Annotated in this window: 50 protein-coding genes; 34 read left to right on the top strand and 16 right to left on the bottom strand. The window is 74.8% G+C overall.

Annotated elements, in window-relative coordinates; translation table 11 throughout:
* Positions 1-74 precede the first annotated feature (74 nt).
* From gmk to RM540_RS07080, 10 genes are all read left to right on the top strand, one after another.
* Positions 75-641, top strand: a complete 567-nt coding sequence (gmk, locus tag RM540_RS07125; RefSeq protein ID WP_314007245.1) for a guanylate kinase — start codon at positions 75-77, stop codon at positions 639-641.
* Between the two features lie 57 nt (positions 642-698).
* Positions 699-1,010, top strand: a complete 312-nt coding sequence (locus tag RM540_RS07120) for a DNA-directed RNA polymerase subunit omega (protein WP_311662864.1) — start codon at positions 699-701, stop codon at positions 1,008-1,010.
* Positions 1,011-1,079: 69 nt separating this feature from the next.
* Positions 1,080-2,402 (top strand): bifunctional phosphopantothenoylcysteine decarboxylase/phosphopantothenate synthase, encoded by a 1,323-nt coding sequence (locus RM540_RS07115; RefSeq protein ID WP_311662863.1) that lies wholly within the window; start codon positions 1,080-1,082, stop codon positions 2,400-2,402.
* On the top strand, positions 2,399-3,058 hold the full coding sequence (locus tag RM540_RS07110; protein ID WP_311662862.1) for an SGNH/GDSL hydrolase family protein: 660 nt from the start codon (positions 2,399-2,401) through the stop codon (positions 3,056-3,058). Before RM540_RS07115 ends, RM540_RS07110 begins: the two co-directional genes overlap by 4 nt.
* 288 nt (positions 3,059-3,346) lie before the next feature.
* Positions 3,347-4,369, top strand: a complete 1,023-nt coding sequence (locus tag RM540_RS07105; RefSeq protein ID WP_311662861.1) for a uracil-DNA glycosylase — start codon at positions 3,347-3,349, stop codon at positions 4,367-4,369.
* A gap of 82 nt (positions 4,370-4,451) precedes the next feature.
* A complete protein-coding gene (gene dnaB / locus RM540_RS07100) occupies positions 4,452-6,059 on the top strand; it encodes a replicative DNA helicase (protein ID WP_311662860.1) in 1,608 nt (535 codons plus the stop codon).
* A 112-nt stretch (positions 6,060-6,171) separates the two neighbouring features.
* Positions 6,172-8,649 carry a zinc-dependent metalloprotease gene (locus tag RM540_RS07095; RefSeq protein WP_311662859.1) on the top strand — a complete coding sequence of 826 codons (2,478 nt, stop codon included), beginning with the start codon at positions 6,172-6,174 and terminating at the stop codon, positions 8,647-8,649.
* 233 nt (positions 8,650-8,882) lie between these two features.
* Complete coding sequence (locus tag RM540_RS07090; RefSeq protein ID WP_311662858.1) at positions 8,883-9,413, top strand: flavodoxin family protein; 531 nt, start codon at positions 8,883-8,885, stop codon at positions 9,411-9,413.
* A 135-nt stretch (positions 9,414-9,548) separates the two neighbouring features.
* Positions 9,549-10,055 carry a peptide-methionine (R)-S-oxide reductase MsrB gene (gene msrB / locus RM540_RS07085; protein WP_311662857.1) on the top strand — a complete coding sequence of 169 codons (507 nt, stop codon included), beginning with the start codon at positions 9,549-9,551 and terminating at the stop codon, positions 10,053-10,055.
* Between the two features lie 199 nt (positions 10,056-10,254).
* Entirely contained in the window at positions 10,255-11,364 is a 1,110-nt protein-coding gene (locus RM540_RS07080) for a M14 family zinc carboxypeptidase (protein WP_311662856.1), read from the top strand.
* 71 nt (positions 11,365-11,435) lie between these two features.
* Here RM540_RS07080 and RM540_RS07075 read toward each other — a convergent pair whose 3' ends face one another.
* Together RM540_RS07075 and RM540_RS07070 are read right to left on the bottom strand one after the other, a co-directional pair.
* Positions 11,436-11,978 (bottom strand): spore maturation protein, encoded by a 543-nt coding sequence (locus RM540_RS07075; RefSeq protein ID WP_311662855.1) that lies wholly within the window; start codon positions 11,976-11,978, stop codon positions 11,436-11,438.
* 43 nt (positions 11,979-12,021) lie between these two features.
* Positions 12,022-13,116 carry a nucleoside recognition domain-containing protein gene (locus RM540_RS07070; RefSeq protein WP_311662854.1) on the bottom strand — a complete coding sequence of 365 codons (1,095 nt, stop codon included), beginning with the start codon at positions 13,114-13,116 and terminating at the stop codon, positions 12,022-12,024.
* Positions 13,117-13,407: 291 nt separating this feature from the next.
* Here RM540_RS07070 and RM540_RS07065 point away from each other — a divergent pair, with 291 nt between their 5' ends.
* From RM540_RS07065 to RM540_RS07010, 12 genes are all read left to right on the top strand, one after another.
* Positions 13,408-14,670, top strand: coding sequence for an inositol-3-phosphate synthase (locus RM540_RS07065; RefSeq protein WP_409945949.1), 1,263 nt, complete (start codon positions 13,408-13,410; stop codon positions 14,668-14,670).
* The gene (locus tag RM540_RS07060; RefSeq protein ID WP_311662852.1) at positions 14,667-15,917 is read left to right on the top strand and encodes a hypothetical protein; all 1,251 of its coding nucleotides are present in this window, start codon (positions 14,667-14,669) and stop codon (positions 15,915-15,917) included. The genes RM540_RS07065 and RM540_RS07060 overlap by 4 nt, the downstream gene beginning before the upstream one ends.
* Entirely contained in the window at positions 15,917-16,969 is a 1,053-nt protein-coding gene (locus RM540_RS07055; protein WP_311662851.1) for a Gfo/Idh/MocA family protein, read from the top strand. Before RM540_RS07060 ends, RM540_RS07055 begins: the two co-directional genes overlap by 1 nt.
* Positions 16,970-17,027: 58 nt before the next feature.
* Positions 17,028-17,891 (top strand): MBL fold metallo-hydrolase, encoded by an 864-nt coding sequence (locus RM540_RS07050; RefSeq protein ID WP_311662850.1) that lies wholly within the window; start codon positions 17,028-17,030, stop codon positions 17,889-17,891.
* Between the two features lie 120 nt (positions 17,892-18,011).
* Positions 18,012-19,499 (top strand): YcaO-like family protein, encoded by a 1,488-nt coding sequence (locus RM540_RS07045; RefSeq protein WP_311662849.1) that lies wholly within the window; start codon positions 18,012-18,014, stop codon positions 19,497-19,499.
* Between the two features lie 337 nt (positions 19,500-19,836).
* Positions 19,837-20,670, top strand: coding sequence for a sugar phosphate isomerase/epimerase family protein (locus tag RM540_RS07040; RefSeq protein WP_311662848.1), 834 nt, complete (start codon positions 19,837-19,839; stop codon positions 20,668-20,670).
* A 165-nt stretch (positions 20,671-20,835) separates the two neighbouring features.
* Positions 20,836-21,420 carry a biotin transporter BioY gene (locus RM540_RS07035; protein WP_311662847.1) on the top strand — a complete coding sequence of 195 codons (585 nt, stop codon included), beginning with the start codon at positions 20,836-20,838 and terminating at the stop codon, positions 21,418-21,420.
* Positions 21,421-21,424: 4 nt separating this feature from the next.
* Entirely contained in the window at positions 21,425-21,802 is a 378-nt protein-coding gene (locus RM540_RS07030) for a CHY zinc finger protein (RefSeq protein ID WP_311662846.1), read from the top strand.
* A 225-nt stretch (positions 21,803-22,027) separates the two neighbouring features.
* Complete coding sequence (locus RM540_RS07025) at positions 22,028-23,263, top strand: glycosyltransferase family 4 protein (RefSeq protein ID WP_311662845.1); 1,236 nt, start codon at positions 22,028-22,030, stop codon at positions 23,261-23,263.
* Positions 23,264-23,390: 127 nt separating this feature from the next.
* Complete coding sequence (locus RM540_RS07020) at positions 23,391-24,209, top strand: PIG-L deacetylase family protein (protein ID WP_311662844.1); 819 nt, start codon at positions 23,391-23,393, stop codon at positions 24,207-24,209.
* Between the two features lie 300 nt (positions 24,210-24,509).
* Positions 24,510-25,709 carry a glycosyltransferase gene (locus RM540_RS07015; protein WP_311662843.1) on the top strand — a complete coding sequence of 400 codons (1,200 nt, stop codon included), beginning with the start codon at positions 24,510-24,512 and terminating at the stop codon, positions 25,707-25,709.
* The gene (locus RM540_RS07010) at positions 25,706-26,752 is read left to right on the top strand and encodes a glycosyltransferase (RefSeq protein WP_311662842.1); all 1,047 of its coding nucleotides are present in this window, start codon (positions 25,706-25,708) and stop codon (positions 26,750-26,752) included. The genes RM540_RS07015 and RM540_RS07010 overlap by 4 nt, the downstream gene beginning before the upstream one ends.
* A gap of 32 nt (positions 26,753-26,784) precedes the next feature.
* Here RM540_RS07010 and RM540_RS07005 read toward each other — a convergent pair whose 3' ends face one another.
* Positions 26,785-27,657, bottom strand: coding sequence for a glycosyltransferase family 2 protein (locus tag RM540_RS07005; protein WP_311662841.1), 873 nt, complete (start codon positions 27,655-27,657; stop codon positions 26,785-26,787).
* A gap of 57 nt (positions 27,658-27,714) precedes the next feature.
* Positions 27,715-28,998, bottom strand: coding sequence for an endonuclease (locus RM540_RS07000; RefSeq protein WP_311662840.1), 1,284 nt, complete (start codon positions 28,996-28,998; stop codon positions 27,715-27,717).
* Between the two features lie 226 nt (positions 28,999-29,224).
* On the opposite strand from RM540_RS07000, the gene RM540_RS06995 reads away from it, so the two are divergent.
* From RM540_RS06995 to RM540_RS06965, 7 genes are all read left to right on the top strand, one after another.
* Complete coding sequence (locus tag RM540_RS06995) at positions 29,225-30,391, top strand: alpha/beta hydrolase (RefSeq protein WP_311662839.1); 1,167 nt, start codon at positions 29,225-29,227, stop codon at positions 30,389-30,391.
* 182 nt (positions 30,392-30,573) lie between these two features.
* Complete coding sequence (locus tag RM540_RS06990) at positions 30,574-31,791, top strand: zinc-dependent alcohol dehydrogenase (RefSeq protein WP_311662838.1); 1,218 nt, start codon at positions 30,574-30,576, stop codon at positions 31,789-31,791.
* Positions 31,788-32,843 (top strand): SDR family NAD(P)-dependent oxidoreductase, encoded by a 1,056-nt coding sequence (locus RM540_RS06985; protein WP_311662837.1) that lies wholly within the window; start codon positions 31,788-31,790, stop codon positions 32,841-32,843. Before RM540_RS06990 ends, RM540_RS06985 begins: the two co-directional genes overlap by 4 nt.
* A gap of 208 nt (positions 32,844-33,051) precedes the next feature.
* The gene (locus RM540_RS06980; RefSeq protein ID WP_311662836.1) at positions 33,052-34,083 is read left to right on the top strand and encodes a glycosyltransferase family 2 protein; all 1,032 of its coding nucleotides are present in this window, start codon (positions 33,052-33,054) and stop codon (positions 34,081-34,083) included.
* Positions 34,080-35,276, top strand: a complete 1,197-nt coding sequence (locus RM540_RS06975; RefSeq protein ID WP_311662835.1) for an acyl-CoA dehydrogenase family protein — start codon at positions 34,080-34,082, stop codon at positions 35,274-35,276. Before RM540_RS06980 ends, RM540_RS06975 begins: the two co-directional genes overlap by 4 nt.
* A complete protein-coding gene (locus RM540_RS06970; RefSeq protein WP_311662834.1) occupies positions 35,269-36,078 on the top strand; it encodes a PIG-L deacetylase family protein in 810 nt (269 codons plus the stop codon). The genes RM540_RS06975 and RM540_RS06970 overlap by 8 nt, the downstream gene beginning before the upstream one ends.
* A gap of 78 nt (positions 36,079-36,156) precedes the next feature.
* Complete coding sequence (locus tag RM540_RS06965) at positions 36,157-36,801, top strand: class I SAM-dependent DNA methyltransferase (RefSeq protein WP_311662833.1); 645 nt, start codon at positions 36,157-36,159, stop codon at positions 36,799-36,801.
* A gap of 153 nt (positions 36,802-36,954) precedes the next feature.
* Here RM540_RS06965 and RM540_RS06960 read toward each other — a convergent pair whose 3' ends face one another.
* Both RM540_RS06960 and RM540_RS06955 read right to left on the bottom strand, forming a co-directional pair.
* The gene (locus RM540_RS06960) at positions 36,955-38,217 is read right to left on the bottom strand and encodes a DUF2391 domain-containing protein (RefSeq protein ID WP_311662832.1); all 1,263 of its coding nucleotides are present in this window, start codon (positions 38,215-38,217) and stop codon (positions 36,955-36,957) included.
* A 105-nt stretch (positions 38,218-38,322) separates the two neighbouring features.
* Entirely contained in the window at positions 38,323-38,925 is a 603-nt protein-coding gene (locus tag RM540_RS06955; RefSeq protein ID WP_311662831.1) for a ComEA family DNA-binding protein, read from the bottom strand.
* A gap of 122 nt (positions 38,926-39,047) precedes the next feature.
* On the opposite strand from RM540_RS06955, the gene RM540_RS06950 reads away from it, so the two are divergent.
* Entirely contained in the window at positions 39,048-40,085 is a 1,038-nt protein-coding gene (locus RM540_RS06950; protein WP_311662830.1) for a PEGA domain-containing protein, read from the top strand.
* Between the two features lie 24 nt (positions 40,086-40,109).
* Here RM540_RS06950 and RM540_RS06945 read toward each other — a convergent pair whose 3' ends face one another.
* The 7 genes from RM540_RS06945 to trxA all read right to left on the bottom strand — a co-directional run bounded on the left by RM540_RS06945 (position 40,110) and on the right by trxA (position 45,742).
* Positions 40,110-40,742 carry a M23 family metallopeptidase gene (locus tag RM540_RS06945; protein WP_311662829.1) on the bottom strand — a complete coding sequence of 211 codons (633 nt, stop codon included), beginning with the start codon at positions 40,740-40,742 and terminating at the stop codon, positions 40,110-40,112.
* 154 nt (positions 40,743-40,896) lie between these two features.
* Positions 40,897-41,250: a hypothetical protein gene (locus RM540_RS06940; RefSeq protein WP_409945951.1), complete on the bottom strand. Its 354-nt coding sequence runs from the start codon at positions 41,248-41,250 to the stop codon at positions 40,897-40,899.
* Between the two features lie 32 nt (positions 41,251-41,282).
* Positions 41,283-41,531, bottom strand: a complete 249-nt coding sequence (locus RM540_RS06935; protein WP_311662827.1) for a hypothetical protein — start codon at positions 41,529-41,531, stop codon at positions 41,283-41,285.
* 363 nt (positions 41,532-41,894) lie between these two features.
* Positions 41,895-43,376: an RNA polymerase factor sigma-54 gene (rpoN, locus tag RM540_RS06930; protein ID WP_311662826.1), complete on the bottom strand. Its 1,482-nt coding sequence runs from the start codon at positions 43,374-43,376 to the stop codon at positions 41,895-41,897.
* A gap of 49 nt (positions 43,377-43,425) precedes the next feature.
* Positions 43,426-44,079 (bottom strand): DUF3109 family protein, encoded by a 654-nt coding sequence (locus tag RM540_RS06925; protein WP_311662825.1) that lies wholly within the window; start codon positions 44,077-44,079, stop codon positions 43,426-43,428.
* A gap of 172 nt (positions 44,080-44,251) precedes the next feature.
* Positions 44,252-45,328 carry a thioredoxin-disulfide reductase gene (trxB, locus tag RM540_RS06920; RefSeq protein WP_311662824.1) on the bottom strand — a complete coding sequence of 359 codons (1,077 nt, stop codon included), beginning with the start codon at positions 45,326-45,328 and terminating at the stop codon, positions 44,252-44,254.
* Between the two features lie 78 nt (positions 45,329-45,406).
* The gene (gene trxA / locus RM540_RS06915) at positions 45,407-45,742 is read right to left on the bottom strand and encodes a thioredoxin (RefSeq protein ID WP_311662823.1); all 336 of its coding nucleotides are present in this window, start codon (positions 45,740-45,742) and stop codon (positions 45,407-45,409) included.
* A gap of 178 nt (positions 45,743-45,920) precedes the next feature.
* Between trxA and RM540_RS06910 the strand changes: the two genes are divergently transcribed.
* Positions 45,921-48,002: a PAS domain-containing sensor histidine kinase gene (locus RM540_RS06910; RefSeq protein ID WP_311662822.1), complete on the top strand. Its 2,082-nt coding sequence runs from the start codon at positions 45,921-45,923 to the stop codon at positions 48,000-48,002.
* 4 nt (positions 48,003-48,006) lie between these two features.
* Entirely contained in the window at positions 48,007-49,971 is a 1,965-nt protein-coding gene (locus RM540_RS06905; RefSeq protein WP_311662821.1) for a sensor histidine kinase, read from the top strand.
* A 50-nt stretch (positions 49,972-50,021) separates the two neighbouring features.
* On the opposite strand, the gene purL is transcribed toward RM540_RS06905, so the two are convergent.
* A complete protein-coding gene (gene purL / locus RM540_RS06900) occupies positions 50,022-52,406 on the bottom strand; it encodes a phosphoribosylformylglycinamidine synthase subunit PurL (RefSeq protein WP_311662820.1) in 2,385 nt (794 codons plus the stop codon).
* A gap of 155 nt (positions 52,407-52,561) precedes the next feature.
* Here purL and RM540_RS06895 point away from each other — a divergent pair, with 155 nt between their 5' ends.
* Entirely contained in the window at positions 52,562-52,996 is a 435-nt protein-coding gene (locus RM540_RS06895; RefSeq protein ID WP_311662819.1) for a DUF805 domain-containing protein, read from the top strand.
* A 230-nt stretch (positions 52,997-53,226) separates the two neighbouring features.
* Here the strand turns inward: RM540_RS06895 and RM540_RS06890 are convergent, their stop codons facing one another.
* Together RM540_RS06890 and RM540_RS06885 are read right to left on the bottom strand one after the other, a co-directional pair.
* Positions 53,227-54,828 carry a sodium:solute symporter family transporter gene (locus RM540_RS06890; RefSeq protein ID WP_311662818.1) on the bottom strand — a complete coding sequence of 534 codons (1,602 nt, stop codon included), beginning with the start codon at positions 54,826-54,828 and terminating at the stop codon, positions 53,227-53,229.
* Between the two features lie 389 nt (positions 54,829-55,217).
* Positions 55,218-56,243: a formylglycine-generating enzyme family protein gene (locus RM540_RS06885; RefSeq protein WP_311662817.1), complete on the bottom strand. Its 1,026-nt coding sequence runs from the start codon at positions 56,241-56,243 to the stop codon at positions 55,218-55,220.
* Positions 56,244-56,451: 208 nt separating this feature from the next.
* On the opposite strand from RM540_RS06885, the gene RM540_RS06880 reads away from it, so the two are divergent.
* On the top strand, positions 56,452-57,636 hold the full coding sequence (locus RM540_RS06880) for an MFS transporter (RefSeq protein ID WP_311662816.1): 1,185 nt from the start codon (positions 56,452-56,454) through the stop codon (positions 57,634-57,636).
* The last annotated feature ends 35 nt before the right edge of the window (positions 57,637-57,671 follow it).

The following is a 57,671-nucleotide window of genomic DNA, read 5'->3' as shown; positions in this document are numbered from 1 at the left end:
CTGAAGGGGTGTTCGACGAGCGAGACCGCCCACCCCGCCCCTTCGTCGTTCATCATTCATCGTTCAGCGTTCTCATGAAGCTCCTCGTGCTCACCGCCCCGAGCGGCGCCGGCAAGACGACGATCGCGCGGCGGCTGATGGCCGAGGTGCCCGGCCTCCAGTTCTCGGTGAGCGCGACGACGCGCGAGCCGCGCCCAGCCGAGGCCCACGGGGTCGACTACTTTTTCCTCTCGCCCGAGGAGTTCCTGCACCGCCTGAGCGCCGGCGACTTCGTCGAGCACGAGGAGGTCTACCCCGGCCGGTTCTACGGGACGCTCCGCGAGGAGGTCGAGCGAACGGCGCGGGCCGAGGGCGTCCGCGCCGTAGTCTTGGACATCGACGTCAAGGGGGCGCTCAACGTGAAGCGGCTCTTCGGCGGCGCCGCGCTCACGCTCTTCGTCGAGCCGCCCAGCCTGGCCGCCCTCGCCGACCGGCTCCACGCGCGCGGGACCGAGGACGAGGAGCGGATCGCCGTCCGCCTCGAACGGGCCAAGATGGAGCTCGGCTACGCCCACGAGTTCGACGCGACCGTCGTCAACGACGATTTGGAGCGGGCCGTCGGCGAGACGACCGCGCGCGTCCGCGCTTTCCTGGATTCTTAGCCCCGCCCCGCCCCGCCCGCGCGTACGCTCTCTAGCTACCCGCTCCCCCTCCGACCCATGGCGATCCAGACCCTCGACACGACGAAGCTGGCCGACGAGACCGGCAACCTCTACGAGACCGTGACGGTGATCTCGAAGCGAGCGCGCCAGCTCGCCTCGAAGACGAAGGCCGAGCTCGACCAGCGGCTGAGCTACTTCGAGGACCTCGCGCTCGACCCGGCCGAGGAGCTCCGCTCGAACGAGGACCAGCTCCGCATCTCGCTCGAGTACGAGCGCCAGCCGAAGCCCAGCCGCGCGGCCATCGAGGAGCTCCAGGACGGCGAGCTCTACTTCCGCAACCCGACCGCCAGCGAAGGCGACGGAGCCTAGAGCTGGTACAGGGTACTTGGTACGGGGTGCGTCCTCCCCCGAAGAGCGACGGCTCCACCCCGCCCCGCTGTGCCGCTCGAAGGCAAAAAGATCGTCCTCGGCATCACGGGGAGCATCGCGGCCTATAAAGCCGCCGACCTCGTGCGGCGCCTCGTCAAGGGCGGGGCGGACGTCCAGCCGGTGATGACGGCGGCGGCGGCCCGCTTTATCCCGCCGCTGACCGTCGCGACGCTGGCCGGGCGCGAGGTGCTCGGGCCGCTGTTCCCCGACGCCGGCGCGGCGCAGACGGCGTGGACCAAGCACGTCGAGCTCGGGCTCTGGGCCGACGGCGTCGTCGTCGCCCCGGCGACGGCGCAGACGCTGGCGAAGCTGGCCGGCGGCTTCTGCGACTCGATGCTCACGGCCGTCGTGCTCTCGGCGCGGTGCCCGGTCCTGGTGGCGCCGGCCATGGACCACGACATGTGGGGCCACCCGGCCACCCGGCGCAACGTGGCGACGCTCCAGGCCGACGGCGTGACGGTCGTCCACCCCGCCCACGGGGAACTGGCGTCGGGGCTCGTCGGCGACGGCCGCCTGCCGGAGCCCGAGGACCTCGCGCGGCGGATCGGCGAGTGGCTGGCCGCCCCGCCCGGGCGGGGCGGGGAGGGATCGGGAATGGGGAGGGATGAAGAGGGATGGGCAGAGGGTCCAAAGCCGGGCGGGAGCGCTCATCCCTCCATCCTCCATCCCCCATCCCTCTCCGGCGTCCGCGTCCTCGTCACCGCCGGACCGACGCGCGAGGCCATCGACCCGGTCCGGTTCCTGTCCAATAGCTCGACCGGGACCATGGGGTTCGCTGTCGCCGAGGCCGCGGCGCGGCGCGGCGCGCGCGTGACGCTCGTCGCGGGACCGGTCACGCTCGCCACCCCGCCCGGCGTCGAGCGCGTCGACGTCGAGACGGCCGACGAGATGCTGGCGGCCGCGCTCGCCGTCGAGGCCGACCTCGTGGTCGCGGCGGCGGCCGTGAGCGACTACGCGCCGGCCGAGCCCTCGGACCAGAAGCTGAAAAAGGGCGAGGGCGACCTCGTGCTCCGCCTCCGCCGCACGCCCGACGTTCTCGCCGCGCTCGGCGAGCGCCGCCGCGACGGCCAGACGCTCGTCGGCTTCGCCCTCGAAACGCACGACGGCGACGCCCACGCGCGCGCCAAACTGGAGCGGAAGCGGCTCGACTGGATCGCCCTCAACGTGCAGGGCGAGCCGGGCGCGGGCTTCGGCACCGGCACCAACCGCCTGACGCTGCTCGGGCGGGGCGGCCAGCGCGTCGAGATCGCGACGGCGCCCAAGGCCGAGATTGCCGCGGCGCTCCTCGACGTGGTCACGGCCGCCCCGCACGACGCCGCCCCGCCCGCGTGACGCGCCTCCTCTGCCTGGGCGACTCGTACACGGTCGGCGAGGGCGTCGCGCCCGACGAGGCGTGGCCCGCCCGCGTCGCCGCCGCCCTCCGCACGGACGGCCTCAACGTCGCCCCGCCCACGGTCGTCGCGCAGACCGGGTGGACGACCGAGGACCTCGCCGCCGCCCTCGACGCCGCCCCGCCGGATCGCGGTCTGTCCGAGCCCGCCAACGCCGTGACGCTCCTCATCGGCGTGAACGACCAGTACCGGCGGCCCGACGCCGACGCCTACCGCGCCCGGTTCGCCGCCCTCCTCGCGCGCGCCGTCGCCCTCGCAGGCGGACCGCAAACCGGCGGACCGCAAACGGGCAGGGCGGAGCGCGTCGTCGTCGTCTCGATCCCCGACTGGGGCCGCACGCCGCACGGCGCCGCCCCGCCCGAGGACGCCGACGTGCCCGTGCGGACGCCGGCCGAGATCGGCCGCGAGGTCGACGCCTTCAACGCCGCCGCCCGCGCCGAGGCCGACGCCGCCGGGGCGAGGTGGGTCGACGTCACGGCCCTCTCGCGGGAGCAGGGCGCGCTCGTCGCCGCCGACGGCCTCCACCCGAGCGGGGCGGCCTACGCCGCCTGGGCCGAGCGGATCGCGCCGGCCGTCCGCGCCGCGCTCGGGGCCTGAGAGGAGGGGGCAGTTCCGTGCCCGCCCCGCTCGAAGTGCTCTGCGGGCGGGGTGGCGCTTAGGGCACCCTTTGAGTCGGTACGGGGTACGAGGGACGGCCCAATCTGGCCTCGGCGCATGTACCTCGTACCGAGTACCCTGTACCTCCCTGCACGTCGCTCTACGACAGCCGCTCCTCCGCCGCGGGGCGGGGCGGTGAAGGTCGAGCGGGTTGTCCACACCCTTATCCACCGCCGTTGCGGAGGGCCGCCCCGCCCGATACATTGACCGGTCCCCCCGACCGTACCCGTGGCCGACGCCGCCTCTCTCCCCGACCTGCTCCGAGAGGCCCGCGGCCTCCTCGCGCTCCAGCGCGCCATCGTCGGGCCGACGCGGTACCGCGCGGGCGCCGAGCCCGCGGCGGCGGCGGCCCTCGCCGAAGAGCGGCCCGAGTGGGAGCCCCTCGCCGACGAGCCGCCGCTCCTCGCAGAGGCCGCGCCCCCCGCCCCCGACGAGCCCCCCCTTCCTGCCGGCCAACGGCAAGCCGAGGGTCACCTCCCGACGGCCGCCCCGCCCGAGACGCCCCGGCGGGGCGGGGCGCCCACTCCGGCGCCCGAGCCCCAAGAGGCCACCCCGCCCCCCGACGCCCCCGCTTCCCCCGACGACGTGCCCGACCTGTTTGGAGCCCTCCCCGACCCCAGCCAGGACGAGGCCCTCTCGCCCTACGAGCGGATCGAGGCCCTCATCCCCGAGGACTCCCCGCTCCGCGACATGACCTCGCTCGACGAGGTCTACGCCTGGCTCGACGAGACCGAGCTCGTCCCCATCGACCGCGACCGGATCCACCCGGTCCTGGGCACCGGCGACCCCGACGCCGACCTCATGGTCATCGGCGAGGCCCCGGGCGCCGACGAGGACCGCCAAGGCGAGCCGTTCGTCGGCCGGAGCGGGCAGCTCCTGGACAAGATCCTGGAGGCCGTCCTCTTTAAGCGCCCCGAGGTCTACATCACGAACATCCTCAAGAGCCGACCGCCGAACAACCGAGACCCGCTCGCCGACGAGGTCGAGGCCCACATCCCGATCCTCTACAAGCAGATCGCGCTCGTCCGCCCCAAGGTGCTCCTCGCCGTCGGCAAGAGCGCCGGGAACGGGCTGCTGGGGAAGAAGTCGTCGCTGGCGTCCCTCCGCGGGACGTTCCAGGACTTCTACGGCCTCCCGCTCCTGGTCACGTACCACCCCGCCGCGCTCCTCCGCAACCCCCAGTGGAAGCGGCCCACGTGGGAGGACGTCAAGCTCCTCCGCACCCGCTACGACCAGCTGACGGAGGGATAAGGGATGGAGGGATGGAGGAGGCATGGGCAGACCGCCTCCCCCTCATCCCTCTATCCCTCCATCCCGCATCCCTCCCCTCCCGATGCCCGATCCCGACGACTTCCAGCAGCGCCCGCTCCGCATCGACGAGTCGATGCCGGGCGTCCCCATCGAGCGGATGACCGGCGGGAGCCGGCGCCCGCTCAACGTGCTCCCGATGCAGCAGCAGGCGGGGCGGATGCCGCCGCAGGCGACCGAGGTCGAGCAGTCGGTCCTGGGCGCGCTCCTCATCGAGCGCGAGGCGATCCCGAAGGCCATCGAGATCCTCCCGGCCGACGCCTTCTACGACCCCCGCCACCAGCGGATCTTCGAGGCCGTCGAGGCCCTCTTCGAGCGCGGCAACCCGGTCGACCTCATCACGCTCACCGAGGAGCTCAAGCGGCGCGGCGACTACGACGGCATCGGCGGCTACTACCTGACGGAGCTCACGACGCACGTCGCGTCGGCGGCCAACGTCGAGTACCACGCCCGGATCATCGCCGAGAAGAGCCTGCTCCGCAAGCTCATCACGACCATGACCGGCGTGGTCGGCCAGGCCTTCGACCCGACGACGGACGCCTTCGACCTGCTCGACAACGCCGAGCGCGAGATCTTCCAGATCTCGGAGTCCCAGCTCCGCAAGGGCGCCGTGGACATGAACTCCGTCGTGCACCAGACGATGCAGCACCTCGAGTCCATCCACGGGCGCGAGGGCGGCATCACGGGCGTGCCCTCGGGGTTCTCGTCGCTCGACGCCATGACCGGCGGCTGGCAGCCGTCCGACATGGTCATCATCGCGGCGAGGCCATCCATGGGCAAGACGGCGTTCAGCCTCGCCGTCACGCGGAACGCGGCGCTCCACCCCGACAAGCCGGCCGGCGTCGCGTACTTCTCGCTCGAGATGAGCGCGCAGCAGCTCGCGCAGCGCCTGCTCACGTCCGAGGCCCGCGTCGACGCCCAGCGCGCGCGGACGGGCCGGCTCCACGACGACGACTGGCCCAAGCTGGCCCGGGCCGCCGGCCGCCTCTCGGCCGCCTCCATCTTTATCGACGACACGCCGGGCCTGGGCATCCTGGAGCTGCGCGCCAAGTGCCGGCGCCTCAAGGCCGAGCATGGGATCGGCCTCGTCATCGTCGACTACCTCCAGCTCATGCACGGGACGAGCCAGGCGCAGAGCGGGAACCGCGAGCAGGAGATCGCCCAGATCTCGCGGTCGCTGAAGGGGCTCGCCAAGGAGCTCGACGTGCCGGTGCTGGCGCTCTCGCAGCTCAGCCGCGCCGTCGAGACGCGGGGCGGCGACAAGCGGCCGCAGCTGTCGGACCTCCGCGAGTCGGGCTCGATCGAGCAGGACGCCGACGTGGTCATGTTCATCTACCGCGCCGAGCGCTACGGGATCACGGTCGACGAGAACGGGAACTCGACCGAGGGGCTCGGCGAGCTCCTCATCGGGAAGCAGCGGAACGGGCCGATCGGCGACGTCAAGGTGGCGTTCGTGAACCAGTACGCCCGCTTCGAGAACCTCAACTCGTACCTCGCCACCGACACGTCGGGCGGCTACGACGACTTCTCGCTGCCCCCGTCCGGCACCGCCCCGCCCCCGCCCGGCCCGGGCTACTCGGGCGACGGCGGACCGCCGCCGCTCCCGCCGCCGGCCACCGACGCCCCGTTCTAGCCGCCCCGCCCCCGCCGCGCGCGCCGGGCGGGGTGCGCGGTCGGGCGGGGCGGTACACTGCGCGACCCGACGGCCCGCACGAGACGGCCCTTCCACCGACGCCCCGACGCCCATGACCCGCCTTGCCACCCTCCTCGCCGCCGCGCTCCTCGCGGCCGGCTGCGCGACCACCCAGACGGCCACCCCGCCCTCCGAAAACGGAGCGGACGGGGGCGGGGCGGAGAAAGAGAACGGGATGAAGCCGTTCGACGAGGTGGTCACCGACGGGGCGACCCGCGACGACGGCCTGTTCACGGTCCACCTCGAGGACGACGGCGAGAAGCTGCTGGTCCAGATCCCGGACTCGCTCTTCGGCGCCGAGATGCTCGTCGTGAGCCGGGTCTCGAAGACGACCGAGGGGTTCCAGTACGGCGGGGCGAAGGTGAACACGCAGGCCGTCCGCTGGGAGCGCCAGGGCGACCACGTCCTGCTGCGGACGGTCCAGTACCAGTCGGTCGCCGACCCGGACCTCCCGATCGCGCGGGCGGTCCAGGACGCCCAGTTCGCGCCGATCATCGCGCGCGTGCCGGTCGAGGCCATCGGGCCGGACTCGGCGTCAGTCGTCGTGGACCTGACCGACGCGTTCACGGGCGACACGCCGGTCTTCGGGCTCCCGCAGTCGGCCCGCGAGCAGTTCAAGGTGCGGCGGCTGGACACGGACCGCTCGTTCCTGGCCCGCGCCATGTCGTTCCCGCGCAACGTCGAGGTCCGGTCGGTGCTGACGTACGAGGCGGCGGAGCCGCCGGAAAACGCCTCGACCGGCGTGCTCTCCGTCGAGATGGCGCACTCGATGGTCCTGCTCCCCGAGGACGAGATGCGGCCGCGCCGCTACGACCCGCGCGTCGGGTTCTTCACGATCGACCAGGTCGACTACGGGCTCGACGCGCAGCGGGCCGAGGAGCGCCAGTACGTCACGCGCTGGCGGCTCGTGCCGTCCGACGTGGAGGCGTACGAGCGGGGCGAGCTCGTCGAGCCGGTCACGCCGATCACGTACTACATCGACCCGGCCACGCCGACCGAGTGGCGGGCGCCGCTGAAGCAGGGCGTCGAGGACTGGAACGTGGCGTTCGAGCAGGCCGGGTTCAAGAACGCGATCCGCGCGCTCGACGCGCCCGACGACCCGGAGTGGAGCCCCGAGGACGCCCGCTACTCGACGATCCGCTACTTCCCGTCCGCGACCCAGAACGCCTACGGCCCGCACGTCCACGACCCGCGGACGGGCGAGATCCTGGAGTCCGACATCGGGTGGTACCACAACGTGATGAACCTGCTCCGCAACTGGTACTTCGTCCAGACGGCGGCCGTGAACCCGGACGCGCGGGCGCCCCGGTTCCGGCAGGAGGTGATGAGTGAGCTCGTCCGGTTCGTCTCGGCCCACGAGGTCGGCCACACGCTGGGGCTCCCGCACAACTGGATCTCGTCGACGGCCTACCCGGTCGACAGCCTCCGCTCCCCGACGTTCACGGCGGCGCACGGGACGGCCCCGTCGATCATGGACTACGCCCGGTTCAACTACGTCGCGCAGCCGGGCGACGGCGTGACGCAGCTCATGCCGCGCGTGGGCGAGTACGACAAGTGGGCCGTCGAGTGGGGCTACCGCTACTTCCCCGACGCCCAGACCGAGGCCGAGGAGCGGCGCCGGCTCCAGGAGATGGTGCTCGCCACCCGCGACGACCCGGCGTTCCGCTACGGTGCGCAGACGTTCGACCCGGTCGACCCGCGCTCGCAGTCCGAGGACCTGGGCGACGACGCCGTCTACGCGTCCACGCTGGGGCTCGCCAACCTCAAGCGGATCGTCCCGCGGCTGCGCGAGTGGACGGTCGAGGAGGGCGAGGACTACTCGCAGCTCGACGAGCTCTACGGCCAGGTGGCGGGCCAGTGGGCGCGCTACCTCGGCCACGTCTCGCGCGTCGTGGGCGGGGTGACGATCGACCCGAAGTACGCCGACGAGGGCGGGGCGGTCTACCAGCCGGTCGACGCCGAGCGCCAGCGGGCGGCCGTCCGGTTCCTCGTCGACGAGGGGTTCACGACGCCCGAGTGGATGCTCGACACGGCGATCCTGGGGCGGATCGAGGCCGGCGGCATCGCTGACCGGGTCCAGCGGCTCCAGGAGACGGCGCTCGACCGGCTGCTCGACCCGGTCCGCCTGGGCCGCATGACCGAGGCGGCGTGGCTCTACGAGGACGCCTTCGAGCCAACCGAGATGATGGCGATGCTGACGGACGGCGTGTGGGCGGAGATCGGGGCGGGGCGGTCCATCGACCCGGCCCGGCGCGCGCTCCAGCGGGCGTTCGTGGCGCGGCTCGGCGAGATCGTGACCGAGGACCCGTCGTCGGTCCCCGAGCAGTTCCGCGACCGGGCCTACGGGTACCGCCCGCAGAGCATCGAGCGCTCGGACGCCCGGCCGCTCGCGCGCGGCGCGCTCCTGTCGCTGGCCGACGACGTCCGCCGGGCGCTCCCTCGCTACGCGGCGGCGGGCGAGCAGGCCGAGCGGTACCACCTGCTCGACGTGCAGGCGCGGATCGACGCGGTCCTGAACCCGGAGGGGTAGGAAAACGCAGAAGGGCCGGCCGCCCCGCTCGCGTGGGCGGGGCGGCCTCACACGGAAACGCACATCCGCCGCCCCGCCCACGTTTGCGGCGCGGGCGGGGTGGGGCGTTCTGGGCACGGGTCCGGGTTTTCGCGTGGCCCCGGCGTTGCATGCAACGCCGCCCCGCCCGCGCGGTCACCATGAATCGCGCGCCTGCCTCGTCCCCGCGCCAGTCGGGGCGGGGTGGTCGGATCTTGCAGCCCCGCCTTCCGCTCGCCGCCCCGCCCGCCGTGCTCGACCTCACCGCTGCCCACCCCGACGTGCTCGTGCTCGTGGGCACGCAGACCGGCAACTCCGAGGTCGTCGCCGACGCCGTGGCCGAGCGGCTGGGCGACCTGGGGTTCGCGGCCCACGTCCTCGACATGGCCGAGGCCGTGCCCGAGGACCTGGAGGCGTACCGCCAGCTCGTCGCCGTGCTGTGCACGTGGTCGGACGGGACGTACCCCGACAACGCCGTCGACTTTGCCGAGTCGCTGGAGGCCGTCCGCCCCGCCCTCGACGGCGCCGCGTTCGGAGTGGTCGGGCTGGGCGACCGCGACTACGACCCGTACTACCAGACGGCGGCGCTCCGCCTGCGCGATCTGTTTCTAGAGCTGGGCGGGGCGGAGGCCGCGCCGCTCCACGACATCGACGGCGGCCCGACGCCGGCCGACGTCGCGGGCGCCGAGGCGTGGGCCGAGCGCTGCGCGCGGGCCTTCGCGGCGGGCGGGGCGAAGGCGCCGTAGGGGCGACGGGCGGCCACCCCGCCCCGTGCGCCGCCACGTCCCACTCTGCCGGTGCCGCCGCACGGGCGGGGCGGCGGATCGGGGAAAGACGTGCGGGCGTACCGGCGTCTAGACGCCACATCTTCTCCCCTTCTGATGACTCCGACTGACACCGCATCCCACACGTCTGCCCTCGGCTACGACCTGACCCCGCTCCGCGGCGAGGCCCGCGAGCGCGCCGTCGAGGACGCCGGCCTCACGCACGAGGAGCGCCACATCCTGCTCGACCACGGGACCGAGCGGCCCGGCTGCGGGCTCCTGCTCCACACGAAGGAGGAGGGCCGCTACGCGTGCCACCTGTGCGGGCTCCCGCTCTTCGAGTCCGGCTCGAAGTTCGAGTCCGGCACCGGCTGGCCCAGCTTTTTCCAGCCCGTCGACTCGGAGCACGTCCGCGCGATCGTGGACCGGAGCCTGGGCATGACGCGCACCGAGACACGGTGCGCGCGGTGCGACGGCCACCTCGGCCACGTCTTCCCCGACGGCCCGCCCCCGACCGGCCAGCGCTACTGCATGAACTCGGCGGCCCTCGAGTTTTTCCCGACTGGCGAGGAGCCCGTCCAGCGGACGGCGGCCGACCCGGCGCCGGACGCCTCGGGCCAGTAGGTCGGTAGGTCAGTGGGTCAGGACCGCGACGAGCCGCCCCGCCCTGCCCGCGCGTTGGACCGCCCCGCCCGCACGCCGCGGGCGGGGCGATCGCATGTCGTAGAGAAACGGGGCGAGCGCCCGGCCGTTTCCGCCCCGCCCCGTTGCGACGCACGGGCGGGGCGGGCACCTTTCCGCCTTCCGCCTTCCGCCGTTCTCGATGCGCCTCGCCGACCTCGACCGCCCCGCCCGCTTCCGCACCTCCGACGACGTGTTCGACGAGATGCGGGCGGCGTGCGAGGCGAACCCCGACCTCGCCCAGTTCGAGACGATCGGGCGGAGCGAGGAGGGCCGCCCGATCGCCGGCGTCACGCTGGGATATGGGCCGCGCACGGTCACGCTCGTCGCCGGCGCCCACGCCGACGAGCCGGTCGGGCCGGAGACGCTCCGAACGCTCGTCCTCGAAGGGCTCGCCGCCCGCGACTGGGGCGCGCCCGAGGGCGGGGTGGAGCCGCTGTTCGAGCGGTTCACGTTCCGCGTCGTCCCCCACGTAAACCCCGACGGCGAGGCGCGCCAGGCGTGGATCGGGGCGTGGGACGCCGGCCGCCCCGCCCAGACGCTCGGGCGCTTCCTGCGGGGCCGCCGCCGCGAGCCGCCCGGCCGCGACGTCGAGTTCGGGTACCCCGTGATGCGGCCCGAGAACGCCGCCGCCAGCCGGTTCCTGTTCCCCTACGCGCCGGTCGCCCTCCACGCGAGCCTGCACGGGATGGCCTTTTCCGAGGGCGCGCTGCTCCTGATCGAGAAGGACTGGATCGACCGCCCCGCCCTCGGCGCCCTGAAGGCGGGGTTCGAGCGGGCCGCCGCCGAGGCCGGGCTCCGCCTCCACGACCACGACCGGGGCGCCGAGAAGGGCTTCCGCTACGGCGGCCCCGGCTTCTGGACGACGCCCGAGGGCCGCGCCATGCGCGAGCACTTTTTGGCGGCCGACGACTCCGCGACCGCCTCCAAGTTCTTCCTGTCCTCGATGGAGACCGCCGTCCTCACCGGCCGCGACCGGGCGGGGCGGGGCGGGGCGGCCGAGACGCCGCTGTGCCTCGTCACCGAGCTCCCGCTCTTCGTCCTGGGCGCCGACTACGAGCACGAGCCCGGCCGCCCCGCCCTCCTGGAGCGGTTCCGCGAGCGGACGCCGGCGCTCGTCGAGGCGGCCGCCGAGGGCGACGACCTCGCCCCGCTCCTGGACGGCCTCGGCCTCCGGTGCCTCGACGTGGGGACGGCCGTCGGCCTCCACCTGCGCGTGCTCGACCTGGCGCTGGACGCCGTGGGTCCGTAGGTACGGGGTACTCGGTACGGGGTACGGCACGTGACTCCCGCAGCGCTCCCGTACCTCATACCCCGTACCCGCTACCCGAAGAACAAAAGGCAGAGCCAGACGGCGAAGAGCATGGCCGAGACGTCGGCGATGAGGCCGGCCGGGAGCGCGTGCCGCGTCTTGCTCACGCCGACGGCCCCGAAGTAGACGGCGATCACGTAGAACGTGGTCTCGGTCGACCCGAACATGGTCGAGGCCATCCGCGTGACGAGCGAGTCGGTCCCGTAGCGCTCGGCGAGCTCGGCCACGACGGCGACCGAGCCGGAGCCCGTGAGCGGGCGGACGATCGCCATGGGCAGCACCTCGGCCGGCATCCCGATGAGCGCGAGGACCGGCGAGAGCGCGCCGGCCAGCCACTCCATCGCGCCCGACGCCCGGAACATCCCGATCGCGAACAGGATGGCCACGAGGTACGGGAGGATCCGCACGGCGACGCCGAACCCCTCCTTGCCGCCCTCGACAAACGACTCGTAGACGGGCACGCGCTTGACGAGGCCGTAGACCGGGATCCCGACGATCATCGCCGGGAGCACGAACACGGACAGCACGCTGATGATCTCGCGGAAGGCGTCCATTGCGGGTTACGAGTGACGGGTTATGGGCGGGGCGGCGACGGGCTCAGGCAACCCCGCCCCCAGCCGCGGGCGGGGCGGCGTCTGGCGCCCGCAGGCCGTGCCGCAGCGGGTCCGTCTCGCGGTAGCGGCGGAGCCGGCCGAGCGTCTTGGCCGCAATGATCGCGACGGCGAGCGAGCCCATCGTCGTGAACAGGATGGGGAAGTAGACCGCGTTCGTCTCAATCCCGATGATGGCGATGAGCGTGAGCGGCGGGATGAGCTGGACGCTCGCCGTGTTGAGGGCCAGGAGCATGACCATCGAGTCGGTCGCGGTCTCGGGCTCGGGGTTCAGCTTCTGGAGCTCCTCCATGGCCTTGATCCCGAACGGCGTGGCCGCGTTGCCCAGCCCGAACACGTTGGCCGCCAGGTTGAGCGCGATCATGCCCATGGCGGGGTGGTCGCGGGGGATGTCGGGGAAGAGCGGGCCGAGGACGGGGCGGACCAGCCGCACCACAGCCCGGACGATGCCGGCGTCCTCGGCGATCTTCAGCAGCCCCAGGAACAGGACGAGCACGCCGACGAGCCCGATCGCAATCGTCACCGCCGTCTCGGCAAAGTCGAGCGCCGCCTGCGTGATGTCGCCCAGCTTGACGAACCGGACCGGCGCGAACGTGAGGCCGGTCGAGACGACCTCCATCCCCGGATCGAACGACTGGACCGGCTGAGGAGTCGGCGGGTTCGGGGCGGGCGGGGCGGTGTATGCGTTCTCGCGGCCCAATTTCAACGTCGGCCCGAGCGTGCCCTGGAGCACGTTGTCGCTCGGGTTCGTCGCGTCGCGGATGACGTCGAGCGGGGCGGGGAGGGGCGCGTCGGCGTCGTCGAGGCGGATCTCGAAGCCCGCGTCGGTCCGCCGGAACGTGGCCGGGTACTCGGCCTCGGGCGCGCCCTCGGCCCCGTAGAACTGGCGGAACGCGTCGGCGTCGATCCGCAGGAGCGCCGGCTGCCGCGCGGCGTCGGCGTCGTAGCCGGCCGGGAAGGCGACCGTCACCGGGAGCGCCTGCCCGTTCCGGTACGTGTCGCGCGCCAGGTCGCCCACGTCGGCGGCGAGGGCGAAGACGAGGCTCACGATGATGAGCCCGGCCCAGATGTAGTTGAGCACGTGCGGGAGCGGGTGGGGGCGCCGCAAGCTCGCCGCCCCGCCCGGCGCGCGCAAGGCGCCCGCCCCGCCCCGTGCCGTACGCCCCGCCCCGCACGCGCGGGCGCCGCCCTCGTGAGAGACCGAGCGGGGCGGTCAGGAGTCTCCTCACATCGAGCGCCCGCGGCCCGGCGCCGGAACAGCAGGCGCCGGCCGGGCGCTTGATCCAGCGGGCGCACGACGCGCCCGGTTTCCTCCCCCACCCCGCCCATGTCTGACACTCCCTCCGGCGACGGCGCCGCGCAGCCCGCCGACCTGTCCACCCCGCCCGCCGGCCGTGTCGGCGTGGCCATCGTCGGCTTGGGCGGGGCGGTGGCGACGACGGCCGTGGCCGGCGTCGAGCTCATGCGCCAGGGCGCGGCCGGCACCGACGGGCTCCCGCTGGCGGCGCTCGCGCCCGAGCGGACGGCGGCGCTCGCACCCTACGAGTCGCTCGTGTTCGGCGGCTGGGACCTGTTCGACGGCGACCTCGCGGCGGCCGCGCTCCACCACAAAGTGCTCGACGCGCAGCAGTACGACGCGGCCAGGGACGCGCTCGCGGCCATCGCGCCGTGGCCGGCCTACGGCGACGACCGCTTCTGCCAGGGCGTGACCGGCGAGCACTGCCACGCCGCCGACCTCGGCCTCCGCGACGTCGTCGACGAGCTGCGCCGGACGCTCCGCGACTTCCAGAGCGAGAACGGGCTCGACCGCGCGGTCGTCATCAACCTGGCCTCGACCGAGGCGTCGCCGGACCTCGACGCCGACGTGTTCCAGACGGCCGAGGCCTTCGAGGCCGCCGTCGACGCGGGCGACGACCGGATCCCGCCGGCCATGCTCTACGCCTACGCCGCCGTCTTGGAGGGCGTGCCGTACGGCAACTTTACGCCGTCGGTCGGCGCCGACGTGCCGGCGCTCGTCGAGCTGGCCGAGGCGCGCGGCGTGCCGCTCGCGGGGAAGGACGGGAAGACGGGGCAGACCTTCCTCAAGACGCTCATGGCGCCGGGCCTTCGCGACCGGGCGCTCCGCGTCGAGGGCTGGTTCTCGACCAACATCCTGGGCAACCGCGACGGCGAGGCGCTCCGCGAGGCGGGCTCGCTGGCCTCGAAGATCGGGACCAAGGGGACCGTCCTCGACCAGATCCTGGGCTACCCCGTCGAGGACCACGTGGTCAAGATCAACTACTACCGGCCGCGCGGCGACGCCAAGGAGGCGTGGGACAACGTGGACCTCGTCGGCTTCCTGGGGCAGCGGATGCAGATCAAGGTCAACTTCCTGTGCAAGGACTCGATCCTGGCCGCCCCGCTCGTGCTCGACATCGCCCGGTGCCTCGACCTCGCCTCGCGGGCGGGGCGGGGCGGCGTGGCCGAGCCGATGGGCGTCTTCTTCAAGGGGCCGATGACGGCCGCCGGCCGCACGCCCGAGCACGACTTCGGCCGGCAGCAGACAGCGTTCCTCGCGTGGCTCGACGGGCTCACCGAGGACACCGCGCCGGCCGACGCGCGTACGGAGTCGTCCACCTCCGCCCCCTCCGCGTGACCCGCCACCCCGCCCGCCCCGCCCCGCCCGTCGACCTCCTCCGCCAGATCCGCGACCTCAAGCGGGTCCGCGACGCGCGCTCGCCGCGGTCGCTCGCCGAGCGCCAGTTTGGGCGCGCGTGGGCGCGGCTCGCGGCCGGCGAGCCCGTCGAGGCGGTTGCGCTGAGCGAGACGGCCGCGGCGCTCGCGGCGGTCCGCCTGGCCGCCCTCGACGCGGGCGTGATGATGGCCCACGGGCTCGACGAGTCCGAGGCGCTCGACGTGCTCGGCCGCGCGTTCGACGACCTGGGCGGGGCGGTCGACGCCGGCCTCCGCGGGCGGCTCCGCGCGGCGCTCGGGCCGCTCCCGCACGGTGAGGAGCCGGCCGTCGTGGACCTCCTCGTGCGCCAGCCGCGCGCGGGCGCCACGCACCCGGGCCTCCCGCGGCTCGTGCTGGAGCCGGCCGAGAGCCACGCCGACCACTCGTTCGCGACGGCCGTGTTCGGCGTGGTCCTGGCCCCGGACTACGGGGCGGACCCGGCGCAGGTGTTCCTGACGGGCCTCGCCCACCACCTGTTCAACGCCTCGCTCCCCGACGCCGGACACGCGGGCGATGTCCTCATCGGCGACGACCTGACCGCGCGGATGGCGACGGTCGCGACCGACCGGGCCGTCGCCACGCTGCCCGTCGAGTTGCAGTCGCTCGTCCGCGACGCGCTCGGGCTCACGCGCGAGGCCCGGTTCGCCGAGCCCGAGGCGCAGGGGTTCCACGCGGCCGACGCGCTCGACCGCGTGCTCGAAATGGACTGGCACGCGCGCACGGCCCGGTTCACGCTCGACGACGCGCTGGGCAGCGACACGGCCGCCGGCCAGCTCGACGTCTGCCACGGCGGGTTCTACCAGGACCTCCAGCGCGACGTGCTCCGCGCCGCCGGCCTGTTCGCGTTCGACCGCCCCGCCCACGGCGAGGGCGAGGGCGGGGCGGGGCGGGGGACCGACGCCGACCCGGAGCGGGGCGGTCGGTCCGTCACCCCCCTCCCGGCCTCCCCCCGTCGGGGGGAGGAGAACGACCCTTCTGAGACCGACCACCCCGCCCTGCCCGACGCGCCCGCGCCCGCCACCCCGCCCTCGGGCAGCTACGAGCGGGGCGGGCACGGGGCCGTCGCCGCGGACTCGCCGCTCGCGGGCGGGCCGGGCGCCGAGGACGGCGAGGTGCTGCGCGACGGCACGACGGTCGCCCACCTGGAGCGCCGCGAGCTCGGGTCGTGATGGGCGGCACGATCGGCTGGGGCGTCGTCGGGGCGGGGTGGGTCGCGCGCGACTACGTCGGCCCGGGGATCGCGGCGAGCGCGAACGGGCGCGTGGTCGCGGCGTGTGACCTGGACCCGGCAGCCTTGGGCGCGTTCCTCCCGGACCGCGACCTGGAGCGGACGACGAGCCTCGACGCGCTGTTGGCCCGCGACGACGTCGACGCCGTCTACGTGGCGACACCCAACGACGCCCACCTCGGGCCGGTGCGCGCGGCGGCGGCGGCGGGCAAGGCCGTGCTCTGCGAAAAGCCGGTCGCGCGGACGCTCGCCGAGGCCGAGGCGCTGCTCGGCGCCGCGCAGGCGGCGGGCGTGCCGTACGGGACCGCGTTCGACCAGCGGTTCCACCCCGCCCACGTCGCCCTGCGCGAGTTGATCGCGGGCGGGGCGCTGGGGACCGTCACGGCCGTCCGCATCCGCTACGCCTGCTGGACCGGGCCGGACTGGTCGCCCGACGAGAACCCGCACGACAACTGGCGGGCGGACCCCGAGCGTGCGGGGGGCGGGGCGTTCCTCGACCTCGCCCCGCACGGGCTCGACCTCACGCAGGTCCTCCTGGACGAGCCGATCACCGACGTCGCCGCGCTCCTCCAGCGCCGGGTCCACGACTACGCCGTCGACGACGGCGCCGCCCTCGTCGGGCGGACCGAGGGCGGGGCGCTCCTCAACCTGTCCGTCGCCTACAACTGCCCCGACACGTTTCCGCGCCGCGAGCTCGAGGTCGTCGGCACGCGCGGGCGGGCGCTCGCGCTCAACACGATGGGGCAGACGCCGGGCGGCACGCTCACGCTCACCGACGCCGAGGGCGGGGCGGCGGCCGTGCCCTTCGACGGCACGGCCAGTCCGTTCCGGCTCCAGGTCGAGGCCTTCGCCGACGCCCTCCTCCGCGGCGAGCCGTTCGCGTGGTCGCCGGCGCACGACCTCCACACGATGCGGCTCCTGGACGCGGCCCTGGGCGAGCCGTCGGCGCGCGTGCCCGCCCCGCCCGAGGCCGCCCCGCCCGTTTCTGCCTGACCCCGAATGCGGACACGGCGAGCCGTGTCCCTACGAGACGACATCCGCCCCGCCCGCTGTGCCCCACACCGACGACCCGCTGCCCCGCTGGGCCTGCACGAACTGCGGGTTCTGGCAGCCCTACTTCGCCACCCCGCCCGACTGCCCCGTCTGCACCGACTACCGGCACCCGCTGCCGCGGGCGGGGTGGGACTTCGTGAGCGAGGGCGAGGCGGCCGGGCGGTTCGAGACGACGTGGCGCGAGGTGCTCCCCGACGTGTGGACCTTCGAGACGGCGCCGGCGCTCGGGATCGGCCCGCTGGGCTGGATCCTCCGCACCGAGCACGGCAACGTGTCGTGGGAAGGGGCGGGGTGGACGTCGGACGCGGCGCTCGACCAGGTGGAGGCGCTGGGCGGCGTCCGCTTCCTGTCGGGCTCGCACGCCCACGTGTTCGGGTCGTGGTGGCGCGTCGCCGAGCGGTTCGAGCCCGAGGTCGTGGTGCAGAGCGCGGCGCTCCCGTTCGCGCAGGCGCTCGCGGTCTCGTGGCCGTTCGGGGCCGAGGCCGAGCTCGCGCCCGGGCTCCGGCTCTTGTGGACGGGCGGCCACACGGCGGGCCACAGCGTGCTCCACTGGGAGGCGCGGCGGCTCGTGTTCTGCGGCGACGCGTTCAAGTTCCGGCTGGACGCAGACGGCCGCGCAACGCACGTCTCGACGCACAAGGCGTACGACGCGCACATCCCGCTCTCGCACGACGACGCCCGCGCCTACCGCGCGCTGTTCGCCGGCCTCGACTTCGACGGCGTGGTGACGCCGTGGGAGGCCGTGCCGACCGGCGGCAAGGCAGCCGTTCTGTCGCTGCTCGACGCCCAGCTCGCCGGGCGCCCCTCGGCCGACTGGCACGAGATCCCCGGCGGCCCTCTCCCCGCCCCGCCCCGCCTTTGACGCGGGCGGGGTGGCGGACCGCCCCGCCCTCGCCGCCCCGCCCAGGACACCATGCATGGTGTCCCTACGATGCCCGCCCCGCCCGAGGCGCATTTGCCCATCGCTCGTCGCCCGTCACTCATGGCCCATCCCCCCGACCCACCCGCCGTCGCCCTGTACCGCCGGGCGCTGGGGCTCGACGAGACGTTCGAGTTCCCGCTCACGCCGCTCGACACGACCGGTATTCCGGTGTGGACTGTGGCGACCTGGATCGACGGCGAGTTCCAGAGCGGAATCGGCTACGGCGAGACCGACGACCGCGCCCGAATCGGGGCCTGGGGCGAGCTGGCCGAGGGCGTCTTCGTCCACCGCCTGCGCGCCGACCTCCCCGCCCGCCGCGCCTCGTACCGCGAGTTGGTCGAGGGCGGGGCGGACGCCGTCGACCCGCTCCGCCTCCGGCTCCCGGTCGGGACCGACTACACCGAGGACACGGAGCGCCTGTGGGTCGAGGCCCAGCGCGTCGGGCGGGGCGGGGCGGCCTACGTGCTGCTGGACGAGGCCGTCGCCCACGGCTACAACCTGCCGGACGGCTACCGCCCGCTCTACACGCCGATCACGAACGGTCTCGGCGCCGGCGACACGCGCGAGCGGGCCGTCGCGCACGGACTCCTGGAGCTCGTCCAGCGCGACGCCTCGTCGGTCGGCTACCGGGCCTTCGACCGCGGGCTCGTGATCGACCTGGACGGCGTGACGGACCCGGTCTCGCGCGAGTGGATCGACCGCCTGCAAACGGGCGGCGTCACGCTCATGGCAAAGCTGGCCGACACCCCGCTCGGCATCCCGGTCGTCTACGTCGAGGGCCGCGAGCGGGACCTGGACGCGATGCCGCACCCGCTGGTCCTCACGGGCGCCGGCGAGGGCGCCCACCCCGACCGCGAGCGGGCGCTGAAAAAGGCGCTCCTGGAGTACGGCGCGAGCCGGGTCCGCAAGCGGTACGCGCACGGGCCGCTCGCGGACCTGGAGGGCGCGGTGCCCGATGCCTACCTCGCGCGCGTTCGCGAGGCGGGCGTGGCGCCCGAGGAGGACCGCGCGACGGACGCCGTCGCCGAGTGGGCCGGGCTGGACGGCCGCGAGCAGCTCCGCCGGCTGGAGGGGACGTGGTTCCGCGAGGCCGAGCGGCTCCCGTTCGACGCGCTCCCCACGCACGACGTGGCCGACGACCCGGCTGCGCTCGTCGCCTTCGTAACCGAGCGGCTCGCCGACGCCGGGCTCGACGCGTTCGCCGTCGACCTCGCCCCGCCCGACGCGCCGGTGTCGGTGGTCAAGACGATCGTGCCGGGCCTGGAGGTCGAGACGGTGACGTACGGGCGCGTCGGGCCGCGCAACCTCCGCCGGCTCCTCGACCGCATCCGCGCCGGCGACACCATCGTCCACCCCGACCTCGTGGGGATTGGGCGGCCGCCGGCCGAGGCGCAGGCCGTGCCGCTCGCGCCGGACGGCGAGGCGGCGCTGGGCGGCCCGGCGTGGGTCTCGCTCGACCTCGTCGAGGAGGCGCTCGGCCCGCTCTACGCCATGTACCGCGAGCCGGCCGAGCACGTCGTCGGCCTCCGCGCCGAGCGGGGCGGGTGACGCGCGGGCGGGGTGGGGCGGTTGTGCTCCGAGGCCGCCCCGCCCATGCCCCCCCGTCCGTTCGCCCATCGCGCCGGCTCCGCCGCCGCTCAACGGGCGACCGGACTGTCCCCCTTGTTCAAGGGGGACAGCCAATCCTGCACGGAGCGAAGTGATGGCGGGATTGGCGGGGGGTGCACCGCCCGCCGCCCTGCCCTCTCCGGTCGCGCCGATGTCCGTCCCCCACCCCGGCCCTCACCCGGTGGGGGAGGGAGACTGTCGGTAAGCGATGACAGACCGCCCCGCCCTCAGCGACCGGCCCTTCCGCATTCCGCGTTCATCATTCCGCATTCGACCCATGCTTCGCTACGCCTACAACACGAACGGGTGCGCCCACCACCGGCTCGAAGACGCGCTCGACCTGATCGCCGAGGCCGGATACGCCGGGGTCGCGCTCACGCTCGACTGGCACCACCTCGACGTGACGGCCGATGACTACGAGGTGCAGGCGTGGAACCTCGGCGTGCTGCTCCGCGAGCGCGGGCTCGGGCTCGTGGTCGAGACCGGCGCCCGGTTCCTCCTGGACCCCCGCCGCAAGCACGAGCCGACGCTCATGAGCCCCGAGGCCGACGGGCGCGAGCGGCGGCTCGACATGCTCACGCGGGCGCTCGACGTGTGCGCGGCGTGCGACGGCGAGACGGTCTCGTTCTGGTCCGGCCCGCTCCGCGACGGCGTCGCCCGCGCGGACGCCTGGGCGTGGCTCGAAGAGGGCGTGGCCGCGCTCGTCGAGCGGGCGGGGCGGCGCGGCGTGACGGCCTCGTTCGAGCCCGAGCCCGGCCACCTGACGGAGCACCTGGCCGACTACGACCGGCTGGCGGCGGCGGCGCCCGGCCTGCGCCTCGCCCTCGACACGGGCCACCTCCTCGTCACCGGCGAGCAGGACCCGGCCGCGGCGGTCCGCGAGCGGGGCGGTCAGTTGGGGACGGTCGCCGTCGAGGACATGGACCGGGGCGTCCACCTGCACAAGCCGTTCGGGACCGGCGACGTGGACGTCCCCCCGATCCTGGCGGCGCTCGCGGACGTCGGGTTCACCGGGCTCGTGACGGTCGAGCTGAGCCGCGAGAGCCCGCGCGCGCACGAGGCGATCCCCGAGTCGATCGCGTTCCTGAAGGCCGCCGAGGGCGCGCGCTAGCCGCCCCGCCCGCCGCAGACCGCCCCGCCCCCACGAGGGCGGGGTGGAGTCGCGGGCCGCCGCCCCGCCCGCCGGCCGCGAGGGCGGGGTGGAGACGGTGCGCGTGGAACCGCCGGCCGCCCCGCCCCCGTTATCTTCCGGCTCCCCTCCCGCCCCGCCCCTCCTATGGCCGCCGTCGCCCTCCGCTCGCCCCGCCCCGCCGCCGCCGACGCCCTCCGCCGCGCCGACGCCTCGGTCACGACCCAGGTGCTGGGCGTGGTCGGGTTCGCACTCCTCGCCGCGCTCGGCGCCCAGGTCAAGATCTACCTGTGGGAGGTCCCGATCACGCTCCAGACGGTCGCCGTGTACGGGGCCGGGCTGTTCCTCGGCGGGCGGAACGGGCTCTTCGCGATGGGGCTCTACCTCGCCGCGGGCCTGCTCTTCCCCGTGTTCGCGGGCGAGGGCCACGGGGTCTCCTACTTTGCCGGCTCGGCGTCGGCCGGGTACCTCCTGGCCTACCCGCTCGTGGCGCTCCTCGTCGGGACGCTCTCGCGGCGGTGGAACTCGTTCGTCGGCTCGGCGCTGTCGATGCTCGCCGGCTCGGCGCTCCTGTTCACGGTCGGCGTGACGTGGCTGCATTTCGCGGCCGGGCACGAGACGTGGACCGAGTCGATCGTCAAGGGCTGGCTCCTGTTCGCCGTGTGGGACCTCGCCAAGGTGTGGCTCGTCGCCGGCGGCTACGCTGGCGTCCGCCGCCTGACGGCGGAGTAGGCGAGTGGGCCGGCGGACGACCGCCCCGCCCGCGCTCGACGCGCGGTTCGCCGTCCCCCTCCGCGGCGTGTCGGTGGACGCGCAGACGCGGTGCGCCCACTACGACGGGCCGACCGACGTCGTCGCCCTCCGGGCCGGGTGCTGCGGCGTCTACCACCCGTGCCACGCCTGCCACGACGAGACGGCGGACCACGCATCCCGCCCGTGGCCGCGCGCCCGGTTCAGCGAGCCCTCCGTCTTGTGCGGCGCGTGCGGCACGACGATGACGGCGCCGGCCTACCTCGCCTCGGGCCACGAGTGCCCCGCTTGCGGCGCACCGTTCAACCCGGGCTGCGCCGCCCACCGCGACCTCTACATCGAGCCCGCCCCGCCCGGAGGCTAGACCGGGCGGGGTGGTGGATCGGGGACGCGACGGACCACGTCCTTACGGCGGCCGACCGCCGGGCGGGGTGGCTCGACTCCGTACGCCCCGCCTGCCCCGGATACAACACGTCGTGTCCCTACGGGTGCCCGCCGTGCGCGGGCGGGGTGGGACCGCCGGACGCCGCCCCGCCCCCTGCTCACCCAGCACCTGCCACCCACTCCACCTCGCCCTTTGGGTCCGCCCGTGCGCGTCTGCTTTATCTCCCGCCGCTTTTTCCCCACGATCTCGGGGATGAGCGTCTACGCCCTCAACCTGCTCCGCCAGCTCCGCGACCAGGGCCACGACGTCGTCTTGGTGAGCCAGCACTACGGCGGCGAGGCGGCGACCGTCTACGGCGACGGCCCGCCGATGGAGGTGCCCGGCATCGAGACGATCGGGATGGAGTCGGTGGGCGAGCAGACGACGGGCGACTTCGAGGCCGACATCGAGGCCATCGTCCGCGTTGTGGAGCAGAAGCACCGGGAGAAACCTTTCGACGTGATCCACGCGCAGTACGCCTACCCGACCGGGCTGGCCGCGCTCGAAGCCAGCCGGCGGACGGGCGCCCCCAACGTGGTCTCGATCCAGGGCGGCGACGGCCACTGGGTCGGCGAGTGCTGCGGGACGCACCGCGAGGCCATGCACGCGGTCCTCGACCACGCCGGCGCGGTCCTCATCGGGAGCGACAGCTTCGCGCGTGAGGTCCACGGCCGGCTGGGGACCGACCTCGCGCGGTTCACGATCGTCCCCGGCGCCGTCAACGTCGAGCGGTTCCGGCCCCGCCCCGCCCCTGCGGTGGGCGGGGTGGCGGACGAGGCGGCGCCGGTCCTCCTCTACCACGGCCGCGTGGACCGGCGGAAGGGCGTGCTCGACCTGCTCGACGCCGTCCGCCTGCTCCGCGACCGCGGCCGCGCCGTCCGCCTCGCCGTCAGCGGCATCGGCCCGGACGTCGACGCCGTGCGCGAGCGCGTGGACGCGCTGGGCCTGGGCGGGGCGGTCGACGTGCTCGGCATCGCGAGCTACGAGGAGGCGCCGGCCCGGTACCACCTGGGCGACGTGTTCGTGAGCCCGACCTACATGGAGGGGTTCTCGAACACGATCCTGGAGGCGATGGCGAGCGGCCTGCCCATCGTGTCCTGCGAGGTCGTCGGCGTGGTCGACTGCCTCCAAGACGACCGCGACGCGCTCCTCGTCGCGCCCGAGGCGCCGGAGCAGCTGGCCGCCGCCGTCGAGCGGCTCCTGGACGACGCGCCCCTCCGCGAGCGGCTCGCCCAGACGGCGCTCGACGAGGCCCGCACGCTCTACTCGTGGCGCGCCCGCGGCGAGCAGATCGCCGGCGTCTACCGCTCGCTCCAGGGCACGGCCCCCGACAACGGCTGGACCTACGACGGCTCGGACCCGGACCCGTGCGTCTACCGCGAAACGCCGCAGCTGCTGTGAGGGAGGGACAGAGGGATCGAGGATGAAGGGATGAGCAGAAGGCGTTTTCCGGCCGACGCCACCCCGCCCGCACCGCGCCGCCCGCAGCACTCCCCCTCATCCCTCTCGCATCCCCCCATCCCTCCCCATGATCCTCGCCATCAGCCCGCACCTGGACGACGCCGCGTTCTCGGCCGGCGGCGCGCTCGCGACGTGGGGGCGGGGCGGGGCGGTCACGGTCGCCGGGGCGCAGACCGCCGTGACTGTCGCGACCGTCTTTACGCAGAGCCACCCCGCCCCTGCCGGCTTCGCGCTCCGCTGCCAGACCGACAAGGGCATCGCCCCGGACGTGGACTACCTCGCGCTGCGCCGTGAGGAAGATCGGGCCGCCTGCGCCGCGCTCGGCGCCGACCCCGTCTGGCTCGACTTGCCCGAGGCCCCGCATCGCGGCTACGACTCGCCCGAGGCCCTGTTCGCCGGCGTCCACGACGGCGACCGGCGGACGTGGCGCGACGCGCTCGACCGGCTCCGCGCCCTCGTCGCCGCGCGCCCGCCCCGCCTCGTCCTCTCGTGCCAGGGGCTCGGCGGCCACGTCGACCACCTCCACGTGGTCCGCGCCGTCGCCGCGCTCGCCGACGAGACCGGGCTCCCCGTTGCCTGGTGGCGCGACGCGCCCTACGCGCTCCGCGCGCCCGCCGCCCCACCCGCGCTGGGTCTCCCCGCCGGTCTGTCCGAGGTGGCCGTGCCCGTGGGCGGGGCGGCGCTCGCGGCCAAGCTCGACGCCTGCGCCGCCTACGCGAGCCAGATCCCGTACCAGTTCGGCCGCGACGCCGCCGCCCCGCCCGAGGCCGCGATGCGCGAGCGGCTCGCGGCGTTCGCGGACGCCGAGGGCGCGAGGTTGGGGGCGGGGCGGTCGGCCGAGGCGTTCGCCGTGGCGGACCCCGCCGCGCTTGCGGACGTCCGGTAGGCCACCCCGCCCGGGCGTGACCAGGCCGCAGCGTGCGGTCGCTCGCAGCGACGACCACCAGGCGTGACGAGAACGACCAGGCAGGGCGGACCAAACGGCGACGGGGGCGGGGTGGAGCCGGAAGGGGCCACGCACGAGCCGCCCCGCCCAGGCAAATGGCCGCCCAGGCGAACCGCCGTCCCGCTCCTGACCCCTCGTTGAGACCTTTCCTGAAGCGCTCTCGGGCGGGGCGGAGGGATCGTGAGGGGAGCGGCGGACTCTGGCCGCAGCCCGTCCCCTCGTCTCCCCCGGCTCCGCCCCGTGCTCACGTTCCCCCTCCGCGTCGCCCTGATCGGGAGCGCGCGGTACGCCTTCCGCGAACCCTACGTCGGCGGAGTCGCCGCGCACGTGGTCGGGCTCGCGCGGGGGCTGGCGGAGCGGGGCCACGACGTGACGCTGTTCGCGCCCGAGGGGTCCGACGCTGGCGGCGGGGTCCGCACGGTCCCGTTCTGCGCGGCGAGCGGGCTGGACTACTCCGCGGCCGCCCGCGGCGACGTGTCGATGCTGGCCGAGCCGTTCATGCGCGAGCACCACGCGGCGCTCGCGCTGATGCTGGGGCTGCAACGCGGGACGTGGGGCCGGTTCGATGTCGTCCACAACCACTCGCTCCACCACCTCCCGATCGGCATGGCGCCGGCCGTCGACGCGGCGCACCTCACGACGCTCCACTCGCCGCCGACGCCGTGGCAGGAGAGCGCGTTCGCGTGCCTCCCCGAGCGCGACCGGCCCGCCGCCGTGACCGTCTCGGCCACGAACCGGGCGCTCTGGCGGCCGTCGCTCCCGTCGTGCGGCGTCGTTCCGAACGGGGTCGACCTCGGGCGGTGGACGTTCTCGGACCGCCCCGCCCCCGACCTCGCGGTCTGGGCGGGGCGGCTCGTCCCCGAGAAGGGGCCGCACCTGGCCATCGACGCCGCGCGTGCGGCCGGGCTCCGGCTCCGGCTCGTTGGGCCGGCCTACGACGCATCCTACTACGACGCGGAGATCGCGCCCCGCCTGGGCGCCGACGTCGACGTCGTGGGCCACGCGAGCCACGCCGACCTGGCCCGGCACTACGGGGCGGCGGCCGTCGCGCTCTCGACGGCGCGGTGGGAGGAGCCGTACGGGCTCACGCTCGTCGAGGCGCTCGCGTGCGGGACGCCCGTCGCCGCGTTCCGGCGCGGGGCGGCGCCGGAGCTCCTGACGCGCGCGACCGGCCGACTCGCCGCGCCCGACGACGCCGCCGACCTGGCCCGCGCCGCCCGCGAGGCGGCGGCCCTGGACCGCAGGGCGTGCCGGGCGTGGGCCGAGGCGCATGCTTCGGAGCGGGCCATGATCGACCGCTACCTCGCCCTGTACCGCCGGCTCGTCGCGGCGCGTGAGCCCGCCCCGCCCCGCCCGCTGCCGGTGCGGCTCGTCGCGGCGTCGGGCGGGGCGGCGTCGGGCGGGGTGGAGGTCGCCGAGGCCGTCGGCGCCGAGGCGTGAGGCTGGCGTACTACGCCGGCCACCACGGGCGGGGCCACGTGACGCGCGCCGCCGCGGTCCTGGCGCACGTCCGCGCCGAGGCCACGCTGTTTACGTCGGCCGAGCCGCCGCCGCTGCCGGACGGCGTCGCCTGCGTCCGCCTCCCGCCCGACGACCCCGAAGCCGGCTCGGGCGGGGCGGAGCGCGTGTCGCCCGAGCCGTTCCACTACGCGCCGGTCGGGCACGGCGGCGTCCGCCAGCGGATGGCGCAGATCGCGGCGTGGGCCGCCGAGGGGCCGGGCGCCCTCGTCGCCGACGTGTCCGTCGAGGTGGCCACGCTCGGCCGGCTGCTGTCGCTGCCCGTCGTCATCGTCCGCCAGCACGGGGCGCGGTGGGACGGGCCGCACCGCACGGCGTACGGCCTGGCCGAGCGCCTGCTCGCGCCGTTTCCCCCGTCGCTGGAGGAGCCCGACGCGCCGGCGTGGGTCCGCGAGAAGACGGCGTACGTGGGCGGGTTCAGCCGGTTCGACGGCCGCCCCGCCCCGCCCCGCTCTCGGGGCGCCCGCCGCGTCGTGGTTTTGGGCGGGGGCGGGGCGGGTGGAGCGGCGTCGGGTCGGGCGTGGGGACCCGGCGACCTCGCCGCCGCCGCTCGCGCGACGCCGCGCTGGCGGTGGACGGTGCTGGGTGCCGCCACCCCGCCCGGCTCGCCCGACACTCTGGAGGGGGCGGGGTGGGTCGCGGACCCGTGGACGCACCTGGCCTCGGCGTCCGTCGTCGTGGCGACGGCGGGCCACAACGCCGTCATGGAGGCGGCGGCGGCGGGGCGGCCGCTCGTCGTCGTGCCGGAGCCGCGGCCGTTCGACGAGCAGGCGCGGAAGGCGGCGGCCCTGGACCGCATCGGCGCGGCCGTCGCGTGCCCACGGTGGCCGGAGCCGGCGGCCTGGCCCGCCCTCCTCGACCGCGCCCTCGGCTGCGACACCGCCCCGCTCCGCGCCCTCGCGGACGGGGGCGGGGCGGCCCGGGCGGCGGCGGTCCTGGACGACGTGGCACGCGGGGCGGGGTGACATGCCGGCGGGCGGGGCGGCGCCGGCCGTCCCTACGTGCGGAACGGCCGCGCCGAGGTCCGCCGCGCCGCCTCGACCTCGGCTGGCGTCGGCTCGCGGAGGACGACGGCACGTTCGGCGTCCTCCGTCCACTCGACCAGGCCGAGCTGGGCGAACCCGGCGAGCCACCCGCCCATCGGCCACCACCCCCACTTGTCGCGGAAGCGCTGGGCGTTGGCGACCGTCGCGGTGAGCTGCTGGACCGGCGGCTCGAACACGTCATGGTGCCGGTGCGCGACGGCCGCCCCGCCCACGACCACGAGCGGAACGCCGGCACGGCGGGCGGCTTCGGCAAAGTCCGTGTCCTCGCCTGCGTAGCCGCCGTAGCCCTCGTCGAAGCCGCCGAGCGCGAGGAACGTCGTCTTCCGCACGGCCACGGCAAGCCCCCACGCTAGGCCGTAGCGGTCCGAGCGCTCCCAGCCCTCGGCCGGCGGCACGGGCCGGGCGGGGTGGGGCCGCCCCGCCCGCCGGAGCGCGCCGACATCGGCCGGGTCCACGTCGACGCCCGGGGGCAGGTAGAGGACCTCGCCGATGGCGAGGGCGTCCTCGGCGGCGAGCGCGCGGTCGAACGCGGCGAGCGCGCCCGGGAGGGGGACGCAGTCGGCGTCGAGGAACAGGAGCCGCTCCGACCCCGCCGCCCGCGCGCAGGCGTTCCGGGCCGGGCTGTACGCGATCCGCTCGCCCGAGTCGACGTCGAGAAACCGGACGGGGAACGGCGTCGCGGGCGCCCCCGGCCGCGGGTCGTCCCCCCCGCACACGGCGACGACGACCTCGGCAGGCGGGTCGGGCGCGGCGGCGAGCGCGGCGAGCAGCCCGTGGAGGTACGCCGTCCGGTCGCGGACGAGCGTGAGGACGGAGAGCGGCACGGGCGGGGCGGCGGGGGAAGCCACACACGGCGCCGCCCCGCCCGCAGATCCCGCCCGCTAGCGGTTGGGCCGCCCCGGCGTGGCCGGCGCCTCGGTCCACGACCCGCTGACGAACTGGAGCGAGCGGCCGGGCGGGGTGGAGGCCGTCTCGGCCACGCCGAGGTCGTCCGCCGTCTGCCCGGCGGCGGGGCCGTCCGTCGCCGTGAGCGTGCCCTCGTAGCTCAGGAACTGGCGGACCGCCCCGCCCGGCGCCACGAGCGCGAGCGCGTCCGGGCTCCCGTTCTGGAGGCCCTCGACGGGCGTCCACGCGACGCCCGAGGCCGGGAGCGCGCCGCTCAGCGGGACCGTCCGGTAGACGCGGCCGTCGCTCCCGTTGTAGAGCGTGAGGCTCCACCCGTCGAGCGGCGCCCCGGGCGGGCCGGCGAGTTCGACGCCCTCGCCCACGTCCGCGCCCTCGTTGTCGTAGTGGACCTCGACGACCGCGAGGTCGGCCGCCCCGCCCGCGTCCCGGGCGGGGCGGGGCGGCGCTGGGCCGCCGAAGGCGCGGTCGGCGAGCGTCGGGTCGAGGACGAACGGGTTCTCGGTCCCCTGCTGCATCGCGATCCACGCGCTCCGCGCGCGCTCGGCGTCGTCGGGCGGGTCCTGGCGGTTCCAGGCGAGGAGGTCGGCGCGCATGCCGTCGAAAAAGGCAGCCGCCCCGCCCGCCTGTGCCGGATAGAGCGCGGCCACGTAGAACGCGGCGCGGGCGACGTCGCCGGCCCGGTCCTCGCGCGGCTCGAACCGGCCGTCGCCCCGCTCGCTCCACTCGTCGATGGCGACGCGCGGGGTGGCGGACTGGCTCTGGTCGAGCCGGTACCACGCCTCGGCCCGGTCGTCGGGGACCTCGCCGAACGGGAGGTTGCCGCGCGACGAGTTCACAGTCTGGCGGGCCGGGAACAGGTGGTGGAGGTCGCTCCTCAGCGGCTCCTCGCCGGCCCCGTACGACTGCGGCCACACGTGCTCCGTGTTGACGCCGAGGTCGGCCGCCGTCGCGCTCGGGTCGACGCCCGGCGGGACGGCGACGGAAAACCCGCTGTAGACCGCTTCGAGCCGCCCGTCCGTCTCCATCTCGTACGTGAACAGGGAGTCGCGGGCGGGGCCATAGCCCAGCGTCCGCGCCGGCGCGTACTCGGCGCGGAGCGCCGCGAGGAGGTCGCCGCCGCGGAGGTCGGGGAGAACCGTGGCCTCGCCGGCCGCGGGCACGTACGGCCCGACGGTCGAGGTGCCGGACGCGGGGCGCTCGCGGCACGCGGCGAGGGCCAGGACGGCGGCGAGGCACAGGGCGGGGCGGGGCAGGCGCATGGCCCGAAGCTAGACCGCCCGCCCCGCCCGCCGCCCCGCTCGGGGTAGGGCGCGGGGCGATCGTTGTTGGAACGGGTATTTCCCGAGTCGGAGCCCGGGGAGGCCCCTGAAATGGGCCGCCGTGGGCGGCCTGGGGGCACAGCAGCGGGAACGCCTCGTCTAAGGCCCCTCTCCTGCCCGCCCCTGGCCCATGGGCTCCCGCTTTCTTTTTCCTCCCGTACACGGCATGAAATTCTCTCCCTTCCTCCTCGCACTCGCCGTCGTCGGGGCCGGGTGCGGCACGCCGTCGATGGGCTCCGACATGGGCCGGACCGACATGGACCGGGCCGACATGCCCGCCCCGCCCGCCGACGCCGAGGTCGGCCCGTCCGTCGCGGCCACGGACCCGATGGACATCACGCCGTCCGGCTCCGCCCCGCCCTGGGGGCCGACGATCGACCCGCAGATGCTGGCCGTGATCGAGCGGCTCGGGGCCTACGAGCAGCCGCCGTTCACCGAGATGACCCCGTTCCAGGTCCGCAACGGGAAGCTCCCGGCCGAGGCCGTCGCCTCGCTCCTCATGCGGACGGGCCTCCCGCCGTCCTCGCCCGCGGTCGACATCGGCCACCGGATCTTGCCCGTGAGCACCGACGACGGCGTCCTCGTGCGGACGTACACGCCCCTCGACGCCGGCCCCGGCCCGCTCCCGGTCGTCGTGTACTACCACGGCGGCGGCTGGGTCATCGCCGACCTCGACACGTACGAGCCCTCGGCGCGGGCGCTCGCCGAGAAGGCCGGGGCCATCGTGGTCTCGGTGGCCTACCGCCAGGCCCCGGACGTCGTCTACCCCGCGTTCCACGAGGACTCCTACGCGGCCTACGACTGGGTGACGAAGAACGCGGCCGAGCTCGGCGGCGACCCCGACCGGATCGCGACGGCCGGCGAGAGCGCCGGCGGCAACCTGTCCGTCGCCGTCGCGCTCATGGCGCAGGAGCGAGGCGGGCGCGTCCCCGACGCCGTCGTCTCGGTGTACCCCATCGCCGACGGCGACGTCGAGTCCGAGAGCTACGAGCGGTACGCGAACGCCGTCCCGCTCAGCCGCGGGTTCATGGAGTGGTTCTTCGACTACGCCACGCCCGACTGGCGCACGCAGGACTACGAGTACGTGGACCTCACGGCCCGCGACTACAGCGGCTTCCCGCCGACGACCGTCATCAACGCCGAGATCGACCCGCTCCAGTCCGAGGGCGGCGAGCTGGCCGACCGGATGCGGGCGGCCGGCGTGGACGTGGTCCGCGAGGTGTACCCGGGCGTGACCCACGAGTTTTTCGGGATGGCCGCCGTCCTCGAGCAGGCCGTAAACGCCCAGGCGCTGGCCGTCGACCGGCTGAAGGAGGCGTTCGGGACGATGTAGCCGACCCGCCCGTCCTGGCCCTCCACCCCGCCCCCGGTTGCTCACGCGGCCGGGGGCGGGGCGCGTTCGGGCGGGGCGGGTCCCCGGACAGCGGCGTCGGGGACGGCCCGAACGCGGCCCCAGGACGCAACCGCGACGGGCGGGGCGGGGTGGACGCGGCCCCTCCACCCCGCCCCATTGATATGAAAGCGCTCCGCTGGCACGGCACAGGCGACGTCTCCGTCGACACCGTCGACGACCCCCAGATCCTCGACGCCCACGACTGCATCATCGACGTCTCGCTGACCGCGATCTGCGGGAGCGACCTCCACCTGTTCGACGGCTACATCCCGACGATGGAGGACGGCGACATCCTCGGCCACGAGTTCATGGGCGAGGTCGTCGAAGTCGGCAGCGGCGTGCAGACGCTGAAAAAGGGCGACCGCGTGGTCGTCCCGTTCCCCATCGCGTGCGGGCACTGCCACTACTGCAACCGGGACGAGTACAGCCTGTGCGACAACTCGAACCCCAACAAGGAGGTGCAGGCCGCGGCCTACGGCTACGGCGGCGCCGGCCTCTACGGCTACAGCCACATGATGGGCGGGTTCGACGGCGGCCAGGCCGAGTACGTCCGCGTGCCCTACGCCGACGTCGGCCCGCTCAAGGTGCCGGAGTCGCTGACCGACGAGCAGGTCCTGTTCCTCACCGACATCTACCCGACCGGCTACCAGGCCGCCGTCAACTGCGACATCCAGCAGGGCGACGTGGTCGCCGTGTGGGGCTGCGGGCCGGTCGGCCTGTTCGCGCAGATCTCGGCCAAGATGCTGGGCGCCCAGGTGATCGGCATCGACCGGATCCCCGAGCGGCTCCGCATGGCCGAGCAGTTCGCGGGCTCGACGGTCCTCAACTTCGAGGACGAGGACGTGTTCGACAAGCTCAAGGAGGTCAACGACGGCCGCGGCCCCAACGCTTGCATCGACGCCGTCGGGCTCGAAGCCCACGGCCTCGGGCTGACGGGCGTGGCGCAAAAGGCGGAGCAGGCGCTGAAGCTCCAGACCGACCGCGGGACGGCGCTCATCGAGGCCATCCAGAGCTGCGGCAAGGGCGGCACGGTCAGCATCGCCGGCGTCTACGGCGGCGTCCTCAACCACGTGAACATGGGGGCCGCCTTCGGGAAGGGGCTCACGTTCAAGATGGGCCAGACGCACGTCCAGAAGTACATCCGCGACCTGCTCGGGCACGTCGAGCGGGGCGAGCTCGACCCGTCGTACATCATCACGCACAAGGCGCCGCTGGCGAAGGCCCCCGAGCTCTACGAGACGTTCCGCGACAAGGACGACGACTGCGTCAAGGTGGTCCTCGACACGTCCTGGGACGACGACCACGAGGTCGAGGTGCGGACGCAGAAGGTGGAGGCATGACCGCCAACACCAAGCTCGCGCTGGGCGGGGTGGGGGCCTGGGCCGCGGCCCGGGCGCTCCGCCGCCGCCGCGCCCTCTCGTTCGCCGGCCGCACGGTCGTGATCTCGGGCGGGAGCCGCGGGCTCGGCCTGCTCGTCGCCCGCCGCCTCGTGGCCGAGGGCGCCCGCGTCGCGCTCCTCGCGCGGACCGAGGCGGACCTCGACGCCGCCCTCGCCGACCTGGGAGGGCGGGGCGGTCCGCTCCTGGGCGCCGCGCTCACGGGCGGGGCGGCGATCGCCGTCCCGTGCGACGTGCGCGACCGCGAGCAGGTCGAGGCCGCCGTCGCCCGCGTGGCGCGGGAGCTGGGGCCGCCGTCCGTGCTCCTCCACGACGCCGGCGTCATCGGGGTCGGCCCGGAGGCGCACATGGCGGAGGAGGACTACCGGCGGTCGCTGGACGTCCACTTTTGGGGCGGCTACTATTTGACCGAAGCTCTCCGCCCGCACCTGGGCGACGGCGCCCGGATCGGGTACGTGTCGTCGGTGGCCGGGCGCGTGGCCGCCCCGCACCTCGCCCCGTACTCGGTGGGCAAGCACGCGCTCGTGGGCTACGCCGACGCCGTGCGCGCCGAGCTGGCCGCGTCGGGCGTCCGCGTGACGACGATCACGCCGGGCCTCATGCGCACGGGCTCGCACCCCAACGCCCACACCAAGGGCGACCACGAGGCGGAGTTCGCGTGGTTCGCGGCCGCCGACGCCAACCCGCTCCTCTCGATCAGCGGCGACCGAGCGGCCGACAAGGTCGTCGACGCGCTCCGCCACGGCGACGCGGCCCTCACGCTGACGCTGCCGGCCACGCTCGGCGCCGCCCTCGACGGCGTCGCGCCCGGGCTCGTGGGCGGGGCGGCGAAGCTCGCGGCCCGGCTCCTCCCCGCCCCCACCGGACCGAAAGGCGACGAGCGGCGGACGGGCTGGGAGTCGTTCTCGGACGCGGCCCCGAGCGCGCTCACGCGCCCGGCGGACGAGGCGACGGACCGGAACAACGAGCTGCGGGGGCACGAGCCGCTCACGTAGCGCCACCCCGCCCGCCGACGCTGCCTGGGCGGGGCGGCGGACTTCGGGCCGCGGCGTAGGGGCGCGTGAGGCCGCCCCCGAACGCGGGGTCAGGACGGCACCGGGGGCGGCGGCGCCGAGTAGGCAACGCACACGTTCCGCGACGGCCATCCGCCCTATCCCGCTCTCCCTGCCCGCGCCCCACCCCGCCCTCGCCGCCTGCGTGGGCGTGCCGGCGCGGGACGAGGCCGAACGCCTGCCGCAGCTTGTCGCCTCGCTGGCCGCGCAGCGCGACGGGGCGGGGCGGCCGCTGGCGCCGGGGGCGTTCGAGGTTGTCGTCCTGCTCAACAACTGCCGCGACGGCTCGCGCGAGGCGCTGGAGCGGGCGGGGCGGGCGCACCCGGGGCTCCGCCTCCACGCGGTCGAGGTCGAGCTCGCCCCGCCCGAGGCCCACGTCGGCCGCGCGCGGCAGTTCGTGCTCGACGCGGCGTGCGCGCGGTTCGCCGCGCTCGGGCGGGGCGGCCTGATCCTGACGACGGACGCCGACACGCGCGTGCCGCCGGACTGGGTCGCGAGCGCCCAGGCCGAGGTCGACGCCGGGGCCGACCTCGTCGGCGGACGCGTGACGCTGGACCCCGCCGAGCGGGCGGCGCTGCCCCCGGCGGTCCGGCGGATGTTCCTGCTCGACATCGGGTACCGGCGGGCGCTCGAGGAGGTCTGCGCGCTCTACGCGCCCTGCGCGTGGGACCCGTTCCCGCGCCATCACCAGCACTTCGGGGCGTGCCTCGCCGTGACGGCAGCGGCGTACCGGCGGGCCGGCGGGCTCCCTCCGGTGCCCGCCTCCGAGGACGTCGCGCTCGTCCGCGCCGTCGAGGCCGTGGGCGGGCGCGTCCGCCACAGCTACCGCTTCCGAGCGGCGACGTCGGCGCGCGTCGTGGGGCGGGCCTCGGGCGGGCTGGCCGACGCGCTCGGGTGGTGGACCGGGCAGGCCGAGGCCGGCGCGGGCGTCCGCGTCGAGAGCGCGGCGGCGGCCGAGCGCCGGCTGGCGTGCCTGGGCCGGTTCGTCCGCGAGCACCCCAGCCGCCCCGCCCCGCCCGAGCTGACGCATCCGCCCGAGCCGCCGCCCGACGAGGACGCCGACGCCATCGAGCGCGTCCTGCGCGACCTCCGCGTGGCGGCCGCACGGCTCCGCGCACTATCGCTGGACAACCGCCTCGCCCTCCCCGCCCCACCGCCCCGCACGCTGACCCTGGCCGCATGAGCACCTCCCCCGCCCCGCCCCGCCCGTCGGCTCCCCACCCCGCCCCGCGTTCGGGGCAGGGCATCGACGCGCTCGTCCAGGCGGCCGCTGCCGTGGCCGACCAGATCGCCGAGACGGCCGCCGACCGCGACGCCGACCGCGCGTTCCCCCAGGAGGCGTTCGACCGGTTGGGCGAGGCCGGCCTGCTCACGGCGACGCTCCCGACCGAGTTGGGCGGGGCGGGCCTGGGCGGACCGGGCGCGCGCCACGCGCTCTACCGCGTGCTCGCCGAGGTCGGCCGCGGCAGCCTCGCCGTCGGCCGCGTCTACGAGGGCCACGTCAACGCGCTCGACTTGGTGATGACGTGGGGGACCGAGCGGCAGCGCGGGCGGGCGGCCGACGACGCCCACGCCGGCCACCTGTTCGGCGTGTGGAATACCGAGGCCGCCGACGGCGTGCGCCTCGACCCCGACGGCGAGGGCGGGGCGGTCCTCCACGGGGCGAAGGTGTTCTGCTCCGGCGCCGGCCACGTGACGCGCGCGTTCGCGAACGGGGCCTGGCCGGACGGCTCGTGGCAGATGGTGCTCGTAGACCTCGACGGGAAAGACGACCGCGTCGAGCCGGATTCGTGGACGGCCGAGGGCATGCGCGCCTCGGTCAGCGGCCGCGTCTCGTTCGAGGGCCTCGCCGTCGGCCCCGACGCGCTCGTCGGCGCGCCGGGCGACTACACGGCCGAGCCCGACTTTACGGGCGGGGCGGTCCGATTCGCGGCCGTTCACCTGGGCGGGGCGCAGGCGCTCGCCGACGCCTCGGGCAGTCTCCTCCGGCAGATGGGCCGCACGGCCGATCCGCACCAGCACGCGCGGGCGGGGCGGGCCGCGATCGCCGTCGAGACGGGCGCGCTGTGGCTCCTCGGCGCCGCCCGCCTGTGGGAAGCCCACGCCGCCGGCGAGGCCGAGCCCGGCGCCGTCGTGGCCTACGCGCAGATGACGCGGACGGCCATCGAGCGCGCGTGCCTCGACGTGCTCGAACTCGTCGACCGGAGCGTCGGCGCGCGCGGGCTCCTGCCGCCGTCGCCGGTCGAGCGGATCGGCCGCGACCTCCGGCTCTACCTCCGCCAGCCGGCCCCCGACGCCACGCTCGACGCGGCCGGCGCGGCGGCCCTCGACCGCCCCGGGCTCGCCCGCGGCTCCGCCCCGCCCTCCCATGCCTGAGACGACCGACCGCCCCGCCCCCCGCCGCAGCGCCTCCCGCCGCCCCGCCCCCCGCCGCCGTGAAGACCACGCGGGCGGGGCCGGCTCGCTCCTCGACGACCCCGAGCGCCACCCGCTGCGCCCGGGCGGGGCGGTCTGCGAGCTGGGCCGCGTCGTGGTCCTGGCCCCGCACCCCGACGACGAGTCGCTGGGCTGCGGCGGGCTCCTCGCGCTCCTCGCCGACGCCGGCCGCCCCGCCCACGTCGTCGTCGTGACCGATGGGACGAAGTCGCACGACTCGCCGACGTGGCCGCCGAGCCGGCTCCGCACGCTCCGCGAGACCGAGGCCCAGCAGGCGGTGGGCCATCTGGGGCACGAGCGGCGCGTCGAGTTTTTGCGCCACCCCGACTGCGGGCTGCCGGCCGAGGGCACGCCGGCGTTCGAGGCGGCCGCCGACCGGCTCCAGGCGCTCCTCGCCGACCTCCGGCCGGACACGCTGGTCGTCCCCTGGCGCCGCGACCCGCACTGCGACCACGTCGCCACGTGGGCGCTCGCGCGGGCGCGCCGCGACCCGGCGGTCCGCTGGCTGGAGTACCCCGTGTGGGCGTGGACCGACGCCGACGCCGCCCCGCTCGCGCACGAGGCCGCGGCGTGGCGGCTCGACGTGTCATCGGTGCTCGACCGGAAGCGCCGGGCGGTCGCCGCCCACCGCTCGCAGACCACGCACCTCATCGACGACGACCCGAACGGGTTCGTGCTTCGCCCCGACGTGCTCGCCCACTTCGAGCGCCCGTGGGAGCTGTTCCTGGACCCAACGGAGTGAGGGTTCAGGGCGGGGTGGTCGGTCCTTGACTCCGAACCCTGAACCTCCCAACCTCGAACCCTCCGACCCGAACCCGCCATGCCCACCCCGCCCCCGACCACGCCGCACCGGACCGAGAGCGGGTCGATCGCGCCGGCCTACTTCGAGCGGCTCTACGAGGGCGACCCCGACCCGTGGGCGTTCGAGACGAGCCCGTACGAGGCCGCCAAGTACGAGGCCACGCTCGACGCGCTCCCGCGCGCCCGGTACGCGTCCGCCTTCGAGGTCGGGTGCGCGAACGGGGTCCTGACCGAGCGTCTCGCCGACCGCTGCGACCGCGTCCTGGCCGTCGACGTGGCCGAGGCGGCGCTCGCGCAGGCGCGCCGCCGGTGCGCCGGGCGGGGCGGCGTAGAGATCCGGCGGATGGCGGTCCCCGGCGAGTGGCCGGACGAGCGCTCGGCGGAGGTCGACCGGCCGTTCGACCTCGTCCTCGTGAGCGAGGTGGGCTACTACCTCGCCCCGCCCGACCTCGACCGCCTCCGCGCGCGGTGCGCCGCGTCCGTGGGGCGGGGCGGCCACCTCGTCCTCGTCCACTGGACGGGCGAGACGGACTACCCGCTCTCGGGCGACGACGTCCACGACGCCTTCCTCGCCGACCCTGCGTGGCGGCCCCTCCGGGCGGGGCGGACGGCGGACTACCGCCTCGACGTGCTGGAGCGGGGCGAGCAGGGTAGAGCAGGGTAGAGCAGGGTAGAGCAGGGTAGAGCAGGGTAGAGCAGGGTAGAGCAGGGTAGAGCAGGAAGGTCGGGCGCCGTCGGCCTGAGTCAAGCCATTCTGCCCGCTCTACCTGCTCTCTCCGCTCTACCTGCTCTCTCCGCTCTACCTGCTCTCTCCGCTCTACGTTTCCTCGTCGACGTAGGCCACGTAGCGGAAGTAGGTCTGCTCCTCGAAGCTGGCGCCGAGCGCGCCGACGCCGATCCCGAGCGCGGCGACGAAGCCGGCGAACACGAGCACGTGGCGGACCCCGACCGGCTCGCCCAGCGCGGCCGCCCACTCCGCCAGGATCTGGCCGTCGAAGAAGGCGGCGGCCAGCGCCGTCGTCGCCGCGAACAGGAGCGCGTAGGTCGTGGCCATGCCCAGGCCGAGCGCGATGACGATCGAGGCCGACGTGACCACCTGCTGCTCGGTCCGCCCCCGCCCGTGGCGCCGCGCGAGCAGCCGCTGCTTGCGGACGAGATAGACGCTCGTGGTCACGAGGGCGAAGACGGAGAGCGCGGCGACGCGGGTCGGCGGCTGGCGCGTGCCCAGGTCCCACGCCTCGGCCGTGATGACGAGGACGACGAGCGTCGAGAAGGCAGCCGTCGTCAGCTTCGAGAGCTGGAACGGGAACAGCCACGGACGGATCTGGAGGACCGTGTCAGCCACGTCGGCCCACCCGTGGCGGAGCGCGCGGAGCGTGAACGCGGCGCCGGAGAGCCGCCGGAACCGGGCGCGCTCCTCCATCCGCGGGTCGGCCACGTCGGCGAGCTCGTCCTCGAGCTCCTCGCGGTTGGACGCCGTGTAGTGGGCGGGGCGGTCGAGGTCGGCCGCCGTCTTCGGCGCGTGCATCCAGGCCCCCGCGTCGTCCTCGTGGCCGAGCCCGTTGAGGTGGCCGAGCGCGTGGAGCGCGAGGGCCGCGAGGCGCCGGCCGGCCGTCTCGGCGCGCTCGGCCGGCGTCCGGCGGCTGTCGCGGAGGCTGGGGTCGAGCCGGGCCAGCGACAGCACGGCCGAGGCCAGCGCCTGCGACGGCGTGGCGAGCGCGAACGAGCGGTGCCGCGCGTGGAGGTCGGCGGCCGTAACGACGAGGGCAAAGTCCCACCCCGCCACGGCCCGCTCGGCGGCCCCGGCGTCGAGGAGGTCGACGGGCTCGACGCGGACCCCGGCCGGGGCCAGGTCGCGCCGGCGGACGAGCGGGAGCGCCCACGCGAACCCCGGCAACTCGCGCGCGAGCACCTGCCGCACGCGGCGCCGGGCCACCTTCAGCGCCGTCCGCTGCTGCTCGTCGAGCGGGCCGGCCTGGATCCACCCGACGACGACGGCCGGGACGTGGCGGGCGCCGGGTTCGCCCGTGCCGCCGTCGGGCGGCGCGGGAAGGCTGGAGGGCGGGGCGGTGGTCTCCACGGGGCGGCGGCGGGGCCTTCAATATCGCCCCGCGCCAGGGCTTTCGTCTGCGCGGCGACCCGGGCCGCCGGACGTCGTCCCCACTGTCGGCCCAGACCGCCCCGCTCAGCGCCCCACGTCGACGGGGCGGACGACGGCCACGCGTGCGAGCCGCTCCACGAGCCGCGGCGTGACGCCCTCGACGACCACGAGCGCGGCGAGGTCGTCGAACGGCCCCATCGCATCACGGAAGGACACGATGCGACGGGCGAGGGCCGGCCCGACGCCCGCGAGCGGGGCGATCTCGTCCTCCGGCGCCGCGTTGAGGTCGACGACCGCCCCGCCCCGCCCGGCCTCGACGCGGAGCTGCTCCTTGACCGCCGTGACGAGCGAGACGTAGGACGGGGGGTCGTAGACGACGTCGGGCTCGTAGTCGTAGTTCACGCCCAGCAGGTTCACGACCGTGAGCCGAGCCTCGGGGAGCTGACCCTGGCGGAGCAGCGAGAGGGCGAGCAGGCGGTACCCCTCCTGGACCTCGTCGGGTTCGGCGTCGTCGCTATAGATGCACGCCGACACGGCCGGCTCGACCGCCGCGTAGTCCTGCTCCTGGTACCGGCGCTCAGCGTCCGCGAGGGCCTCGGGGCACGGGTCCGACTGCGCCGCCGCCGCCCCGCCCCCGACGGCGAGAATCAGCAGGACAAACCAGCGGGCGGACGTGGCGACGGGCATTGGAGCGTGGGGTCTACTTTGGTTCAACATAACCGCCCCGCCCGCGAGGGCACGCACGGGAGCCGCCGGTCCGTTCGACGGGTTCCCCCGCGCCCGCGGCCCCCGTTTCGGTCTGACCGGCCATGCCCCCGACGCCTTCGCCCCCGCCCCGCCCCTGGACGCCCGAGCCGGAGACGTGGACGCCCGAGCCGGCGGACGTGGCGAGGGGGAACGCGCGGACGGTCGTGTTCCGCATGGTCGCGGCGATGGCCGTCGTCGTGGTCCTGGGCGTCGGGCTGCTCGTCGCCGACTGGTACACCTCGCGGACGCCGGCGGCGGACGTGGGCTATGAGGCGGCCCCGCCGAGCGTCTCCAACGGGGGCGGGGTGGACGGCGAGGACGGGGCCGAAAGTGGGCTGAACGAGGGCGGGGCGGGCGAGGCGGTCCTGGAAGTGGACTCCGCCGTCGAGGGCGCCTCCGTCTTCGTCAACGGCGACTCCGTCGGGACGACGCCCCTGCGCCTCTCGCTCTCTGAGCCCGGCCCGAAGCGGGTGCTCGTCGCGCGCGGCGCGCGCGCGCTGCTCGACACCACGGTGCAGGTCGAGTACGGACGCGTGGCGGTCTTCGCCGCAGGGCGCCGCGACGAGCCGGCCGGCCGGCCCACGGCGGCCGAGGCCGAACGCGGGTCGATCCGCGTGACGAGCACGCCGGCCGGCGCCGCCGTGCTCCTCGACGGCCGCCGCGTGGGCCAAACGCCGGTCACGGTGGACGGCCTCACCCCGGGCGAGTACGCGCTCGCCGTCCAGCAGCCGGGGTACGAGCCGGCCACGCGGCGCGTCACGCTCCGCCCGGGCACCCGCTACGAGACCGCGCTCGAGCTCCGCTCCACGAGCTCTCCGACGTCCGGCCCCGCCCCGCCCCAGGCCCGCCCGACGCCCGCCCCGCCCCGCCCCGACCCCGGCGTGGGCACCGTCGAGATCCTCGTCCGCCCGTGGGGGCGGATCGAGATCGACGGCCAGCTCCGCCAGCGCGAGTCCGACGTCGTGTACCGGACGGAGCTCCCGACCGGCACCCACCGGATCCGCGTGAGCCACCCCACGCTGGGGTCCCAGGAACGCGACGTCGTCGTAAACCGAGGCGTCACCTACCGAGTCGACATCGACCTGGGCGGCAGCGACTAGACGGGCGGGGTGGCCCGCCGCCCCTTACCGCCCGGCGGCCACGTCCGCCCCGCGGAGGAGGTCATACGGGTTGAGCGGCGTCCCCCGCCCCGCCCCGCTCCGGTCGAGGACCTGGAGGTGGAGGTGCGGCCCCCGCGCGTTCCCCGTCGACCCGACCGTCCCGAGCGGCTCCCCGCGCGCCACGCGCGTGCCCACCTCGACCCCGTCCGCGTAGGCGTCGAGGTGGGCGAGGTAGAAGTCGAACCGGCCGTCGGCCGACCGGAGGTAGAGCGTGCGCCCGCCCAGCCGGTTCCAATGCTTCCGGCTGACGACGCCGTCCGTCGGCGCGACGATGAGCGTGCCCGTCGGGGCCGCGATGTCGATCGCGTTGTGAGTCCGCCCCCCCGACCGGCCGGCCGCGAACGAGTCGCGGAGGTCGCCGGCGCGGACGCCCACGACGGGGATCACGAGCCCCGAGGGGACGGCCGCTGAGCGCGGGGCGGGGCGGGCGGACGGGCGACGAGCCGGCGGTCGGCGGTCGGGGCGGCCTTCGGGCCGAGCGGTGGGACCGGCGGCCCATCCGTTGGGGCCGCTGGCCGAGGTGCCCGCGCACCCGGAGAGGGCGAGCGCGGCGGCGAGCGCGAGCAGGGCAGGGCTCGCCAGGACAGACTTCAGCATGGCCGGGGGGGACGGACGGCTGGAAGATCGTCAGAAACGGTACCGCGCCGTGCCCTCCCCTCCGGTCGCTCGGGCGCAGGGACCGCTTGGCACCGAATGCCGAGTGGTCTTTTTCCGTCCGCCCCGCCCGCAGAAGCGCCAGGGGGCGGGGTGGTCACTGGCCGGCCCGCCGCGCGTCGTCGTCGAGGGCCGCCCACCAATCGGCGTAGGGCGTGTTCTCGGGCTTCTTACGGTTGTGGTCGGGTCCGTCCCACCACGTCGGCCCCCGCTCGCCGAGCGCGACCTTGGCCTCGTGGACGCGGGCGCGGGCGGCCCGCTCGGCGTCCTCGTCGGCGCTGCGCTTGGCCTGTCCGACAGCGCGGCGGGCGCTCATCAGCTCTTTGACCAGGCGGTCCTTGTCGCCGGCGGCGAGGTCGGGGTTCGTGCACCGCCAGAGGCGCCCGCCGTGGACGAAGTAGCGTCCGTCCGGCGTCGACGGGAGGTGGTCAGGGCACGTCGACACGGGCAGGCTCGGCGGGTGGGCGGGGCGGCTCGCCCGATCTACGCGCGGGCGGCCACGAGGATGCCGGCGGCCTCGGCGGCCGTCGTCGGAACCGCGTTCTCGATGTCACCGGTCTGCACGGCGTCGAGGAAGAAGAGAGCGAACGCGTGGCGCTCGTCGGCCGTCGCGGCGGTGTCCTCGAAGAGCGTGTCGAACTGCGACATGGCCTCGTCGGTGACGGCCCCGACGATGTAGCCGGCGAGCAGGGCGGCGTGGGCGGAGCGGCGGGGGGCGGTAGCGGTGGTCATGCGGGGCGGGGTGTGAGCGTTGATGGCCCTTTCACCAAGAGCCGTGCCACGTTCGCCGCGCGCCCCTCGCGCTTGCCTGAACGGCCCTCCGCCCCGCTCGTCGGGTGTCAGGACGGAACGGCGGCGTTACCCTTCGCGCTCCCACCCCGCCCCTTGGGTCTGCTCGCGCGCTGCACCGCGGACGTGACCGCGGCCTTCCTCGACGGCGCCGACCTGGGCGGGGTGGCGTCGTGCCGCACGTCGAGCGGGGTGGCGCACGAGACGGCCGTGAGCAAGCTGGAGCCCTGACCGCCCCGCCCGCTCAGCCGACGACGACGGGCGGGGTGGGGACGTAGACCGCCCCGCCCCCCCACGTCAACGGCCCTACGCCAGCACGATCTGGCGGCGGAGCCGTGCCACCGGGACCCCGAGCTGCTCGCGGTACTTGGTCACCGTCCGCCGGGCGATGGGGTAGCCCTCATCCTTGAGGAGGTCGGCCAGCTTCTGGTCGCTGAGCGGCTTCGCCTTGTCCTCCTCGCCGACGATCCGCTCCAGGATGGCCTTGACCTCCTTGTTCGAGACCTCCTCACCGTCGTCGCCCGTGATCCCTTCGGAGAAAAAGTGCTTGAGCTCGTAGACGCCGTACTCCGTCTGCACGTACTTCCCGTTGACCACGCGGGAGACGGTCGAAATGTCCATCTTGATGATCTCCGCGATGTCCTTCAGGATCATCGGCTTCAGGTGGCCCTCGCCGTGCTCGAAAAAGTCGTGCTGGATCTGCACGATGGCCTCCATCACGCGGAGCATCGTGTTCCGCCGCTGCTGGATGGACGAGATAAACCACCGGGCGCTCTCCATCCGCGTCTTCAGGAAGTCCTTCGTCTCCTTCGCGTTGCCGTCGCCCTTCGTGGTCTGCGCCGAGAGCGTGTTCCACATGTTCCGGTAGTGCCGGTTGACGCGGAGCTCGGGGGCGTTGCGGCCGTTGAGCAGGATGCGGAAGTCGTCGGCGTCGCGCTCGACCGTGAAGTCGGGCGTGATGTAGTTGGTCTGGACGGCGAAGTCGCCCTCGCCCGGCTTAGGGTCGAGGCTGCGGACGAGGTCGTAGGCCTCCTTCAGGTCGTACTCGTCGATGCCCAGCTTGCGCTGGATGGCGTCGAAGTGCTTCATCGTGAACTGCTTGTAGCAGTCCCGGAGCAGGTCGACCGCGTTTTCGCGGCCGTCGACCTCGTCGCCCATGACGTCGAGCTGGACGAGGAGGCACTCCCTCAGGTCGCGCGCGGCGATGCCGACGGGGTCGAGCCGCTGGACACGCGAGAGCACGCGCTCGACGTCGTCCTCGGTGATGACGAGGCCGTAGTTGAACATGACGTCGTCGAGGATCGACTCGACCGGGCGCCGGAGGTAGCCGTCCTCATCGATGGACCCGATGATCTGATCGGCGATGAGCTCCTCGGTCTCGTCGAAGTCGAGGAGCCCGACCTGGTCGCGGAGCGACTCGGCGATCGACGAGGTCGCCGGCATGGGCATCTCGCGGTCGTCCTCCTCGGCCGAGTGGTCGACCTGGGCCTTGTAGCCGTAGAGGTCGTCGGGGGCGTTCAAGAACTCGTCCCAGTCGAACTCGTCGTCCGACGACGACTCGGTCTGCTCGGACGGGAGCTCGTCGTCGCTGTCGGTCGGCTCGTCGGCCGTGTTGTCGAGCTGGAGCTCGTCCTCCTCTTCACCCTCTTCGAGGAGCGGGTTCGACTCGAGCTCGGCCTTGATCCGCTGCTCGAGTGCGAGCGTGGGCAGCTGCAGCAGCTTGATGTACTGGATCTGCTGCGGCGAGAGCTTCTGCTGGAGTCCTTGCTTCTGTTGGAGGTTGAGCATCGTGTTTGGGACGTATCAGAGCCCAATATCGCACGCCGGCCCGCCCAGGTTAAGGCGCCACCTCCGAATCTACGGGGGCGGGCGGGGCGGCCTCCTGCGGGCCAATGCCGACGTCGAGCCGGCGCTGGCGGAGCGCCTCGCGGAAGCGCCCGAACCACGCCTCCCCGTACTTCCGCGTGAGCGGGCGTTCGAGAAAGTCGGCGAGCTGGACGCCCGTCCGCTCGCCGTGGGGGACGGCGGGGCGGCACAGGTCGATCCGCTCGTAGTTCAGCACGTCCACGGCGTCGGCGCCCTCGCCGTAGGACTCGACGCGGAGGGGGTAGAGGTGGCACGAGACCGGCTTCTCGAAGTCGGTCCGCCCCGCCCAGAAGGCCTCCTGGAGCGAGCACTTGGCGATGGGGCGGGCGCCGCCGCCGTCGTAGGTCACGAACACGCACTCGCGGCCGCCGACGGTGGTGGTCCCGTAGCCCTCGCGCTCGTCGCCCTCCCAGACCCCGTTCCGGGCGATCTCGCGGAGCGCCTCGGGCCGGAGCTTCGCTTCGACGGCCGGGAGCGCGGCTTCGAGCGCGGCCCGCTCGTCGGGCTCGACGGGCGCCCCGCGGTCGCCGTGGACGCAGCACGCGCCGAAGCACGAGCCGAGGTGGCACGCAAACGGCGCGTCGAGGAGCGCGTCGGAGACGAGGACGTGGTCGACGGAGAACATGGGCCGAACGTAGGGGCGGGGCGGCGCCCGGTCAACGAGGAACGTCCTGATGCCCCCGCCCCGCCCAAGCCGCCCCGCCCAGGCGACGGCGGCCGCGTCTGAGCGGGCGGGGCGGTCCGGCTCGCGGGACGCCGGGCGGGAGTCCGCCCATGCCCACCCCGCCCCCGGCGTCTTACGACCGGGCCTCGGCCAGCTTGTCCTGGACCGGGACGCCGTCGTCCGAGTCCTCGGCCGGCGCCACGTGGTACTCGGTCTCCGTCCGCGTCTCCTCGATGACGTCGTGCTCGGCCAGCCAGCGCTCGGCGTCGATGGCCGCCATGCAGCCGGTCCCGGCCGCCGTCACGGCCTGGCGGTAGACGTGGTCCTGGGCGTCGCCGCAGGCGAAGACGCCGTCGACGTTCGTGTACGTGCTGTCGGGGAGCGTCTGGATGTAGCCGGCCTCGTCCTGGTCGAGCCAGCCGGCGAAGATCTCCGTGTTCGGCTTGTGGCCGATGGCGACGAAGAACCCGGTCACGGGGAGCTCGCGGGCCTCGCCCGTCTCGGTGTCTTCGAGGGTCAGGCCGATCACGGCGTCGTCGCCGCGGACCTCGGTGACGACCGTGTTCCAGTGGACGCGGACGCTGTCGTGGTTCAGCACCCGGTCCTGCATGATCTGGCTCGCGCGGAAGCTGTCGCGCCGGTGGATCAGGTGGACCGTCGACGCGAAGCGCGTGAGGAAGAGGGCCTCCTCCATCGCCGTGTCGCCGCCGCCGACGATCGCGATCTCCTCGCCGCGGAAGAACGCGCCGTCGCACGTCGCGCACGCCGAGACGCCCCGCCCGAGCAGGCGGCGCTCGTTCTCCAGCCCGAGGTACTTCGCGCTCGCCCCGGTCGAGACCACGACGGCGTCGGCCAGGATGGGCGTCGTCTCGTCGACGACGAGCCGGTGCGGGCTGCCCGAGAAGTCGACGTGCGTGACGGTCCCCCACCGGAGCTCGGCGCCGAACCGGACGGCCTGCTTTTCGAGGTCGGCCATCATGTCCGGCCCCATCACGCCGTCGGGGTAGCCGGGGAAGTTCTCGACGTCGGTCGTGGTCGTGAGCTGGCCGCCGGGCTCGGACCCCTGGACGACGAGCGGCGCGAGCCCGGCGCGGGCGGCGTAGAGGGCGGCCGTGAACCCGGCGGGGCCGGTGCCGACGATGACGATCGGTCGGCGCTCGGCGGCGCCCCAGTCGAGGCCGTCGGGGAGCGGGGTGGGGGGCGTGGGCATCGGTTTCGGAGTGCGAGCGGATACAAGTCGGGGGCGCCCCCCCGCGTGAGGAGGCGCCCCCGGCGCGGGCGGGGCGGGCTAGGCCGCTTGGCCGGCGAGGGCGTCGAGCTTCTCGGCGAGCACCTTCTTCGGGACCACGCCGACCATCTGGTCGACGGGCTTGCCGCCCTTGAAGAACAGGAGCGAGGGGATCGAGCGGATCCCGTACTTCATCGCCGTCTGCGGGTTGCTGTCGACGTCGAGCTTGACCACCTTGGCCTTCCCGTCGTAGTCGGCGGCGATCTCTTCGATCGTCGGGGCGATCGTGCGGCACGGGCCGCACCACGTGGCCCAGAAGTCGACGAGGACGGGCTGGTCGCTGTGGAGGACTTCGGACTCGAAGTTGTCGTCGGTGCCGGTGACGTAGGCGGACATGGAAACGTGGAGATGGTAAGGGGTCGGAATAGTACGGGCGGGGCGGGTTCGGGTTCTTCCGGCCGGCGGCGCACGCTCTCCAGACGCCGCCCCGCCCGCCGCTCTTACCGCGGCGGCCCGCCGCGCCTTAGGTCCGACACCGGCCCGACGATACCGGGGGCGTCCCACCCCGCCCCCTGTGCCTACGCGCCCCCGACGCCCCTTATGGACCGTCGCGCTCCTCCTCGCGAGCGCGGCGCCGCTCTCGGCGTGGGCACAGGCGGGCGGGGCGGGGGCGCCGGCGGTCGAGTCCGTTCGCGCCGTCCGCGCGGGCGCCGAGGGCGAGCGGGCGGGCGCGACCGTCGCCGTGGCGGGGCGGGTCACGGCGGGCTCGGGGCTCGTCGCGCCGGACGAGGTGTTCGTGCAGGACGCGACGGGCGGCCTCCGCCTCGCGCTCGCGCCCGGCAGCGCGCCCGTCGCCACGGGCGACAGCGTCCGCGCCGTCGGCCGGCTCCAGGTCCGGCACGGGACGACCGAGCTGGCCGACGCCCGCGTCGAGACCGTCGGCCCGCCGGCGCGGGCGGCCGCCCCGCCCCGCCCGGTCCCCGTGCGGGAGCTGGCCCGGGGCGGGCGGCGGCTGGACTTCGAGGCCCGCGAGGGCGAGGTGGTCGAGTTGGAGGGCCGGGCGGTCCAGATCGACCAGGCGGACGGCGCCCACCGGCTCGTGGTGCTGTCCGGCGTCGACCTCGTCTCGGCCGTCGTCCCCGACCACCGGACGGAGCTGGCTGGGTTCGCCGGCGTCGACGCCGGCGACTACGTCCGCGTCCGCGGCGTTCTCGTCCAGGACGGGCCGGCGGCGGACGGCCGCGGCGCCTACCGGGTCTACCCGCTCGCGGCGTCGGACGTCCAGCGGCGGGGGCTCTCGCCGGCCGAGTACACGTGGGGGGCCGTCGCCGTCGGCGGCCTGCTCGTCGTGGCCCTCTTGTGGGCCGTCGCCCTGCGCACCCAGGTCCGCCGGCGGACGGCGGCGCTGCGGGCGTCTGAGGCCCGCTACGGCCACCTGTTCGAGGCCGCGGCCGACCCCGTCCTGGTCCTCGACACGGGGCGGGGCGGCGAGGTCACGGCGGCCAACCAGGCCGCCCAGCGTGCGTTCGGGCTCGCGGCCGACGGCGCGCGCACCGACGGCCGGGAGGTCCGGCTCGCCGACCTCGCCCTCGACGAGCAGGAGGCCCGGTTCCACCTCGCCGACGCCGACAAGAACGGGTCGGTCTCGGGCGTGCTCGAACTCCGCGGGCCGGGCGGGGCGGCCGTCCCGTTCGAGATCGCCACGCGCCGGCTCCGCGACGGTTCGGCGTTCGTGTCCGTGGCCCGCGACGTCGAGGAGCGCCGGGCCTACGAGCACGGGCTGCTCCGGGCGATCCAGGCCGCCGAGGAGGCCCGCGAGCAGGCCGAGAAGACGGCCCAGCTCCGGGCGTCGATCCTGGCCAACATGAGCCACGAGATCCGCACGCCGCTGACGGCCATCATCGGGTTCGCCGACATCCTGCGCGACGAGGTCCCCGAGGACCTCTGGGAGTACGCCGACACGGTCCACGCCGGGGGTGAGCGCCTGCTCAACACGCTCAACGACGTGCTCGACCTCGCGCGGCTCGACGCCGAGCGCGCGCCGGTCGCGCCCGAGGCCGTCGACGTGGTGCCCGTGGTCGAGGGGGCCGTCCGGCTCCTCGCCCCGCTCGCCCAGCGGAAGGGGCTCGGGCTCCACGTCCAGTCCGACGTCCGCGCCCTCCCCGCCCACCACTCGCGGACGGCCCTCGAACGGATCGTGACGAACCTCGTCGGGAACGCGGTCAAGTTCACCGACCACGGCGAGGTCCGCGTCTCGCTCCACGCCGCCGAGGGCTACGTCGTCGTCCGCGTGCGCGACACGGGCGTCGGCATCTCCGACGCGTTCCTCCCCGACCTCTACGAGGCGTTCAAGCAGGAGTCCGACGGCCACACGCGGAGCCACGAGGGGACCGGGCTGGGCCTGGCCATCACCAAGCGGCTCGTCGACGTCATGGGCGGGGAGATCCGCGTGTGGAGCCGGAAGGACGAGGGGACCCTGTTCGAGGTGGTCCTCCCCGAGCGCGCCCCCGATCCGGCCGCCCCGCCCCCGGCTCCCTCGGCCGCGCCCGCCGCTCCGTTTTCCGACGCGGGCGGGGCGGCGGCCCCCGACAGCGACAGCGCCCCGCCCCGCCCCCCGACCGTCGAACGGGCCGAGAACGACCCCGCCCTCTCCTAAAGACATGCGCACGCGCACCTGGCTGGCCCTCGCGCTCGTCGCCGCCGCCCCGCCCGCCGCGGCGCAGCGGCCCGAGCCCATCGCCGACGTCCTCCACGACGCCGACGGCGACCGCGTGCCCGACCGCGTGGGGCAGACGGTGACCGTGGCGGGGTGGGCCTCGGCGGACCAGGGCGCGTTCGGGTCGTCGCCGGCCGACCTCTACGTGCAGGACGGGCGGGGCGGCGTCGCCGTCGGCGGCGGCGTGCTCGCCGACGGGCGCCGCGTCCGCGCCGGCGAGCCCGTCGTGGTCACGGGGACGCTCGGGTTCCGCAACGGCGTCGCCATGATCGAGCCCCGCGCGCTCGAGCGGGGGGCGGGGCGGTCCCGTGCGCCCGCGCCGCTGCCCTACGACGCGGCCGACGCCGAAGGGCTGGAAGGCCGGCTCGTCGAGGTCGAGGGGACGGTCGTGGGGCAGAACGACGTGGGCGCCGGCCGCGCGCTCCTCGTCTCGCTCGACGACCTCTCGCTCGTGGTCGTGTTCGCGTTCGAGGGGCAGCCGAGGCCCGTGTCGTTCGAGGGCTTGGGCGCCGGCGACCGGGTCCGCGCGGTCGGCGTGGCGGGCCAGTACGACCGCTTAGCCCCTTACGACGAGTCGTACCAGATCTACCCACGCAGCCCGGCCGACGTCGAGCGGGCCGGCATCTCGGCCTCGGCGTACCGCTGGGGGGCGCTAGGCGCCGGCGTCCTGTTCCTGCTCGCGTTCGGGGCGTCGGTCGCCCTCCGCGCCCAGGTCCGCCGCCGCGTCGAGGCGCTCCGGGCGTCGGAGGCTCGCTACCACACGCTCGTCGACCGGGCCTCGGACGCCGTGTTTGTCCACGGCCTCGACGGCGAAGACGCCGAGCTCAACCGGGCCGCCCGCGCGATCATGGGCGTCGCCGAGGGCGAGGCCGCCCCGCCCCTGATCGGCTCCGTGGCCGAGGCGGACCGGCCGCTCGCGCGCGACCACATGCGCCGCCTCCAGGCCGTCGGCAACGCCCGGACCGACCTCCGCGTGGTCCTGCCCGACGGGTCCGAGCGGCTGCTCGAGTTCGAGTCTCAGGTGATCGATGTCGGCGGCACCCAGCGCGTGCTCTCGCTCGGCCGCGACGTCGGGGCGCGGCGGGACTACGAGCGCGGCTTGGTCGAGGCCCGAGAGGCGGCCGAGGAGACGGCCCGCGTGAAGAGCGCCTTCCTGGCCAACATGAGCCACGAGATCCGCACGCCGCTGACGGCCGTCATCGGGTTCGCCGACCTCCTCATGGACGAGGTGGACCGCGACGCCCGCGGGCTCGTCGAGGCCATCGAGACCGGCGGCCGGCGGCTGCTGGCCACGCTCAACTCGGTCCTGGACCTGGCCCGGCTCGACGCCCACACCGAGGCGCTCCGGCCGGTCCCGCTCGACGTCGTCGGCCACGTCGAGGGGAGCGCGACGCTGCTCCGCCCGGCGGCCGAGGCCCGCGGCCTCCGCCTCGACGTCGTGGCCCCGGACGGCCCGGTCCCGGCCACGCTCGACGCCGGCGCCCTCGACCGCATCCTGACCAACCTCGTCGGGAACGCAGTCAAGTTTACCGAGCGGGGCGGGGTGACGGTCGAGGTCGGCGTCTGCCCCGACGATGCCGCCGTCGTCCTCCGCGTGGCCGACACGGGCATCGGCATCTCAAAGGACTTCCTGCCCAGCCTGTTCGACGAGTTCCGCCAGCAGTCCGAGGGCGACGCGCGGAGCCACGAGGGGTCCGGGCTGGGCCTCGCCATCACCCAGCGGCTCGTCGACCTGATGGGCGGCACGATCGCGACCGAGAGCGCGCCCGGCGTGGGGACCACCTTTACCGTCACGCTCCCCCGCGGCGCCGCCGCCCCGCCCACCGCCCCACTCGCGGAAACGCCTGCCGCCGGGCGGGGCGGGGCGGCTAACGAGCACGCTCCGGCCCCGGTCCTGCGCGCGGCGTAGCGGCCGCCCCGCCCGGGAGCCACCCCGCCCCAGCGGCGCGGGCGGGGCGGCTAGACCGCCGGGCCGCCCCTGGCTTCCGGGGCGGCCATCGCGTCGGGGATCGCCGTCTCGTAGGGCCGCGCGAGGTCGGCGACCGGCACCGAGAGGGCGGGCTCGGCACCGACGGTGACCTGGAGCGGGCCGTCCGTGACCGTCCCGATCGGCGTCGCCTGGGCGCCGTGCTCGGCGCAGAGCGCGCGCACGGATTGGGCGTCGTCGGGCGCGACCGAGAGGACGACGCGGCTCTGGGCCTCGCCGAACAGGACGGCGTCGAGGCGCGCGTCGAGGGCGGGGAGGGCCACCTCGGCGCCCAGGCCGGAAAACACGGCGCTCTCGGCGAGCGACACGGCGAGGCCGCCGTCGGCGACGTCGTGGGCGCTCCGCACGAGGCCGGCGCGGATCGCGGCCAGCACCGCCGCCTGGACCGCCTTCTCTTCGTCCAGGTCCAGGTGCGGCGCGTCGCCGGCCGTGGTCCCGTGGACGTGGGCGAGGTACTCGCTCGCCTCCACCCCGCCCGTGTGCCACCACGCGGCGGGCGAGACCAGGAGGAGCCGGTCGCCGGGCGCCGCCCACGCGGCCGTCGTCGTGTGCGCGGCCACGTCGTCGACGAGCCCCACCATCCCGATCGTGGGCGTGGGGAAGACGGCGCGCGTGCCGCCGCGCTCGTCCGGGCTCTCGTTGTAGAAGCTGACGTTGCCGCCGGTGACGGGCGTTCCCAGCGCGCGGCACGCGTCGCCCAGCCCGCCGACGGCCTCGGTAAACTGCCAGTAGACCTCGGGCTTGTACGGGTTACCGAAGTTGAGGCAGTTCGTGACGGCGAGCGGCTCGCCGCCGGCGCAGACCACGTTCCGCGCCGCCTCGGCGACGGCGATCCGGGCGCCGCGCCGCGGGTTGAGGTAGACGTAGCGGCCGTTGCAGTCGGTCGTCATGGCCAGCCCGCGCTCCGCCCCGCCCGGGCTGCCCGCCCCGCCCGGGCCGTCTGCGGCGGGCGGGGTGGTGCCTTTGAGGCGGACGACGGCGGCGTCGGTGGGGCCGGGGCCGGCGACGGTGTTCGTCCGCACCTCGTGGTCGTACTGCTGGAACACCCACCGCTTGGAGGCCACGTTGGGCGCGCCCATGAGCGCGACGAGGGCGCCGCCGGCCGTCCCAGCGCCGGTCTCCGCCGACGTGGGCAGGAGGTCGGCCAGGTCCGTGGCGTCCCACGCACGCGTGGCGTCGAGATAGCCCGGCCGCTGCGTCTCGCGATGGTAGACCGGCGCGCCGCCACCCAGCACCAGCGACTCGGCCGGCACGTCGACGACCAAGTCGCCGTGCCAAAAGACGCGGACGCGCTCCGTGTCCGTGACCTCGCCGATCTGGACGGCGTGGAGGTCCCACTTGTCGAAGACGGCCTCGATCTCGGCCTCGCGGCCCCGCTCGACCACGACCAGCATCCGCTCCTGGCTCTCGGACAGCAGCAGCTCGTACGGCGTCATGCCGGCCTCGCGCTGGGGCGTCCGGTCGAGCTGGAGGTCCATCCCCACCCCGCCCTTCTCGCTCATCTCCGACGACGAGCACGTGATGCCGGCCGCGCCCATGTCCTGCATCCCTACGACGGCGCCCGTCGCGATGGCCTCCAGGCTGGCTTCGAGCAGCAGCTTTTCGGTGAACGGGTCGCCCACCTGGACGTTGGGCCGCTTCGCGTCGGAGTCCTCCGAAATCTCCTCGGACGCGAACGTGGCCCCGTGGATGCCGTCGCGGCCGGTCGCCGAGCCCACGATGTAGACCGGGTTGCCCACGCCCTCGGCCGTCGCGCTCACGGTCTCGCCGGCCTTGACCACGCCGACCGACATGGCGTTCACGAGCGGGTTGCCCTCGTAAGAGGCGTCGAACACGACCTCCCCGCCCACCGTCGGCACGCCGAACGAGTTGCCGTAGCCGCCGATGCCGCGGACGACGCCGTCGAACAGGAACCGCACGCGCGGGCTGTCGAGCGACCCGAACCGGAGCGAGTTGAGGCTGGCGATGGGCCGGGCGCCCATCGTAAAGATGTCGCGCTGGATGCCGCCCACGCCCGTCGCCGCGCCCTGGTACGGCTCGACGGCGCTCGGGTGGTTGTGGCTCTCGATCTTGAACGCGCACGCGAGCCCGCCCCCGATGTCGACGAGCCCGGCGTTCTCGTCGCCGGCCGCGGCCAGGAGCCGCTCGCCGTCGCGGGGGAGCGTCTTGAGGAGCGCGATCGAGTTCTTGTACGAGCAGTGCTCGGACCACATGACCGAGTACACGCCGAGTTCGGTGTAGGTCGGCACGCGGCCCAGGACCTCCTGGACGCGCGCGTACTCGTCGTCGGTCAGCCCGTGCTCGCGGGCGAGGGCGTCGGTGACCTCGGGGTCGGCGGGGAGCGGCTGCGGCGTCATGCGGGCGGACCCAGAGGGCGGGGGCGGGGCGGAGCCGGAAGGTACCGGCGGGCGGGCCGGCGGCTCCCCGCGACGGACGGGCGCGGCAAAGGCTCTCCAGTTGCACAAGGGGTTAGGGCTCCGTTCTTTGGAGCCTCTCCACCCACCTCGCCCCTATGGACGCCTTCCAGGAATACTTCGTCGACATCGTCAAAAACCACTACGCCGATTTCGAGGGCCGCGCGCGGCGCAAGGAGTACTGGATGTTCTACCTGTTCTCCGTACTTGTCGCGATCGCGGTCGTCGTCGTCGCCGTCATCCTGATCTCCATTTCGGAGAGTCTGGCGATCGTTGCAGGCCTCCTCTACATCGCGCTGGCGCTCGGCCTCCTCCTTCCGTCCCTCGCTGTCGCCGTGCGCCGGCTCCACGACACGGACCGGAGCGGGTGGTGGTACCTCGTGTCGCTCGTCCCCTTTATCGGCGGGTTCATCCTCCTCTACTTCATGGTCATCGAGGGCGACGCCGGCCCCAACGCGTACGGGCCGGACCCGAAGGACCCGTACCCCGAGGGCGCGGGGATCGACGAGTTCGCGGGCGTCCTCGACCGCTAAGCGGCTGCCGAGGCCGTTTCGGCCTGGCTTTCCTGCGAGCCCGCCGCCCCGCCCGCGCAGTCTCCGGGCGGGGTGGTGGGCTGCCCGGGCGGGTTCACGGCCCGCGTCACCTCCAGGTCCGCCGCCCCGCCCCAGCCGTCGCAGCGGGGGGCGGGGCTCCGGCGACGGCCTCGACCGCGCCGACCATGCGCACAGGATCGGGCGGGGCGGCTTCCGCGAGCAGGGCGATCCTACCAGAACACGGCGTAGAGCGCCGCCGTCACGCCGAGGATGCCGAACGTGGCGGTCAGGAACACCGGATCGCTCGCCAGCTTCACGCCCGCGATGCGGATTGCCTTCGGGCTGTCCTTGCCCTTCGCCTCAAGGAGCGAGATGACCACGATGAGCGCGACGGAGACCAGGAACACGTAGCCCATCCGGTTCAGGAACGGGATCGACGGGAGCAGCACCTTGGCGAGCGCCGAGAGCGGGATCGAGAGGACCGCCGTCACGAGCGCGGCGTTGGCCGTCGCCTTGCGCCAGAACAGGCCCATCACGAAGACGGCGAGCACGCCTGGGCTGATAAAACCGGTGTACTCCTGGATGTACTGGAACGCCTGGTCGATGGCGCCCAGGAGCGGGTACGCCACGAGCGCCGCGATCGTGATCGCGACGAGGCTCACGAGCCGGCCGATCGTCACGAGCCGCGTTTCCGACGCCCCGGGGTTCCGCGACTTGTAGAGGTCGATCGTGAAGATCGTAGCCGTCGAGTTCATCATCGACGCCAACGACGACACAATCGCCGCGGCGAGGGCCGCGAACGCGAGCCCCTTCAGGCCCGGCCCGATGTAGGTGCCCAGGAGCCACGGGTACGCCTGGTCCGCCTTGTCGATGGGCGCGTCGAGCCCGAACGCCACGATGCCCGGGATCACGACGACGAGCGGGAGCACGAGCTTGAGGCCGGCCGCGAACGCCAGCCCGCGCTGGGCCTCCTTCAGCGACTTCGCCGCCAGCGCCCGCTGGATGATGTACTGGTTGCAGCCCCAGTAGAACAGGTTGGCCACCCACATGCCGCCCAAGAGCACGCCCAGCCCGGGCAGGAGTTGGTAGGCGTCCTGCGTGACCCCGGCGTCGTCCTGGTAGAGGAGCTCGCCCGGCCCGAGGATCATGTCGAACCGGCTGGGGAGGTCGCTGACGAGCTTCGAGAGCCCGGCCGCCGCCCCGCCCCCGTCGGCGTAGGCGTCGAGGGCCAGGACCGTCGTAAGCAGGCCGCCTCCCAAGAGCACGACGACCTGCACGACGTCGGTCCAGGCGACCGCCTCCAGCCCGCCGTAGATCGAGTAGACGGTCGCGAAGATCGCGAGCCCGGCGATCCCCCAGAACAGCGGGACGCCCATGATCCCCTCCATCGCGAGCGCGCCCAGGTAGAGCACGGCCGTGAGGTTGACGAAGACGTAGACGAGCAGCCAGAACACGGCGAGCAGCGTCCGCACGCGGCCGTCGTAGCGTTCTTCGAGGAACTGGGGCATCGTGAAGATGCCTTTTTCGAGGTAGATCGGGAGGAAGAACCACGCGATCACGAGGAGCGTGATGGCCGCCATCCACTCGTAGGACGCGATCGCGAGGCCGAGCCGGAAGCCGGACCCCGACATGCCGATAAACTGCTCGGCCGAGATGTTCGACGCGATCAGCGAGGCGCCGATCGCCCACCACGGGAGCGACTTGCCGGCGAGGAAGTAGTCGGCCGAGTCCTTCGTGCGCCCCTCCTTCTCGCGCGAGACCCAGAGGCCGACGCCGATGATGAGGGCGGCGTAGGCGCCGAAGACGACGTAATCGATTGTGGCGAAGTCCATTCCAGCGGTCGGGCGGGGCGGGTGAGGGATCCCGCAAGGGTAAGTCCATCTGGACCCGCCGGGACCCCGACGGAACCGTCCGCCGGGGCGAGCCTGTGCTAAAGCGAGCCGTGGCTTCGCCTCAGAGACTGGTCGTAGTCGGCTCCGAGTCCTCCCCCAGCCTGCGAGGCCGGGAGCCGAAAGGCCGGCGCAGCCAACCGTGAGGTCGGCGCAGCCAGGGGACCCAGGGCGGCCGCCCTGCCCCCAACGGCCGTTTCGATGTCCGTCCCCCTCCCCGGCCCTCCCCCGGTGGGGGAGGGAGACCCTCCACCAAACAGTCTCTCACACCCGCCCCGCCCGCGCTCCGGTGGGGCGGGGTGGAGATCGGAGGCCGCCCCGCCCTCTGCCCTTTACGCCCCGCCCGCGTCGCGCGCGCAGCGGAAGCCGACGTGGGCGAACGACGATTCGGGCGTCGAGTGGCTCCGCGCGCTCACGCGGAAGCCGTGGCAGTACGACGGGTGGCACAGGAACGAGCCGCCGCGCTGCGCCCGCTCCGGCTCGCCGCTCGGCCCGGCCGGCGCGCCGGGGCCGGCCCCGCCGTCGGCGCCGAGCGGGTACGGCCGGTACCACGAGGCCGTCCACTCCCACACGTTCCCGCCCAGGTCGGTGAGCCCGAGCGGGGTGGCGCCGAACGCGCCGACCGGGCTCGTCCCGTCGCGGTAGCCGTCGGCCCCGTCGTCGCCGCCGGGGAACGTGCCGGTCCAGGTGTTGGCGCGGGCCGCCCCGCCCCGCGCCGGGTCGCCGGCCCCGAGCGCGTCGCCCCAGGCGTAGGGGCTCCGGCCGTCGGCGGCCCCGCGCGCGGCGTGCTCCCACTCGACCTCGGTCGGGAGCCGCTTGGGGGCGCCGGCGTCGGCGCCGTCCCAGCGGCAGAAGGCGTCGGCGTCGGCCCACGACACCTGCGTGACCGGGTGGTCGTCGGGCGGGGCGGGCGCGGCGCCCCCGCGCGGGCGGCGCCACGAGGCGCCGGGCACGAGCGCCCACTGCCCCGTCTGCTGGTCCATCACGAGGCCGTCGCCGAACCGCTCGGCCTCCGTCTCGCGGCCCGTCGCCTCGGCGAAGGCGCGGAAGCGGGCGACGGTGACGGGCGAGCGGTCGAGGAGGAACGGGGCGACATCGGCGCGGAAGGCGGGGCGCTCGTGGGGCATCCCTCCCTCGCCCGGGAGCACGCCGACGGTCACCGCCCCGCCCGGGACGTAGGCCATCTCGGCGGGCACGTCCAGGCCGGCGGGGACGACGGCGGGCGCCGCCCCGCCCGGGGCCTCTGTGGCCTCCACCGCCCCGCCCGTGGCGACCACGGCGGGCGGGGCGGGGCGGTCGGCGCCGCACGCGGCGACGGCCGGGAGGAGGGCGAGCAGGAGGAGAGCGGCGCGGGTCATGACGGCGAGGATACGGGACGGAAAAGACTCGGCTCGCCCCCGATCATTGTGCCTCCCGGATGGCGCGCGCCGACGGCCGCGTGGGGCGGGGCGGCCCACGCGAACCCCGCCCCGCCCAAGCTCGTCCTGCTCCCCCCGACACCGACTGACCCCACTGGCCCCCTCCTCCGCCCGCACCGCCGGCATCCTGTTCGCCCTCTGGCTCCTCGTGTTCACGGCGGCGAGCCAGACGATCGTCGTCACGCCCATCTTGCCCATCATCGGCGAGGCGCTGGGCGTAGGTGTGGGGAAGCTCGGGCTGCTCGTGTCGGCGTACTCGTGGGTGCTCGCGGCGGCGGCGCTCGTCATGGGGCCGATCTCGGACCGCGTGGGGCGCCGCCGCGTGCTCCTCATCGGGTCGGGGGCGCTGGCAGCCGCGCTCGCGCTCCACGGCCTGGCCGACACGTTCGGGTCGCTCCTGACCGTCCGCGTGCTGGCCGGCGCGGGGGGCGGGATGCTTTCGGGCGCGGCCGTCAGCTACTGCGGCGACTACTTCCCGTACGAGCGGCGGGGCTGGGCGACGGGGTGGGTCATGAGCGGGGTCCCGTTCGGGCTCGTGCTCGGCATCCCCATCGGGCGGGCGCTCGCGGTCGGCGTCGGGTTCAGGACGCCGTTCGTGGCGTTCGCCGGCGTCATGGTGATCGCGTTCGTCCTCATCCTGACGGTCGTGCCGCAGCCCGACGTCCGCCTCTCGGACGAGCGGCCGACGGTCGCCGGCGCGCTCCGCCAGTACCGGGCGCTCCTGGCCCGGCGCGACACGGCGGTCGCGGTCGCCACCTACTTCCTGATGTACCTCGGGCTGGGCCTCCTCATCGTCTACCTCCCCCAGTGGCTGACGACCCGGTTCCCGCTCGACGTGGCCGTCTTCGGGCGCCCGCTCGCGGTCTTCGGGCTCCCGCTCGACTTTATCGCCACGCTGTTCCTCGTGGGCGGGGCGGCGAGCGTGGCGATCGGGCCGCGGGCGGGGACGCTCTCGGACTCGGTCGGGCGCAAGCCGCTCATCCTCGCCTCGTGCCTCGGGCTCGCCGTCGTGACGGCGGCGCTCACGTTCGTCGTCGCCGAGCGGTGGACGGCGTACCCGGTGTACGTGGCCATCATGGGCCTGTTCGCGATGCGGGCCGCCCCGCTCCAGGCGCTCCTCACGGCGCTCGTGCCCGGCCGCCAGCGCGGGGCGTTCCTGTCGCTCACGATCGCGGTCGGCCAGATCGGGACCGGCCTGGGCGCCACGGCCGCCGGCGCCCTCTACGCCGACGCCGGCTACCGGGCGACGACGCTGGTCTCGGCCGCCGTCACGCTCGCGATGGCCGCCCTCGTCTGGCGCGCGCTGCCGGAGCCGACGGAGCAGGCGGCGTAGCGGAGAGAGCGGAGAGAGCGGAGAGAGCGGAGAGA

The organism is Rubrivirga litoralis (assembly GCF_031846415.1).
In the GTDB taxonomy this organism is placed as follows: domain Bacteria; phylum Bacteroidota; class Rhodothermia; order Rhodothermales; family Rubricoccaceae; genus Rubrivirga; species Rubrivirga litoralis.
Note: the sequence above shows the minus strand (reverse complement) of the source record. Positions and strands in the feature narration are given on the sequence as shown.

Bases quoted from the DNA above. Each gene is read 5' to 3' on its own strand.
- gmk (WP_314007245.1), top strand. From the start codon at position 75: ATGAAGCTCCTCGTGCTCACCGCCCCGAGCGGCGCCGGCAAGACGACG.
- RM540_RS07120 (WP_311662864.1), top strand. From the start codon at position 699: ATGGCGATCCAGACCCTCGACACGACGAAGCTGGCCGACGAGACCGGC.
- dnaB (WP_311662860.1), top strand. From the start codon at position 4,452: ATGCCCGATCCCGACGACTTCCAGCAGCGCCCGCTCCGCATCGACGAG.
- RM540_RS07095 (WP_311662859.1), top strand. From the start codon at position 6,172: ATGACCCGCCTTGCCACCCTCCTCGCCGCCGCGCTCCTCGCGGCCGGC.
- msrB (WP_311662857.1), top strand. From the start codon at position 9,549: ATGACTCCGACTGACACCGCATCCCACACGTCTGCCCTCGGCTACGAC.
- RM540_RS07080 (WP_311662856.1), top strand. From the start codon at position 10,255: ATGCGCCTCGCCGACCTCGACCGCCCCGCCCGCTTCCGCACCTCCGAC.
- RM540_RS07075 (WP_311662855.1), bottom strand. From the start codon at position 11,978: ATGGACGCCTTCCGCGAGATCATCAGCGTGCTGTCCGTGTTCGTGCTC.
- RM540_RS07055 (WP_311662851.1), top strand. From the start codon at position 15,917: ATGGGCGGCACGATCGGCTGGGGCGTCGTCGGGGCGGGGTGGGTCGCG.
- RM540_RS07045 (WP_311662849.1), top strand. From the start codon at position 18,012: ATGGCCCATCCCCCCGACCCACCCGCCGTCGCCCTGTACCGCCGGGCG.
- RM540_RS07040 (WP_311662848.1), top strand. From the start codon at position 19,837: ATGCTTCGCTACGCCTACAACACGAACGGGTGCGCCCACCACCGGCTC.
- RM540_RS07035 (WP_311662847.1), top strand. From the start codon at position 20,836: ATGGCCGCCGTCGCCCTCCGCTCGCCCCGCCCCGCCGCCGCCGACGCC.
- RM540_RS07020 (WP_311662844.1), top strand. From the start codon at position 23,391: ATGATCCTCGCCATCAGCCCGCACCTGGACGACGCCGCGTTCTCGGCC.
- RM540_RS07000 (WP_311662840.1), bottom strand. From the start codon at position 28,998: ATGCGCCTGCCCCGCCCCGCCCTGTGCCTCGCCGCCGTCCTGGCCCTC.
- RM540_RS06995 (WP_311662839.1), top strand. From the start codon at position 29,225: ATGAAATTCTCTCCCTTCCTCCTCGCACTCGCCGTCGTCGGGGCCGGG.
- RM540_RS06990 (WP_311662838.1), top strand. From the start codon at position 30,574: ATGAAAGCGCTCCGCTGGCACGGCACAGGCGACGTCTCCGTCGACACC.
- RM540_RS06985 (WP_311662837.1), top strand. From the start codon at position 31,788: ATGACCGCCAACACCAAGCTCGCGCTGGGCGGGGTGGGGGCCTGGGCC.
- RM540_RS06975 (WP_311662835.1), top strand. From the start codon at position 34,080: ATGAGCACCTCCCCCGCCCCGCCCCGCCCGTCGGCTCCCCACCCCGCC.
- RM540_RS06970 (WP_311662834.1), top strand. From the start codon at position 35,269: ATGCCTGAGACGACCGACCGCCCCGCCCCCCGCCGCAGCGCCTCCCGC.
- RM540_RS06965 (WP_311662833.1), top strand. From the start codon at position 36,157: ATGCCCACCCCGCCCCCGACCACGCCGCACCGGACCGAGAGCGGGTCG.
- RM540_RS06955 (WP_311662831.1), bottom strand. From the start codon at position 38,925: ATGCCCGTCGCCACGTCCGCCCGCTGGTTTGTCCTGCTGATTCTCGCC.
- RM540_RS06950 (WP_311662830.1), top strand. From the start codon at position 39,048: ATGCCCCCGACGCCTTCGCCCCCGCCCCGCCCCTGGACGCCCGAGCCG.
- RM540_RS06945 (WP_311662829.1), bottom strand. From the start codon at position 40,742: ATGCTGAAGTCTGTCCTGGCGAGCCCTGCCCTGCTCGCGCTCGCCGCC.
- RM540_RS06935 (WP_311662827.1), bottom strand. From the start codon at position 41,531: ATGACCACCGCTACCGCCCCCCGCCGCTCCGCCCACGCCGCCCTGCTC.
- rpoN (WP_311662826.1), bottom strand. From the start codon at position 43,376: ATGCTCAACCTCCAACAGAAGCAAGGACTCCAGCAGAAGCTCTCGCCG.
- RM540_RS06925 (WP_311662825.1), bottom strand. From the start codon at position 44,079: ATGTTCTCCGTCGACCACGTCCTCGTCTCCGACGCGCTCCTCGACGCG.
- trxB (WP_311662824.1), bottom strand. From the start codon at position 45,328: ATGCCCACGCCCCCCACCCCGCTCCCCGACGGCCTCGACTGGGGCGCC.
- trxA (WP_311662823.1), bottom strand. From the start codon at position 45,742: ATGTCCGCCTACGTCACCGGCACCGACGACAACTTCGAGTCCGAAGTC.
- RM540_RS06905 (WP_311662821.1), top strand. From the start codon at position 48,007: ATGCGCACGCGCACCTGGCTGGCCCTCGCGCTCGTCGCCGCCGCCCCG.
- purL (WP_311662820.1), bottom strand. From the start codon at position 52,406: ATGACGCCGCAGCCGCTCCCCGCCGACCCCGAGGTCACCGACGCCCTC.
- RM540_RS06895 (WP_311662819.1), top strand. From the start codon at position 52,562: ATGGACGCCTTCCAGGAATACTTCGTCGACATCGTCAAAAACCACTAC.
- RM540_RS06890 (WP_311662818.1), bottom strand. From the start codon at position 54,828: ATGGACTTCGCCACAATCGATTACGTCGTCTTCGGCGCCTACGCCGCC.
- RM540_RS06885 (WP_311662817.1), bottom strand. From the start codon at position 56,243: ATGACCCGCGCCGCTCTCCTCCTGCTCGCCCTCCTCCCGGCCGTCGCC.